Raw genomic sequence first — 56,069 nt, forward strand, 5'->3', positions numbered from 1 at the left:
TCTTCGCACCAATCTCCTGAATCGGCTTCTTCTGCGCCTCTCGGGCGATCTCAATGTCAGATTTGTAACTCATTGGGTCTTGGACTCCCTGCAAAAGTAGGCCGAATACATCCGGCTCAAAATTATAAACTTTCTTTAGGGTAAATAAATATTCCCTTTGGTCAACCTTGGAATCATATCGACCCAAAGGAACGTAAAAATTCGCACATGACTATGCCAAAGATTCACGCGTAACGTTTGCGCCCTGCGCTGAGTCCCAACAACCATTCTTCTACGATATGCCGCTCCGGGAACGCCTTGTGTGTCGGACTTTTAAGCAGGTAATATCCCGACCGCGTTCGTACGGATGCATGTTGGTTTGGCCTGACCAATGCGCCGCTCTCAAGCAGTGGGTCAACAAGATGAGCCCACCCCAAGGCTACTCCCAGACCATCGACCGCAGCCTGTACCGACAACGGATAGGTGTTGAAGGCCACAGCGCGCTCCATCAATGACGTTGAAACACCATTGCCGCTGAGCCATGTGCGCCATGTCATCCATTCTGCATGACCGCTGGTTACTTCAATAAGATCCAGCTGCGACAGCGCGGTTAGATCTGCTGCACTAGGATTTCGCTTAAGGTACTCGGGGCTACACACCGGGAAAATAGTTTCCCCAAACAGAAGCTGTGCCTCGTATCCGGGCCAGTCGCCATCCCCGCGCAATATCGTCAGGTCCATCGAATCCGACAAACATTCCGCGTCACTGTCAGACGATACCAGTGAGATACGGATACGGCCATTAGACTTGTTGAACTTGCGAAGCTGCGGCATCAGCCAGAGGGACGCGACAGAGTTGGTCGCAGAGATCGAGACCGTGTTGGCCTGATGTTTGGCTAACATATCGCGACTGACATCCCGCATCAGGTCCAGCGATTTTTCTACGGTTGCCAACAAAATGGCCCCCTGCTGTGTCAGGGAAACCGAGCGGTGACCCCTTACAAACAACGGCACATCATAATGTTGTTCCAGCAACCGTACCTTGCGGCTGATTGCAGTCTCCGAGATATTGAGCACCTTGCTGGCCTGCGCAAAACTCTGCGCCTTTGCGGCCGCCTCAAAGGCCAAAAGATAGTCGAGCGGCGGAAGGACTTTCCCGGTGATTGGCGCTTTCTGTGGCATTTGAGGGCGGATTCCCGAGCTGGATGTAGTCGAAGTCAAAAACATTTGCCTGCTTTACCTGGCATCTGATCAGGCAACCAACTGTTAAGATAGCAAAAAATCATACTAGCCTCAAGAAATTATGGCCAAAGCCCCTCAAATCTCTGTTCTGCGCCTTAAGCGATTCTGGGCAGAATGCACAAATTCGGGGCCGGAAGAGTCCTCAAACCAATAAAATGAACGTCACTCAGGGAGCGAACATGAAACTTACAAACCTACTTTCTGCTGCAACCTTGGCAGCAGTAGCGGGAACCGGGGCGATTGCCGAAGACAGCAGCGATCCGATCGTCATCCCAATTCACAACTGGTCCAGCCAGATCGTGATGTCGAACGTTGCCGGCCTGATCTTCGCAGAGATGGGCAACAACGTCGAATACGTCACCACAGACAGCCAGGCGGTCTATGAATCGGTACGTCTGGGCGATGTGGCACTGGAGATGGAAGTCTGGGAAGGCGCGTTTGGCGCATCCTACCGGGCGGCATTGGAAAAGGGTGGCCTGCATGATGCGGGCGATCATGACGCGGTCACACGTGAGGATTGGTGGTATCCGATGTGGACCAAGGACTCCTGCCCGGGCCTGCCCGATTGGGAAGCTTTGAACGACTGTGCGCACTTGTTCGCCACGGCCGAGACTGGTGACAAAGGCCGTTATCTGGATGGTCCGGTCGACTGGTTGAAGCATGGTAAAGAACGGGCCGAAGCGCTGGATCTGAACTTTACCGTTATCAATGCGGGTTCCGCCGCAGCCCTGTGGGCCGAGATCGGCGCAGCAGAAGCGGATAAAAAACCGGTTCTGGTGTTCAACTGGACGCCCAACTTTGCCGAGGCGGTTTGGCCGGGTGAATTTGTCGAGTTTCCAGCATGGGAAGATGGCTGCGACAAGGATCCGGCCAAGGGTCCGAACCCTGATGCCCTGTATGATTGCGGCAACCCTGCCTCTGGCTACCTGAAAAAGGCGGCGTGGGATGGTATGAAAGACAAATGGCCAGCCGCATATTGCGCCCTGACCGAGATTTCTTTCACCAACCCTCAGATTGCAGAGATGGCCAAGCTGGTCGACACAGATGAGCTTGAGCCGGAAGAAGCCGCCGAAGAATGGCTGGACGCGAACCGCGCTGTTGTTGATCCCTGGATCAGCGCCTGCAGCTGATAGTCTGGCTACAGACACCGAAACTGGCGCGGCTTTGAACATCTCAGCGATGCAAGGCCGCGCTCAACAAGAAAGAAAGGCAGCCATGTCCGTCACAGCGCCTGTCATCTCAGCAAGAAATGTTTGGAAACTGTTTGGGCCTTCGCCAGAGAGCTACCTGAAGTCCCTGCCCGTTGGTCGCAGTTTTGATGAGATCCGTGCAGATGGATATATCGCAGGGGTCAAGGATGTCTCGATCGAGGTTGGTCGTGGCGAAATGCTGGTCATCATGGGGCTGTCAGGATCAGGCAAGTCGACGCTGGTGCGGTGTTTTTCGCGCCTGCACGATATTACAGGCGGAACGATTGAGGTTGATGGTCAGGACATTATGAGCCTGAGCGAGCGCGACCTGATTGAACTGCGCCGAAGCAAGATGGGAATGGTGTTCCAGTCTTTTGGCCTACTGCCGCATCGTACGGTTCTGGACAACGTAGCGTTCCCTCTGGAAATGCGCGGACAGGATCGCCACGACCGGCGTGAGCGTGCGCTGGAAGTCATCAAGCTGGTCGGCCTTGAGGGTCGTGAAGAATACTTCCCTCGCGAACTGAGCGGTGGCCAACAACAAAGGGTGGGCATTGCTCGATCATTGGCCATTGAGCCGGATATCTGGTTTCTGGATGAGCCTTTCTCGGCGCTCGACCCGCTGATCCGCCGTGAAATGCAGGATGAATTCTTGCGTCTGCAAGAGATGCTAGGAAAAACCATTGTCTTTATCACACACGATTTTGACGAAGCACTGCGTTTGGCTGACCGGATTGCGATCATGCGCAATGGCGCGGTCGAACAATGTGATACGCCCGACAAGATCGTGATGAACCCTGCCACCGAATATGTGGCCAAGTTTACCGAAGACATCGACAAAGCCCGGGTCGTCCATGCGAAAGGGCTGGCGAAACCGGTGAACGGGCACGCTTTGGAAGGCGCGCCGATCAATGGCGGCTCGACCATTCATGAATTGGCCCGGGTGCTGGTTAATGACAACCGCATCCTGTTGCCGGTCGCGGATGACAAAGGCGTTGTTACCGGTGTTCTGGAACGTGACACAGCACTGAATATTCTGCTTGGAGCCGAATGATGGCAACGCTGTCCACCGAAATACCGGGCACATCAGACAAGTCATGGGGGCGTACCAGAGTTGTCACCGCGCTGTTGGTCACCGCCTTGGCGTTGATCCTCGCCAAGGCCGTCGGAATTTTGCCCGAATGGCTTAACCGCATCCCCGAGGCGGCAATACCGCCGACGGCGCAGGTTCTGGATGTGATTTTCAACTTCATTCAAAACGACCTCGGCCTGATCTATGTCACCCGCTTTATCGCTGAAGGCCCGCTTGAATTCCTGCTGGATACGTCGGCGAACCTTTTGGAAGGCAAGCGCCGTTGGCCTTATCTGGGCCCGATCCCATGGTCTGCAATCGCCGTTGTGGCAGCTGTTGTCGGCTATGCCGTAGGTGGGTGGAGGCTGGCTGCGTTGGGTGCGGGAACCTTTATCTGGACCGCGGCAATCGGGCAGTGGAAAATCGCCATGCAGACGATGTCTGTCATTGTGGTTGCGGCGCCTTTGGCCTTTCTGCTGGGCTTAGTTTTGGGTATCGCTGCCTGGAAATACGGCTGGTTCGAGCGGATGTTGAAGCCCATCCTGTCCGTGCTGCAAACCCTGCCCTTCTTCACTTATCTGTTGCCAGCGGTGATCTTCTTTAAGGTCGGACCGACAGCAGGGGCTGTCGCAACGATTACCTTTGCCATACCGCCGATGATATTGATGACCACTCTGGGTCTCAAGAAGGTCAGCCCCGAAGTGATCGAAGCCGGGCAGATGTCCGGCTGCACCCGCTGGCAGATGCTGCGCCATGTCTATGTTCCTGCGGCGCGTACCGAAGTTCTGGTTGGCGTCAATCAGGTCATCATGCTGTGTCTGGCAATGGTGGTTCTGACTGCCTTTATCGGCATGCCGGGCCTAGGTGCCAAATTGCTGGCAATGATGGGTAGCTTCAAACTGGGCCGGTCGTTCGAGATTGGTGTTACCATTGTTCTTCTGGCCGTCACGCTTGATCGGATGTCAAAAGCCTGGGTCGTCAAGCAGCCTGTTCACTTCGAACGTGGCACACCTTGGTGGAAGCGGCACCAGATTTCGCTGGTCGCGCTGGGTCTGTTCGTTGGGTTTATCCTGCTGTCGCAATTGTTCCCGATCTTGGCCGAAGTAGGCCGCAAGCAACACCTGAGCCAGGGCAAGGAGATCGACGTCATAATCAAGTCGTTCCTGGCTCTGGATGCCATCAAAGGAACAACCGAATGGTTGCGCTGGTTTCTGAACGTCAAGGTGCTGATCCCGTTCCGCAACACACTTTTGGCAATCCCAACGCCAGCCTTCATCCTGCTGGTTGTCTCCTTCGCCTATTGGGTCGGTGGTCGTAAGCCCGGTATCTATGCCGCGATATTCTTTACGATCGTCGCCTTTTCAGGCTGGTGGGATCGGTCGGTCATCACGCTTTACACCGTGATCTCGGCAGTTGCGCTGGCGACGTTGATCGGAATTCCGTTGGGTGTAATTGCAGCCCGATCCGCGCATTGGTCCAAGAGCATCCTGCTAGCGTGCGACACGGCGCAGACCTTCCCCAGCTTTATCTATCTGATCCCCGCGATCATGCTGTTCGGCGTCAACGACGTGGCAGTTGTGTTCTCGATCCTGATTTTCGCCGCCGTGCCTTTGATCCGCTATACCATCATCGGTCTCAGCAGCGTTCCGCCCGAAATGACCGAAGCGGCGGATATGTCCGGCTCCACCCGCCACCAAAAGCTGATGTCAGTGCAGTTCCCGCTGGCATTGCCGACAATGGCTGTTGGGTTCAATCAGGCAATCATGTTCGCTTTCTTCATGGTCATCATCGCAGCGTTCATTGGTACGCAGGATCTGGGTCAGGAACTGCAACGCACGCTTGCAGGTACTGAACTAGGAAAGAACTTTGTTCTGGGCCTGAATGTGTCGCTCATGGCGCTGACCTTTGACATGGCAATCAGCAGCTGGACTGAGGCGCGCAAGCGCGCCTTGGGTCTGGACTAACCGGAGTATCGAAGATGAACGTTCAGCCAGTCTTTGAGGTGCCGTTCGAGCGCAGCGGGGTTCTTGCCCCCGGTCTGCCTATCTTGCCACATGGAACCGAACGCCATCCTGTTCCCGGCTTGGGTTCGCGCGCGGTTCCGGTATCTAGGGGTGACACGATCACGCTGCTGGATCGAGACGGCATGCAGCCAGCAGAGATGGTATTCTTTGCGCCCGATCGAAGTTCTGACGCGGCGATGCTGGGCGTGCAAGGTTGTGGGCGCCCCGAAGGGGTGATCGCAACATTGGCAAACGGATCCGCCTCGGGCAGGAAAGTTCTGCGTGCCCTGGAGATTGCCGGATTTGATATCGGCCAAGGCGATGCAATCCGGGCTTTCTCGGACGGGTCGCGCCCCGGCGACATGGTGACCTTCATAGCTGAAAACGATGGTCTTTTGATCGTCGCTGCACCCGGTGAGGCGATGCGTCCGGAAGACAACAATCCTCCGACAGAGATCATCCTGTATATCCAGCGCGCAGCACCAGGGTTGGAGAAACCCGATGTGGGGCCACCCGATCCACTGGCCGACCCGCTAAAGGACATCAATATTCAGCCAGGCAACGCTCGGTCCTATGAGGTGAAAGCCGGAGAGTTCATCCAGATCGTGGATATTCGCGGGCGCGAGTGTTCGGATTTTCAGGCCTTCAGCCGCCGCGCGCTGGATCAGGGGGTCGAACGCGAGATTGATCCCACCACGACCCGCAGCTTGATGGGCAGTCTCTATCCGCAACCCGGGATCTTCTCGAAATACTGGTCCGTGGACCAAGAACCTCTGGTCGAGATCGTGCAGGATACATGCGGGCGCCATGACACCTTCGGCCTCGCCTGTACCGCGCGATATTACGAAGATCTCGGTTATCCGGGTCATGTGAACTGTTCGGACAATATCAACAAGGACCTGAACCAATATGGCATCAGACCCCGCGCTGGTTGGCCTGCAATCAACTTCTTTTTCAACACGATGCTGGATGACACCAACACCATTGGGATGGATGATCCCTGGTCCCGGCCAGGCGATTTCGTCCTGCTGCGCGCGCTGACGGACTTGGTTTGTGTCAGCACTGGCTGCCCCTGCGACATCGATCCAGCAAATGGCTGGAACCCAACCGATATTCAGGTGCGAACCTACAAAGCAACCGAGGATTTCAAACGATCCTCCGGCTATAGAAAATCTGCGGAGGCGGATGTGGAAGAAACCAAGAAAACAGCATTTCATGACTGCTTTGCACGGCACACACGTGATTTCGTCGAATACAACGGCTACTGGCTGCCTAACACGATGACCAATCACGGCGCGATTGCCGAATATTGGGCCTGCCGGGACAAGGTCGCCGTGATGGACCTGAGCCCGCTGCGGAAATACGAGGTCGTCGGGCCGGACGCCGAAGAGCTGATGCAGCTCTGCGTGACCCGCAACATGAAAAAGCTGAGCGTTGGGCAGGTCGTATACACAGCCATGTGTTATGAACACGGCGGTATGATCGATGATGGTACAGTCTACCGGCTGGGCGAGACCAATTTTCGCTGGATTGGAGGCAATGACACCAGCGGTTTGTGGCTGCAGGAACAGGCGCTCAAACGCAATATGAATGTCTGGGTGCGTAATTCGACGGACCAGCTACACAACATCGCCGTTCAGGGGCGGTACAGCCGCGACATCCTGTCGAAGATCTTCTGGACGCCGCCTCAGCAACCGACAATCGATGAACTGCCATGGTTCCGGCTTACCGTTGCGAGGGTTGGCGACGTACAGGGAAAATCAGTCGTGATCTCACGGACCGGGTATTCCGGTGAACTGGGTTATGAGATCTTCTGTCACCCCAAGGATGCCGTCGAAATTTTCGACCGCGTCTGGGAGGTAGGACAGGATTACGGAATTGCGCCGCTCGGTCTTGCCGCACTGGACATGTTGCGGATCGAAGGTGGTTTGATCTTTGCCGGGTCTGAATTCGACGATCAAACCGATCCCTTCGAGGCAGGCATCGGCTTCACTGTACCGCTGAAATCAAAGCCCGACGATTTTATCGGGCGGGCAGCGATTGAAGAACGCAAGGCCCATCCTCATCGCAAACTGGTTGGTTTCGAGATCGAGGGAGGGACGGTCCCCTCGCCCAGCGACTGTGTGCGTGTAGGAAAAGCGCAGGTTGGAGAGATTACCAGCGCGATGAAATCACCCATTCTGGGCAAGGTCATCGCGTTGGGCCGGGTTTCGGTCACTCATGCTACGGTTGGGGCTGACATTGAAATCGGGCAACTGGACGGTCAGCAAAAGCGTCTGAAAGCCAAAATCGTTCCTTTTCCGCATTTTGACCCGACAAAGGAACGCGTGAAGGGTAACTATTCATACGTTGATGTTCCTGATGCAGCAGAATGACAACTCTTTGCCAAAAATATTGGTGAAAGGGAATCTCACGTCAGAGCGCAAGGTATGCGATTGCTTGCCGTGCTAGAAGTGCGCGGCAATAGGAGTTCTGTCTGCCCCGCTCCAGCATCCGATATCGAACCTGACAACCGCGTCTCGTTGGATTTTTGGCTTGCACTTGTGACGATTATGTTCGTTCAACCAACTATTGGACTGGCTGCCGAATGCGCACAAATTTCTGCAATTGAAAGCTATGATGACACCGGGGTTGCGCCTTATGGGTCCGTATGCCAGCCATTTCGTGGCTTGGGTAATTCCAGTGGCGTTTCGTGTTATTGGGAATTTCAGTTCAGAAGCAATGAGGCCACAAGCTACTTCGACGACACATGGGCTGAAGTTGTGCGTTGTCGAGACGGCATGTCTTCTCCGAATGATGGGCCGGTCAATCACCCCGACAGCTATGAGCTTACAGAATTGAAAGCCGGAATCCGCGTCTATCGGGTTGCCATAAAAGACAAGGGCCAAGAGAAACGCACACTAGTTTTTCTGAGTGTCGAGTACAGCAATTGAGACGACCTACGCCCATTGTTCACATTTCACGATCGTGTTGCATGGATCGCCTAGCAGCGGTATCGCCAACATTCATTCTGACATGAGCGACGGTAGATGCATCACAAATTCAATGATGTGGTAAAGAGCTGGGCTTCGCCACGCCGCAAAATGCGCGTTGGCCAGTCGCGTTACTCCGATCTGGCAATTGAGATCTGCCTCACTCTACGGGTCGTGTTTCGACGGTTCTGTCGCAAACTTTGGCGTAGATCAAAGCTAACGCTCTGATTGGGCATAGTTATCCGGCGAGTTCTGGAATTTGACGGAATCCGTTTGTCGAATGTCCTAACTGGCCCTTACGGATCATGTTGGCCGCTTCGATACCCGCGAGTGTCGCCGCGGCTGAGACGAAGCTTTTGAATCCGAGCATTGACCTCGTGCGCCGGTTGATGAAACGATGATCCTGCTCGACGATGTTGTTGAGGTACTTCGATTTGATGGTGTCGATTTTAACAGGTATCTGCAACCATTTGAAAATCTTGTTCACTTCCTTGATCCCGGCGGCGTTGCTACGACTTTTGTCAATTGTAATCCGCTTTGGGATACCGTTGTGATACAGTGCATTGGCGAAGAATTTTTTGGCCGCAACGGTGTCTCGCTTCGCTGACAGCATGAAATCAAGGGTTTGCCCATCACGATCTACGGCACGATACAGATACACCCATTCACCGCGGACCTTCACATAGGTCTCATCCATACGCCAGGATTCAGCGGTGTTGGCCTTACGCTTCTGCGCCACGCGAGCGGTCGCAGGTGAATATTCCACGACCCAGCGGTTCAGGGTCGCGTGATCAACCGTCACGCCCCTCTCTGCCATGATCTCTTCCAGATCGCGGTACGAGACGCCGTAGCGAACGTAGAAATAGACCGCGAACAGGATCACAGATTGTGGGTAGGCGCACCTTTGAAATCAATCATTGGGCATTCCTAAGCGTTGTCGCGTTCAATCCACCAGTTGGATCAAACTAAACGAAGGTGCAACATGCCGGCAAAAGTTTGCGACAAAGCCCTTCTTCACGCAATCGGCGCCCAGACCTAATGCCGAAGCAATACCCCACCAACAGCACGCGGATCAGAAGCTCAGGATCAATGAATGGGCGGCCAGTATGGCTGTAAAACTCCGCCAGATACTGGCGGATGTCGCTCAGATCGATAAACCGGTCAATTGATCGCAGTAAATGATTTTGCGGGACATGATCCTTCAGCGAGAACGCGTAGAACAGCGCCGACTGTGCCTCCTGCTTTTGTCCCATCATCACCAATTCCCTCAATCGAAATGGGAATTGAATCAGTCAAAGCCCCTTGGATCAAGGAAGAGTTATTCAACTAAATATGCCGCTTGTGCTGAAAACTACATGCTGCGATCGGAGTTAGCGAGCGGGCAAGCCTCCCAGACGTTTGTTTCAATATCCCTGATGACACGCTTAAAGGGAGACTAAAAGCCTGAACGTTGCTTGCGTTCCAAGGCTCAAATGGAGACCTTCATAAACGAACGGGGTGCTGTACGATGTCGGCAACTTCAATTTGTGTTATGAATTCCCTTATGTATTTTAGAAACGCGAGAGGCCGGATGTGTCTAACCGTCGAGTAGAACTGCGTTACTTTGCGATCGTGTTGTTACCGATTTTCATTTTCGGGTTGCATGAACTCATCCACCACCATCTGATCGCAACGGATTTGGACGTGCCTGTCGAAATTCTGAGTGATGACAACACTTGGTTGGAAGCAGTGGGCCGTTTTCGGTTCCTTGCCGCATCCTGGTTCTTTGCTTCTCTTGCCGTTCTGGCCGTGGCTTTGCAGATCCGAAATATTGCGCGCCCAATGACGCAGGAAACAAGAATTGCCGCTACCGTCACGACCTTGGTCATATTCACACTGGCGATTGTCCCAACGGTTCAACAATATATTACGTCGACCACTCCGCGAATTTATCATCAGGTCGGTCGGGCCGTTTTTGAGACTGCGTTATCGCGGGGCACGCTACCCGGATGCCTGCAACCTGACGATTATTGGCTGTTGGGTCGATGTGGCGACATACCGGTGTTTTCGATGTTCAGAAAGGTGCTGGACATCATCAACGCTCTTGCCGGGCTGGCGGTCGGCGCATTGATCGCTGGCATGATCCTGTGTCTGGCATCCGTTTCCAGCAAAAATGTCGAAGAAACCGCAGAGGAACTGCGGAAAAACATGCACCAGATGCGGCAACAACTGTATCTGTCCAGCCTTATCCTGACATTTGGCATGTTTTTCGCATCCAGCTGGATGTACTGGCCCCTGCCTGTGATCGAGGAAACTGGACAAGCCGCCTATAGCTCACTGGTAACTGCGTCAGCATTGTTCACCGGAACCTACTTTTGCTTGCTGATGCTGAGTTACTATCTTCCAGTGGCGTTGATACTGGACAGTCGCATCAAGGACCTTTCCCGCAAAGCCTGCATGAATGAAACGACAGAAAACAGCTTTGATGTCGAAGACTGGAAGGCATCGCACGGGTTGAAAGAAGGCATTGGAGAGGTGTTGCGCGCCGGCTTTGCACTTACCGCCCCCATACTTGCATCCTTCGCTGGGGGCATCACACCATTTGCGTTGTAGCTGCCATTGCCAACATCCTTTCGCCAGAGACTTGGGCCAGCTTACGGCGGGCGCCATCCAAGGTATCAAACAACTCCGCATTCAGCAGCTCATTTCGCAGGCTGCCGTTGAATGCCTCTACGAAGGCAATCTGCTGGGGCTTACAGTCGACTCAGTTTTTTGTGCTTCATGATCATTCCTGCGCGCTCCAACATCACACCGATCCGCCGATAGCCAAACATGCGGCGCCTCGCTGCGACCGACTTAAACTTTTTCTGATCTCAGGATTGCCCGGCGGGCGTTCGCGCCGGACACTTGAGCAATCTGAGGGCTCCGCGCCCGACGTGCTTACCCGAACCTACGACGAAGAATATGAGAACCAGCCCAGAAAACTCTCGCTATGAATGTGGGAGCCTTGGGGGGTAGGTCGTCCGCGATATGATTTTCTAGGAATTGCTGGACGATGTCCTCTGTAATTCCGGATGGGGTGGATGGCTCCTGATCCACCGACGTTGCAATGCGCCATAGCCGTCAGCGTAACAAGACCGTCAGATGAATGAGTCGGGCACGGATAGACCTAACTTCAGCTTTAACTGACTAAACTGGAAACCCACACCTTCTTCTAGCCAGGAGATTGAATTTGGGGCAACATAGCCTCATTTCACAACACTATTATTAGGTGCCCCATGCCACTGTTTTCCTATTCGGTTCAAGAAAAGATATTTGCTGCAGTCGAAGCGATCCCACCACTCGCGAAATGGGTTAATCGCCTGCTTATCAACCGCATAGTCAAACGCGCCCGATCGCGGCCGCACCCCTTGAGCACGGCCCACGATTTTGTCTCTTGGAAAGGGCTGACCGATCGACGATGGAGCGGGCGTCACCTGCCACCCGGGGTTCGAACGACTATGCCCGAAGTTGACGATCTGCTGGACCTCTTTGAACGTCGTGATAGCACCCAACGACTATGCCCCAAGTCAACCTGTCTCTTTCCTGCGTTCGCCCAATACCTGACCGATGGCTTTCTGCGAACAGAAACCGACAATCTCATCGCGAAAGGTGAAACCGCAGACACGCGCTTGCGGCGCAATACCTCCAACCATGAAATTGATATGTGCACACTCTACGGTCGCACTCAGGCACAGACCGATGCGCTGCGCCTCAGCTCCGAAACAAGGGGTGAAAAAGGTCGCCTGCGTAGCCAAAAGCTCAACGAAGAAGAGTATTCCCCCTTTCTTTATAGCGATGGGCAAGTTGATCCCGATTTTGCTGTCCTGGATCGCCCCCTTGGTGAAAGCGATCTCACTGACGAATTGCGTGCCAAGCTCTTCGCGGTGGGCGGTGATAGGGTAAACTCTGTCCCTCAGGTTGCGATGCTAAACACCCTGTTTTTACGTGAACACAACCGCCTGGCAGGTGAGATAGAAACGGCCCACCCCGACTGGAGCGATGAACGGATCTTTGAGACGGCCCGCAATACCGTTATCGTTATCTTCATCAAAATGGTGGTCGAAGACTACATCAACCATATTGCGCCGGTGCCTTTCAAACTCAAGGCGGATCCGAGTGTGGCTTGGCGTGCCCCTTGGAACAAACCAAATTGGATCACCGTCGAATTCAGTTTGCTCTATCGTTGGCACGCTTTGATCCCCGACACCCTTCAATGGGACGCGACACCACAACCCGTGTCGTCAACGTTCATGAACAATGCTTTGTTGCTCAAAGCCGGCCTGCTTCAATCCTTCAGATTGATTAGCGCCACGCCAGCAGGCGAAGTTGGCCCTAGAAACACGGCGAAACCGCTCTTGCATGTGGAAAAGTCCTCGATTGAGCAAGATCGCTTTTGCCAATTGGCCAGCTATTCAGATTATCGCAACTACCTTGGCCAGTCTCGCCCGACCCACTGGTCCAACATTTCGACCGACCCGGACGTCGCGACGAAACTTTCCAAACTATATGATGATCCCCGCAACGTAGATTTTCATGTCGGATTATTCTGCGAAGACAGGGTCCCAAACAGCCCTCTGCCTAGTTTGATTTTATCCTTCGTCGCCCTTGATGCATTTAGCCAAGCACTCACCAACCCGCTCCTGTCCGAACATGTGTTCAGACCCTCAACTTTCTCTGAGCCTGGATGGCGCGCCATCCAAAGCACAAACGTCCTCCGAGATATCGTGGACCGCAATGTGGCAGGCGGCGCAGGTGACACATTCATTTCCATGACGCGACAAGATTGGGTTCCTGAATAAACCAGTACAGCAAGGCCAAGCGATGTAAGACGCCAAAGATACAGCAAATGCTCAACGGTCCATTTCAGAGCTTCTTGGCGCAATCAAACGCTGCAGCCCAGCTTCATCAGACCAGCCTTTTGTAACTGAGGAAAACTGGGACGAACTGGAGCGAATGTGCGGCGTGCAATGAGGCCCGAGCTAGTCTTTACTCAATGTATAGTGCGGTATTTCCGCAAATTGCTCACTAGAATGACATGAAAACCTTAACGGTGTAACTTTGTTGCATTACAGAATTCAGTTGGAAAATTCTCGGAAGGAATACAATGCTGTTTGTCACCAACCGATTCCCGACCCAAAGCATTCGCACCCGCAAGGGGCGGCGCTTCACATTTGACCTCGACAACAACGCCCCCTCCAATTCCGTGTTCTATTGTGAAAAGGGCGAGGACGAGCATCATACAGAAATCACCAGCAAGGAACTTCTCAAACGGGTTCGCGAGAGTGAATACCGGCAGGTTTTGATTTTCCTACATGGCTTCAACAACCTGCCGGATGATGTTTTCCGAATGACCTCGGAACTGCAATCGCTTTGCGACAAAGCCAAGGCGAAGGAAACCTTGGTGCTCCCTCTTATCTGGCCGTGCGACAACGACAAAGGCGTCGTGAAAGACTATTGGGATGATCAGAAATCCGCAGATCAGAGCGGGTTTTCCTTCGCGCGGGTACTCGAGCGCTTCCTCGACTGGCGCGAAAGCCCCGACAATGAACCCAACGCGGCACCTTGCCTCAAACGCATCAACGTGCTCGCGCATTCCATGGGGAATCGTGTCCTACGCCAGACATTGTCCAATTGGAACCGATACGATCTTGCCTCGGGTGTCCCACTGCTTTTTCGCAATACGTTTATGGTCGCAGCTGACGTCGTAAACGAAACGGTGCACGAGGGCGAAAGCGGCGTACTTATCAGCCATGCATCGCGAAATGTCGTCGTCTATTATGCCTCCGACGATCTCGCCTTGCGCGCGAGCAAGGCCGCCAATCTGAAGAACAAAGTGGCATCAAGACGTCTGGGACATACAGGCCCGGAAAACACTGACAGCACACCACGCAATGTGTTTCAGGTCGATTGCGACGACGTGAACACGCGATATGACCCACCCACAGGACACAACTATTTTCGCTTTGGTACGCGTCGAGGGCAGGCTGGACTTGTGTTCAAACACATCTTTGAGTGCATCGAAAAAGGGCGCGTTTTCCCGGATGATCCACATCAGCGTTCAGTCATCCTCAACTGATTGGCGGCGGACACTCGGGTCATACAGTTGCTCCGATGGGCAGAGCGCACTATTTTCTCACCCTAGAGTGTCGATTGGCCTGAGCTGCGTCTGAAATCAGCGGAAGCACTGTAGACGGGCTTGCGCAATCTGTTGATACCACCCAGAGGTTTGTGGTCAGCCAGACTATGCCACGGTGTGAATAAAAGAGGCTTGCAGGCATCAACCATATTGCGCTCCATCTGACGCTGGATGACAAGCTGGGCGACCTCGACAAATGGAAATTTGGTCTCGTCCCATGGGAGAGCAGCATTTTCGATCATCTCCTGCTCATTGCCCGCTATGTCATCGGCAGTGGCAACCTGTACTCGAAAAATGAGCTTGATTTGTGTTTTGGAACACAATGTAACTTCAAGAGCCTGCGCGAGGTAGTCCTCGTGCAGATCGGCCATTTGATCTTGGGTAAACTCTGCGTCGGACAAACCGCTATCCATAGGCGCTACAGAATATCTCATCACTCGGCCAGCGCCAAATTGGAATGGTGCTGCGCTGAAATAAGTGGCTTCATGCGGGCTGCGGGTCGCGGTCTTCCGGATTTTCTCGACCACCTTGCTCGCTGTGATTACGCCTTGCAAATCGGCAGCTGAATAGTCCGCAAAGACCTCGTGGAGTTGTGTGAAGGTCGTGCGCAAGCCGATCATCTGCTCCGTATCTGACGCAGAAGCTGGTACAAGATTGCCGGACATATCCATCATACCCATCTTGAGCATTACGCCAGGCAAAAAGAACAGGTCGGGCGTTGCCCCATCCTCTGAGGCAACCAGGGCCGCCGTCAGCCGTCGATAATCGCGGACATTGCGAAACGCGAACTCGGGCGTGTTTACCATCAAAAAGTCCTGATTTTGCATCTCACCATCGGCCAGCAGAGTGTCCTCATCCACATGTAATACCTTGATGGCCATACCGCGGCTGCCGTGGTTCATGACTTTGGTGCCGTTCGACTTTTTCTTTTCGATATCGGCGCGTTTCAAAACATCCGCATTGGAATAACGGATTTTAGCACTGTACCGACGACCCGGATGGGCAAAAAGTCCCACCTGCAGGTTCTCAGGTACATCCGAGTTTACAACGAATTCGGCATCCAGGCAGCCGTGTGACTTAGGATGCACCCCGCGCAGCACCTCGCCATTTTGAAGAGATTTGCGCTTCTCCTGCAGTTTGACGGTGAGAGCAGCAATCTCATTGCGCCACGCGTCTTCTTCGTCAGGAATGCGTTCGAAATTAGGTGAAGTTGAGGAAGAGTTTGAAGCTTGAGCCATGTGAATCTCCGAGTATGCAAATGAACTTTTTAGAGATAAGGCAGCCGACAATCTCCGGCTGCCGGTATAGTAGGTGATTACCACTGAAAATTCTACTTTCGCAGATTCCGATTGAAAATGGATCTCCGATTTAGACTGATCTCACAGCATTTGCGGTGAAAGTGCGCTTTATAATTTTGCGGTTCAATCAATCGCGACGGAACCCACCGGTCTCCATTTTCACCTATCCCTCAAAACCAATCGAGAGCCGTGCGGGACGCACGGCTCATATGTGTGATGGGTTGGGCCAAGAACCCTGGGGGTTCTGCCACAAATTTCTTTGAGAGCTGCATATATGGAGCTGGCGAGTCGATTATCCCGCCGGTTGGATGAGTTGCTGAAACGGACGGAGTCCGGGCGTGATCTGACCTTTGCTGGGATTCAAATCTTACGCTTCAGCGGTATCTGTCCTGGCAGGCATAGAGTTGGTCAACATGATCCGAAATCACAATTCCCTAGCGCTACGACTTTAGGTTTTCGACAATTTGCCGAGCTCGCTGGATAAGTGAGTCAAAAAGAAGGCTATTCCCAACCTTTCTGAAATTTTGCGACACAACAATCCGCCCTGTCACCCGTCCGGGCCGGGCTTGACATTGCGGATGACCCGGGAAAGCTCGGTGACTTTTTCTTGGGCTTCGGCAAAGGCGCGGGTTAAGTCGCGCGCCCTGCTGGTCAGCGCTTCGTTTTCCTTTTCGAGGCCGTTCACGGTGGCCTGGATCAGTTTGGGGCTTTCGGGCAGTGCCGCTTTGGCGACTTTACGAAAACTGGCGTCATTCAGTTGCGCCAGCCCGTCTTTGATTTCGACTTCTGCAGTGCTGACGCCTTTGGCGGCAAGCTGAGCGCCAAGCGCGAGACGGGCGGCGGCATCGCCCAACAGGCCGGCCAGATCGGTCGATTGTGCCTCGACCCTGTCACTGGGTCGGATTCCGCGAATGCCCGGCACAATCAGGATGCGACCGGGTACAAAGCTTTCTTTCCGCTTCAGGTCTGGATTGGCCTTGAGCAGCTCCCGCTCGACGCGGCGCAGGTCCGCTGGGGTGGCATCGTCAAGCCGATAGAGGTTCCTGGCCAGTGTTGCGATGGATTTTTCGCGACCGACGCGGGCTATTCCAATTGGCATGTCAAGCTCCTCCTCATGCTATTACGTTCAGCGCATCAAATGGCGCCGGCAGGTTTGCGGAATTCAGGGCAATGCCCGCGGTCGTGATGTTGCCAATAACGGTGGCTGCTGTCCCGGCCAGCCGCAGCGAAAGGGCGTCTGTATTGTGCGTGATCGTGTTGCCGGTTACGACAAGCCGTTGCGCGCCCAAAAGAACAACCTCGGACAGGCCACCTCTGCCGTTCAGGATGCATTGGTTCTGGGCAACCGCCAGCGACGTGATCTGAGCGTCGAACACCCGGATCATCGGTTGGCCGATCCGAGACCGGTTGCGGACCTGGTTTCCGCTCAGGCCGATTTGGTTCGACGTACCGCGCGACGGATTCGCCCGGAACCGCGCCGGTGCAAAGCGCACCAGTGTGCCTTCGAACTCGACAAAGCCGACGGCCCGCAGTTCTGCCCGCGGGATTGACGCCACATGGGCCAGAACCGGCGGGCCCAGCACCAGGTCGCTACCAAAGGTCGGTGGATCGGTCCCGATATGAATGCCAAGCCAGCCGGTCAGATCATTTGCGGTGACTTCGCTTGCCCCGGTGATGCGGTTGGCATTCACGATCAGCCCCTCATAGGGCGGGCGGATCAGAATGGCATAGGCGCGCGCCTCGGGCTGGTCAGGTCCGATCTCGGAAATCGCGTTGCTTTCGATGGCCAGTGATCCAACGCCCTGAACGCCGATACCGGCAAAGGTCTGTCCGCCAATCCCGCCCTGGCCTATTGCGCGGACCTGATTGCCGATGATCTGGCCGTTGTCACCGGCGCCGACGATGATACCGCCGGCATTTTCCGGTCCGACAGTTCCGGCGATGTCCTCAACCACGTTGTTGTCAATCGCCAGATGCCGGATGTCGGCATCCGCCTCGACGGTAATACCTGCCGCTCCGCATCGTCGGATCATGTTCCGCTTGATCAGGATCGCGTCGTGGAACCCTTCGATCCGAATTCCGGTTCCGGCCAGATCGAAGATGTTGTTGCCGACGATCTGGGCATCGGTGCGCAGTTCGGGGACCAGCCCATCGGTCAGCACGATGCCGTCACCTGCTTCGTCCCCGCCGCTGACCTCGCAATCCTGCACGCGGATGTCGTTCGAACCCAGCCGCAACGCCGTCCGGTTTGCAATAATGGTATTGCTGTCAATTTGTGTTGACGCTGCCGGCACCTCGGCAAACCGGATGACCACGGCGCGTTCCAGCCCGAAGATCAGATTGCGGGCAAATTCCGCCAGCGCGATGTTCAGTGCTACCCGGTCGAACAGCAAGGTGACCCGGCCGCCCAGAAGAATACAGTCCAACATCCGTAATTCGGCAAGTGCCACAAATGTCAGATCGCCGTCTTCATCCAGCCCGTAGGTCGACCGCGAGCCGATCGCGTGCGGGGCGATGATCAGGCATTCCTCGATCTTCGCGCCGATCTGAATCCCGTCCAGCGCAATGCCAAAATCGAAACTGTCCTCGGGGTTGGGCGACAGCAGCAGGATCGCAACGCGACGAACTGCAAGCAGCGCGGTGTTAATTGCGGCGATGCCGTGGGCAATTCCCAGATTTCCGGCCGGATCTTCGCCGGGTGCTACGAACAGCGAAAACCGTTCCAACTGGATATCGAAAGAATTGTTGATCTGAAACGCGCCGCCAACGCCCTGATAGAACAGCAACGTGCCGATCCCCTGCCCGACTACCTTGATAGCGGTACGCCCATTGATCGTCACCGGATCGGTCAGGACATAGCCGCCCGCGTCCAGACAGACGGTGCCGCCCTGCGCGCCAACCTGATCGATTGCCGCCTGTATCGTCAGCGCGCCGGAATTGTGTCCTTCGGCCGTGACGCAAACCGTGCAGCCACAGCTTTCCGCCTCTCCGCCCTCGAATTCGGGCGGCCAGAAGACCCGGCAATCCTGCACCGAATTTGGGAACCGCACGATGGCCAGCCGACAGTAATGCCGCTGGATTCCGTCCGGAGGCGCGCTGCGCAGTTCTTCGATCTGGGTGCCGGCGGTGCGCGCGGCGAAACGCCAGTAGTCCATGTCCCGGAATGTGCCGGGTCCATCGACGGTATCGAAGGTCACCGTGATGCCGTTTTCGAGAATAACGGCGGTGCCGTCGGGCGGGATGGGAATGAGGCCGTCGGATCCGCCAGCGCCCAGATCTTCCCATTCGGTATTGTCCGCCAGCCGGATGATGCCGCGCTGATCCCACCGGATCATCCGTGTGCGCCGGTCCACAAAGGTATCGCCGGCACCCCCTGAGGGGACAAGATCGGCATCGACCGTCTGGCCCGCCTCGAACTCGATCTCGCGGGTTTCCGGGTTCACGTTGGCGACCCGCAACATCTGACCCGAGCGGTGGTTGAACTCGCGAATATTGTCCGTGATCTCAACCCAGTCACCGGCGGCAAAGCGCAACACCTCGTCACGCCCGATGCGCGACACGGTCACGCTTGCAGCCGGGTTGGCGATGGCCTCGACCGTTGCCGTGACGGATGCGTTTTCACGCGAGAACTTGAACCGGGTTGGCGGCGTGTCCTCTTCGGTGGCATGCAACTCGACCCGGTAGAACTGGTTCTCGATGCCCGTATATCCTTCGGTCGGGGGCACCAGACAGGGGTCTTCGGGATCATCGATGTCGATTGTCGCGCTGGATAGCCGGGCGGTTGACGGTGCAATCGTCTCGATCCAGTCGTCAAGTTCGTCGTCCGGCGTTTCGCAGGTGGCGTTGTCGCCGACATCTGCCAGCATCCGCACCTGCCAGACGGTTTGCAGGCGTGTTGTGGTGTCGATACCTCCCATCGCGGGTTCCAGCAGCGACGGATCCTTGACCGGTGTGACCTCGCGTTGCCAGGAAACAAGATATGCCAGGCTGGTTGTATTCTCGCCGGGCAATGCGTCTGGCGTTGGCCAATATGGCTGCTCTTCGTATGGCAACCAGGGTCCATCGGGCGGAGCGATCATCTCGTCCAATACACCGGCCGGACCGTCCTCGACATCCGTGCCGCGGTCAAAGACCGGATCCGGACGCGCCGGTATCGTGCCGTCGAAATTGGCAAAACCCGAGTTCTGGACCAACTTGCCATAGTGATAAATCCGCCCGGGACCAATCTCGATACTGTTGCCGACGATCTGGATCTCGAACGCATCTTCGGTTTCGCGCGGCACCACGCAGCGCCCGATTGTATCAACCGTTCCGGCGCGAATGCGTCGTTGGAAGATCTGGACCATTTCATTCCAGTCGGCGTCAAGCACCGCCCGGCCCTGCTGCAGGAACACCCCGGCAAAATCGCGCAGGGCGTCAAAACTGTCTCTGCTATAGTCGCCGCTCATTGGTCCCTCCCTTACGTTTCGAAGAACAACCCGGCTTCAAGTCCGAAGCGCAGGAATTCTTCCAGACGCAGGCGCAGATTGGTCTCGCGCTGCGGCTGGAAAAGCTGGTGATAAACGCCCATTTCGCTTTCATCGGACGCTCCGCGGGCAATTTCGCGCGGGCGCATGAGATGAAGCTGGGCATAGGCCGGGGCACTGGCGCTGAGCGCGGTGAACACCGGCACCAGCCACCGTGCGATCCGCCCGGCGATCAGGTCGCGCTCAGCATCGCTGAGCGGTCCGCCGATTTCGATCTCGCGGGCCTCGATGGCCTGATCGATGGCCAGTTGGGGCTGACAGCGATAGCGCCTTGGCGTGATGGAACCGCGCGGCACAAAACTGAACCGCATGCACCCTTCCTGCCGACGCATGGCGCGTACCGGCGGATCTGTTTCCGAACGGGCGAACAAGATGCTGTCAGAGACCAGTGGGAAGGCGCGGGCAAAGACCTGCCCGATAACTGTCGAGGCGATGATGGTTAGGGCGCCAGCCGGATCGTCCGAATTCAGGCCCCAAATCGCCCGAACTTCGGCGCTGTCGATGGATTCGGCGGCAGCCGCATCAACGATGCTGTCGCGAATTTCGGCATTGACCGTGTCAGCCATTTCGATGCGCCCGGTGACCGAGCGATCGATCAGAACCTCGACCCCGGTCGCGGTGATCGCAAGGCTCACCGCTTCGGGTGCGACCGGTGCTCCTGTCCGGGTAAAGCCTTGCCCGGGGATCAGCGTCATGTGGCGCAATGTGATCCCGGTCAGCATTTCACCCGCCGGATCGGGATCCACTGAAACCGACGGCGCTGCGGGTGCAACACCGTCCAGGGTCAGACCGTCCAGCGTCACACGTGCGTCAGCACCGCCCGAAATCAACAGCGGTTGCGTGGCGCGCAGGATTGGCCGCACACCATCAGCGGCGCGTACGATAACCTGCGCGCCCGAGTCTACGGTCAGCGTCGTCGGTGCGGTAAACACCTCGTTGGCCGTAAGAACAAGAACGCCGCCATCCTGGATCTGAGCCAGCTCGGCATCCAGATCGGTCGTGGGATCGGAAATTTCGACCATCTGCAATCCGGGCGGGTTCACCAGGTCGGCCGCGCGGTTGTATTCACCGCCGCCAATCAACGCGGGGAAAGCCGTGCGATAGGTCACGCGCACATCGCCAGGATTGGCGTTGCGGAAGGCGATACGCCCAAGTTCGGGATCAACCCGCACATCCGGCCCCAATGGATCGACATGCGGCGAATGATTCCAGACCGCACCGTCATTGGACAGATCGCAGGCGACGATATCCTCGACAGGAACGGCCGCATTGTTCACGAAAATCTCGAACGCCCGCGGGTAATACAATGCCGGATCGGCATGCAGTGCACGGCGGGTGACGGCGCCGGGAACGTTTACCGGCTGGGCGAGCGTGCGAATGGACTCTTCAGCCTCGGGCCGGTTGACCAGTTGGCGTGGCGCACCCAGCGGATCGAACAGGAACCGACGCGGCCCTATGCGCGTTGTCGGCACATTGGTGTGGGTGAATGGCAGCAAACGCCACAGGTGTAGCCCGACATTGGGTAGGTTGTGCCGCCCGCCGACCGAACTGCGCCCGTCGCTTTGCTCGATCGAGCGGACATCGATCGACCGGGTCACATAATCGAACGCCCCGCCCAATGCTTCGAAATCCAGGGGATCGTGCAAATCCGGCGTGGCGTGATGATCGGGGCGGATATGGTTCATGTGCTGACAGGTCGCCACCCGTTCGAAATATTCCACTACGCGGGCCGGCCAGCCGGTCACATCGCGGGCCAGCTGTTCCAGAACCGCCGCCGTGCCCTTGCGTCGGCGATACCCGATCAGGTGTGCAACCTCGGACCGGTTGCCAACCGGCAGGCCCTCGACCTGGTAAAGCGTACGATACCCGATGGTGCCGCCGATATAAGGAACCGCCCAAGGGGCGCAAGTTTCAATGAAAAGATTGTCGAAAAGCTGTTCTATGTTTTCTTCGACGACCGCACCCTCGCGGGCCAGCACCGAAATGAGCTGGCGCAGCGGCTCGCCCTCATCCGCATCACGAAGGCGATGAACCGCTGGCAGCAATTCATAAAGGGCGTCTGGTGTAATCCGGTTCATTGGAACAGCTCCAACTTGTCAAGCGGATCGGGTGAAAGGGTCAGAATTTCGGCTGGCAACAGCGTGTCCCCTGACCCAAGCCGTCCGGGTTGTGAAATCAGACGTGGGTGGGCGATCGGATTGTCCTGCGGCGATTCCACGCGATACAGCCTGTCAGTGTCGATGGCTACGACTCCCGGCACCTGATGCGCGGCTTTTGCGATTTCTGAGCGCGCGACAAGTTGGGCGAAATCACGCGCCTCAAACGCAAATGCATCGCGCAATGCCGCTTCGGTCTCGGCCAGAACGACCTCGGTCTCGTATGCCGGATCAACCGCGACGCGCAATCCCAGGCGGAAATAGGCAGGGACATAGGACAGCAGATCGACGCTCACCAATGGATCGCCAAGCGCCCGGAACGCCTCCAGCAGCGTATCGTGGGTCGTGCTGCCGGGCGGCACCCCGATCCCGTCGGGCCCGGCCACCGTCACCACGATGTGACGCGCCTGCCCCTGCCAGACCCAGCGCGCCTCGGCCTTGGCGATACCGGGGAACCCCAACGCGAAATCGCGGTAGTCGGTGATCGATACCACCCGGCCAAGCGTGAGCGTATAGATCGGTGCGTTGCGCCGCGCGTCTTTGGCCAGTTCGGGATCGTCGCCACCGGTCGCAGGCACGGGGTTGAACGTCTCGCGCAGACCCAGAGGTTTGTCGATGGCAAGGGTCAGCTGACCCTTGCGCAGATTGCCGGCCAGACCAATGCCGCGGGAATAATCGGCCACGATGTTGTCGCGTCCCGGCGAGGGCCGCGCGCCCGACAGGCCGTCGCCGAACTCGACCACCGTCTCCCCGTCATCGGTAAGGCTGGTCTTGTACACCCGCGCCGCGCCGCCCCGATCGTATAGATCCGGCATCTCGTCCCATTCCACGCCATCGACGCGCACCGACAGGGTCGAGGCGACACCGGTTTCGGAAGCGGCCAGCCGATGCGTGACCGGCGCTTGTTTCAGCAGGAATTTCTGGAACGGGCGCGACGGATCGCCAGCACCAAGAATTTCGGTGGTACCTTCGCCATGCGCCGCGCGAGCGACGTTGCCGTAAATCTTCAGGCTGGTGCGGTCAAAGGCTGCCTCCAACGTCTGCTGCAGCACAAGTGCCGAGTTTTCCGCACCGGCGGCCAGAACATGATCAAGATGCGCGACCTCGACGATTTCCTCGACGGATTCATCCGCCGCAACTGATGTCAGATCATCCAGCGTCGCCTCGGCAATGCCGGTAAAGCCATCCGCGTCCCGAACTTGCCAGCTCAGAAGGGACGGATCGCCGGGCACCGGCGAAGGTTCGGACATCAGGGTGACGATACTGCCCTTGATCACCCCCCAAGGCGCCACGTCAGCCGCTTCGATGCTCAGGATCTGGGCATCCACCCGCAATCGGGCTCGTCGGCCGCGAAAGATCAGCTTGCGACCCTCGGGCAATTCGACCTTTGTTTCCAGCTCGACCTGACTGCCTGCGACCCAGTTTGTCTCGGGCGTGTCGGCAAAGGCGATCTCTTCGCTGCCGCCATAGACCGAAACCTTACGGTAATCGGCGTTGAAGCTAGCAAGCCCTTCGGTGGTGTCCAGCACCAGCCGCGTCGATTTTCCGCTGATTGCATAGGCGGCCTGCGCGTCGTCCTTAGCATCGGTAATACGATAGAGCTCGACCAGATCATTGGGCAGCGTGAGCGCGACCCAGCTGTTTTTGACGAACGATTTATAGACCGCATCCAGCGACAGGACACCGCCCGCGATCGAGTGAAAACACCAGTCACCGGGCGAAGTTTCGTCGCCTTCGATCCGCGACGGTGTATTGACGGCCGGCGGATCCTCACCGGGTAGGATAAGGACAAACGGATCAAGCTTGAAACCGAACTTGCTGCGCTGCTCAAGCGACAGCACGGCCGGGTGCGGCGCGTTGTAACCAAACAGCGAAGCCCGGTCGCGCAGATGATAAAACCTATGCCCGGACTGTGCCGGTAGGCCCGGAGGGTTGACTGAACCAAGCGGAATGTCCCAAGTCACGAACGTCCGGTTCAGATCGGCGTTTTGGGTGACCGAAGTAATGCGCCGGAAATCCCAACGCTCGGACTCCACGTCGAAATCAGACGCATCCTTGTCGCCGCGCTGTTTGCCCACGATCAGGATCGCATCACCCACGGCAAGCGCTGGGGTTCCCTCCAACCACGTGCCGAAGTCCCCGAACACAGGCACGATCCGCCGGTTCAGGCGCGGGCGCAGAACGTTCCATTGCACGCGCGCACTCAGCGGATCGATGGTTTCGAACACTTGTGCTTCTTCGTCCGGTCCCGGCTGGCTTTGCACCCGGGTTCCCAGCGGTATGTCCAGATCAGCCACATCGGGTGCCGCACCGGGCGGGTCGTCCATCAGGATTACCAGATCGGTTTCCGCTGCCGCGCCTGGATGCAGCCGATACCCAATAAGGCGCGCCAACTCACCAATCGACAACCGTTCGGTCGCGGTCTGGATATAGGCCTCGTTCGCCAGGCGTTCCTGATAGAAGGTCAGCACATCGCAGGCCGACGCCCAGGCGTCGATCAGAGCGATCGAAAAATCGGTATCATCCCTTGTGCCCAGTCGCGCCAGCGCGGGCAGATCGGCGCTGCTGAGCCCGGTGAGCATGGACGCCTTGAACGCCCCGTGATCGCCGGCACGAAACGCGATGGCAGTCAGGTTGGGGCGGTTGGTCGTCTCGCTGATGGTGGAAAACTCGGTTCCACTGCAGCACCCACAAGTGCTGGTGTCGTGATGGTCGGAATGGCCCACCCTGATCGGTTGTTCGCTCATTTTCCGCCCCCCATTTCAATCGCAATCGCACCGCGTTCGGGAAAGTTCGGATCGTTTTCAAGCTGGGCGATCTCAAGCCGCCCAAAGGTCAGAATACCATCCATCAGCGGTGTCTGATCGGTGCTGCCGCGTCTGCGGAATACGGTTGTTTCGACGGATTCTATACCTTCGATCTGCATCAACCGGGCGGAAATCGCGCTGAGATAGACCGGTTGGCCAAAAGTAAAGTTGTCCGGGTGAAACAACCCCTTTGATCCGTCAGACAGGATGTTGGCGCTCAGCGCTTCGAAAGCGGCCAGCCGAATATCGCTACGGAAATGGTCACGCCCAGCGCAGATGAGCAGTTCGAGCTCCAGGGCCACGAAACGCGGACCATCAACCTCAAGATCATAGCCCGCCATGCGGAATCCTTCGAGATGGGCGCGCAGTTCGGTTTCAAACTCTTCCGTGATCGGGCGCCCGCCGAACCGATCGACAGTGACGAAGACGGTGTGGCCATGGCCATTCCAACGGAACGTCGCTGCCGCACGCTGGACATCCGGGTGGCGGCGGGCAACTTCTGCATAATCCTCGGCCGTTACGGCACGTTCCTGACGTCGATAGGCATAAGGGGCGGCTTGGCGAACTTCTTCTATGCTTTCGGGTTCTCGCCCACCGGTGGCGGGCAACGGGTTGCGAATGGCGCGGATCGTACCCAGCCCTGAAAACGCGTGGCGGATCGCGTCACGTCCGACATTGCCGGCAGTGCCGTTACCGACCCGGTACGTGGCGACAAACGCGGTTGCGGAATTCGGACGTTTGCCGTTTGCATCATCGCCAAAGCGCAGCCGCGCAAGACCGTCGGATTCAACCTCGACCACGAAATGGGGGTCATCGGCAAAGCTTTGCAACAGATCGCGGCGGGCGGCCCAGTCGTCATCATCCGGAGCCACTCCGGATACCAACGCAACATGGGCCCGCCGCGTCGCTACCCCGACTTGCGTGGCGGCTAAGGCCGACGTCGTTTCGGTGAATGGCGCGCTTTGGGTGACCGGACGTTGGGACAGAACAGGCCGGAACCGGGGCGGCACCGCGCGCGGCTCGGGGTGGTGGCACGGATTGTCCGTTTCATCGGGCACTAGATACAGATGTGGCGCGGGAACTTCGCCCAGATCTTCGTCCGCGATGGTTTCGCCGTGATCAGCAAGGATATTGTTACCCAGTGCGTGGCTCACCTCGCGCAATTGCCCGAGTTGCGACGAAATGCAGAACGGGAACGGCAACGCGTCCTCTTCGGCCCAGCGGATTTCGGTGATGGACGCGCCGGTCAGAGCATCGGTCTCGCCGGCCTCGATCGCGGATAGCTGCACCGCGTGGCGCACCGACGGATCGGCATCGGCCGCGCGTCCGGTATTCGGACCCAGCCGTTCTTCGAAGATCAGAACATCGCCGACCAACAACTCGGCGCGGTCACCGGCCAGCGTGGCCCGAGTCGCGCCCTTTGGCAGGCAACAATCCGCGTCGCCCCATTCATAAAACGGCATCTCGTTGAGGTTTTCGAACATCTCCTTTTCGGCAAAGTTCTCGAATACCAGCGGTTCCAGATTACGGGCGTCGCGCTCTTCGGTGGTGCCACTGATCGTCGGATCGAATCCGATCAGGCGGGTCAGAAATTGGGTGCTTTCAGAAATGGTGGTATCTGCATCCACATCGACATGGATCCAGACCCGCGCGTTAGCCCCGTCATGCATGTGGTAATCGACCAGCTTGGCGTGGCACCTCACCGATGACCGCCGCCGCGCGGTCGAAATATAGGATTCAGTTGCAACCGCGTCCTGAGCATAACTCAGACGGTCTGCTGAATAAGATAACATCTCGACTAGCGTAATGCCCAGATCAGCCGGGCTGCGATCACGCCAGTCGGGCATGATCTGGGCCATGCGCCCCAACATGAGCCGCCGAAAACTTGTGTAGTCCTTGGCCAGATAGGACAGAACCGGCGGATCCGGCAGATCGTCGGCGCAGATGTGCTGCGGCTTGCAATCGAAATCCGTAGGGCACTCGACCTTGAACGAAAAATCGATCTCGGACAGGATACGGTCAATCCCGTTCGGCGGCGACAACAGACCCGGCCCGGCAACCAGCCTGAGCGTATAAGTCGAGAAATCGCCGTTCGACGAGGTGCGCAGCACGATCACCTGTCCGGGATCGGTCAGCGTCGCAAGATAGCCCAGCAGCCCAGGCTCGGCCAGCGTTGCGTCGGGCGCATCTGCCCGCGTCTGCCAGTCAATGGTGACGCCGGTAATCCGCTCACCACCGCTTAACTGGTAATTGTCCAGCGGCAGATTCGGTGCGGTGTCGAGAAACCGTAAAAGTAAGGTCTGTTGCGCGGGCGTGTCATCGTCGGCTTCGCGATCCAGAACTTCAAGAAAATCGATGCCGTTGATCGCCACACCATCGGCAATGGCTTCCAGAACCAGTTCGCGGCGTCGTGGATCGCAACAATGATAGATCATGGGCCCACTCCAATCATGAATTCGGCCTCTTCCGACGTTCCGGTGCGAAGGATCTGATAGGCGATGGTGATGCGCATCGTCGCGTCTTGGGCCACTGTTTCGACGGTCTCGATGGCGATGAGATGGCCCAGATTCTGCTGCAGCGCGCCACGGATCATGAATTCAGCGGTGGCGGCTGCTTCGGTGCTGGCGGGCGCAAAGACCAGCTGCAGGATACCGGCACCGAAATCGGGCCGGTTCACCCGTTCCCCGGGATTGGTGAACAGGATCTGTTCAATCAAGTCGCGGATGAAGTCCGCGCGACCGGTTTCGGCCGTCCGTTCACGGCCATCAAAATGAAACGGGAAATCAAGATGTGTCATCAATCCTCCCTTTCTGAAGCTGCCGCCAGCCGACGAATGATATGGCGACGGCACGTGTCATCTCAGCTGCCTACCACTCGGGGCTGTGCCTGCACCGGGATGAGCGGTGTGCCCGTGGGCGTACAGACGCTGATGCTGTCCTGTAAAAGCACCGGCACACCACCTGCAAACACGCGAGTGGCCGCGGTGACAAAGTTGGCAGTCACACATGGGCCATTGCCCCCCGGCGGCACGAAACCGCAGCCCGCCACTGTATAAGTGACTGCCTGCGTCACCACCGGCTGGCCCGAGACCTGCAGGCGGGGAAACGGGGCCGTGGGGATGGCCTGTCCGCCATGCGAGCAGGTGACGGTCGCACCAAGATGAAGAAGCGGTCCGGGCATCAGAGGTGTCTCCTTTCCGGGCAGTGGGATATGGGTGCAAGGATCGGCATCAGACCACCGTCAGCGCGCCGTTGTTCACCGTGACCGTGGGGCCGGTCATGATAAGCGACGCACCCTTGCCGTTCTGGATGTAGATGCCGGTGTCGTTGACGATAAGCGACGCGCCGGTCGCCGTCTTCATGACGATCCCGCCCGTCGGCCCGGGCAGATCGGTCACCGTGATTCCGTTTTGCAAAAGCGTCTGGATGGTAAAGGCCGACACACCAGGCGGGGTCAGGTTGTGCAGGACCGGAACCTCGGCCGCCGAGCCAAAGAAACACCCTGTCCAGATCGGATAGTCCGGATCGCCCTTTTCGAACTCGACCCACACCCCGGCACCGATCGGCGGCACTGCGATGTTGCCGGTCTGCGGGCCCGCGGCGGGAAAACACGGCATTGCCCAGGACGTCAACGCAATCGACGACACGTCCGGAACAATCGCCTGAATACGCCCGGTCAACAGGGGGTCTATGTTGTTCACGACCGTGCCGCGATATTTTCCGTAATATGTCGTTGTCATGCCGGCACCGAGCTTTGCGTTGGAAGTAGACCGCTGCGTTTGAGCGTGAAACTTTGCTTGTAGCTGCCGCGGCTCAGATCGTGACTGACGCTATCGACATAATGGGTTCCGTCGAATGCCGCGCCCGCGCCGCGTACCCCGATCAGCGACCGCGCATGCACGATCTGCCCATAGCGCAGGACATCGATGCGCCCCCTGCCCTCGACCGCATCCATGTTTCGGGCCGCAAAGGCGAACCCGCGTTGCAGCGCCTCGAACGGGTTGAGATTGGCGGTGTTTTTCAACCGCTCGATCCGGGGCGGCAGTGGCGGGATTGCACCTATCGGCGGCTGAAACGGGATGGCGCCGGGTATTGGCACGGGTATTGGCGCCTTGGTCAATGCATTCTGAATAAAGACGATTGGGATCGCCAACCCGTCCTTGTTGAAGGTGAAACTCAGTTCCTCGGCATTGGTCGGGACACCGCTTTCCATGGTCAGCGCCGACTGCACCTTGCCGATGCGGATATCTGGCCCCCAATAGGCGACCGATGTCGCCGGTGCCGGGCCCGGTTTGAAGAAAAACGTGTATCCTGCCTCGTGCGCCAACGTGCGGATATAATCCAGATCGTTGTCCTTGTGGCGCGGAATCTTGTCGGTTGGCAGTGGTGGACCTTCGAGCGACGGGATCACCTGCGGGATCACGCCCAGCCAAGCATATTTTGCCAGCACCAGATTGACACGCGCAAAGGGCGGCATGGCCGGATACGGCAGGCCAGAGAAATCGAAATACTCCATCGTCGCGCAAAGATCCTTGCCGGTGACAGTCAGTGTCGCCGGATTGCTTCCCGATCCCGGGGTCAGATCGGTTTTGGTCACGACTCCGTTGATCAGCGTCTCGGCACGGCCACTGATGGTAGCAATCAGCGCCACCCGCAGGATTGGCAGCGCCGCTCCGCCTGCCAGCAGGAACAGGGTGTTGAGCGGCGAGTTCTTCTCAAGCGCAAAACCCAGCTCGAAACCCGATGGCGTTTCGCCGGCATTCTCTTCGACCTTTACCGATTGCAGGGCGTCGATCACCCCCCGGGGCGCGGCAAACGGGATACCGGGTCCGAACATCAGCGAAAGATCGATACCTTTGATCACAACTCCTCCTCCGGCCCGGGAACGAATTCCGGCAGCGTCAGGCGGATCTCGGCGCCTGTGACTTCAAGCTCTTCGGCCCGGACCGTTCCGTTGGCGTCGCACAGCCGCCAGAACCCCAGCGGATCGCCAATGGCTGCCGCCGCGATCTGATCCAGCCGTTCGCCTTGGCGGGTGATCCGATAACCTTGCGTGGCAAACCCTTCGGGATGGGGCACGAACCGCCGCGCAAGATAGGCGATCTGCCGGCCGTCCGGTGCCACAAGGGTCTTGGTCGGCACCCCGTGATAGCGGCTTTCGGGCGGGAAATCCGTGGCTTCGACCACGCCTGCCTCGAACATCGCCTGAATGGGATTTTTCATGGCAGGCCCCCTATGCCAAGATTGGTGATCTCACCGCCCGCGAATTTTTTGGCCTGCGCCTCTTTCGATTGCAAATAGGCCATGAAAAGACCGCTACCGCGATGCGTGAACCCAAGATCGTCAACCGAAAGCACCCGCAGGCTCAGCGAAACCTTGGCCCGGATCGGGTTCAGGTTGGCATCGAAATACTCCTCGGTGATCGACAGGCTGGTCAGACGCACGGGCACGATCCGGTTTTTGGACCACACGAAAATCGCCAGCGGCGTTTCGGCAGGAGTGACTTCGAAACTGCCGGCCGAGCCTTGCGCATTCTGACGCTCCAGTTGCGCGACCGTCGGATGCAGCATGGTCTCAAGCGCCGAAAGCGCCGGGAACAGGCCCGCTTCGGTGGCCTCGGGAAATTCATCCGGTTTTTCAAGCTGATCCGTGGCGTCGAGTTCGGCCTCAAGCGTCAGCGTCTCGACCGCCGGCCCGGTCAGACGCAGTGGCTGCGAGCGGTCGGGCTCATCAGCGATGGACTGAACCTCAAGCGAGCGTTGCAGCGTTTCGGCCGCGTATTGCAGCGTGATGACCCGGTCGACAGCACCGCTTTCGGGATCAATCAGAACCAGCCCAGCGCGGGTCAGCTTGGGGGATCGGGGAAATCCGGTCATTTCTTTTTCCTCGCGCGTTTGGTCCGTTTCAGTTTCCGGCCCGGTTCCTGCACATGGGGATTTTTCAATGGGAAACGGCTGGCATCGGGCCCGACGATGTTGGCGTCGCCAAACGCGCTGTCGGGCGCCAGCCCGCACAACGGATCGGACGCATCGCACCCGGTGGTCTGTTCATCGAAGGGCCGGGTGTCCCAGGCGTCGCGCATCACTTCCAGCAACGCCGCCTTTTGCGGCGTGTAGTTCGAAGACAACGTCTTGGCCACGCTCTCGATATCCGTCGCGGGGCGCATGCCAAAGCGTTTAACAAGACAGCCACGATAATCGTCCTTGACCAGCGCACAGATATCTTCCTCGTTCAGAGGTTTGGTGCTGTGGCTGTTTTTCATCATCGATGTCCGCGACAGTGGATCGGCCGATCGCATCATCTGTTCGCGGAACCAGTGCAGCCGGGTACCGATTTCCATATCGGGATTGCGGGCGTGACTTTTGATGTAATTGTACCGGTCTTCCAGCTTGAGAAGGTGATGCGCCTCGTGCGCCAGTGTGCCCGGCCCGCTGATCCAGTTCGCTGAAGTGGGCCATTCCGACGGATCGACATGAACCGAGAATATGTCGATCCCGGGTCGCCGCACGAAATCCAGATCCAGCATATAGCCCTTGGTTTCGGCCTGACGTTCAATTGCGTCTTCCAGTTTTTCGACCCGGTCGCGGTCCTTGTTTGTCGCGGTGCCTTTTTTCCTGACCCAGACCTTCATTTTCACGAAGACACTCGTGGGATCACGGTCGTCGATCTTGAAATACTTGCCCTGTTCACCTTTCTGGCGTTTAAATTTGCGATCCTTAGACTTCATGGTGTTTTCCTGAAGATCGGTATCGATCAGCGGCTCGCCGGTTTTTTCCTCGTGCTTCCTGGATTCCTCCATTTTGGTTTCTTCAGTCGTGACCGCCTCTTTCGACTTCTTGCGCATTTTCTTTGCGGTCTCTTCCTTGGGTTGCCGCTTGGCCTTGATCAACTTTTCAAGCCAATCCATGTAATACATCGGACAAGCGCTCCCGCGGGCACCGTCGATGATGTGTTTGGCCAGCCGCTTGTCGCCGATTTTCAGTGCCTTGAAACGATCAAGCGCCTTGATTTCGTCGACCTTCGTTTCGAATTTCTTCACCCCTTCTTCCGAGGTATCGGCCACCGCGTTGGCGGGACATGTCCGGCGGATCGTGCGGTCGCCACCCTGCTGCAGCGTGTGGGTAATCTCATGCGCCAGAAGCCGTCGGCCGGAATTCGTGTCCGGCGCGTATTCGCCCGGTGCAAACGCGATGCTGTTTTTCAGCGTGTAGGCTCGTGCGCCGATGCCGCGCGCAGCGGTTTGTGCCGCCGCATCGGTATGCAGCCGCACCGCCCCCAGATCATGCCCAAAGCGAGGTTCGAAATAAGAGCGTTCACCGCGAGACAGTGGCCGTCCGCCAGCTTGCACGGCCTGTGCCGCACGTGAGGTGTTTCCACGCGCGGTCGGCGTTCCGGCCGACTTCATCTGAAGCTCTTCTTCCTCTTCTTCGGCCTGCCTTTGGATCGGTTTGGCTTGCAATTCCTCCTCTTCTTCCTCGGCCTGTCGCTGAATCCGTTTGGTCTGAAGCTCTTCCTCTTCCTCTGCACCGCTTTCCATGCGTTGGATCAAAGGGGTAACCGGCAAAGCAGACCCGGTTGCCGCCCCGCCCAATGTCACGCGTTCGGCGGTCCGGTCGGCCTCTTGTTCATAGGCGTCGCCAGGCCGGTTCAACCGGTACTTGCCCTGAATCCCAAGTTTGTCGGCAGCGACACAGGACGGGCATTTCTCAGCGTTTTTCGACTTGCCGTCACAGTCACAGGCCCGCTGCACCACAAAGGTGTCTCCGCCGGTCGTTCTGGCGCCGCTGGAATTTGCGTGGGTCAGCATCTCATCCTCCTCCCTGCAGCCAGCCATAGGCGGCATAGGCGTCGGCCATGACGCGCAGACGATCAGTGGATCTGCTGGCCCACGTCCCCTCGGACAGGTAGTTTTCCGCATCGGTAGATGACGTGGTGATCCCCGACTGGTGCACGAATTCGTGCAGCAATGCATAGGCCCGGGCATCGCCAGTCGTGGAGGTCACCGGAAAGCTGATGCTCCCTTTGATCCACAGCGGGCAAACATGGACCACCGATCCGCGTGTCAGAATGCCGATATAGGCGCCGGCATCGCTGTCGCAATCTTCCGGATCACAGGAAAAGTGCCCGAAATCCGATGTCCAGATGCCATTGTGGGCAACCGACAGAACATCCTTTATATGACGGCGCAGCGCGGTAACTTCCGGCGAACCGGCCGCCCCGGCGTCAACATTGAACGTGCGGGTCAGAACCGCCATTTCCGCGGCGTCCGGGGGTTTGGACAGGTCCATCGCCGCAATCGCCGCCGCCGCTCGTTCGCGCGCGCTCACCAAAGCCATCTCGATATCGGTTTGCTGCGCCGGCCCGCACAGCGTGCCCGCACCTTCGCCAATCGCCGGACGGGCGCGTTCAGCTTCGGCAATCTTGCGGGCTGCCTTACGGCGACCACGGGCCGCGCGCATTGATTTCCGCCGATCCGTGCGCCGCTCCTTGCGTTGCCCGGCATGAGCCTTGCGCAATGCGGATCGATCGGCATCCGGTGCCTCCCGCTCAAGTTTTTGCTGCGATTTCAGGTCATTGCGTTTCTTGCGCGCATCTTTTCGTGCATCACTGACCGCGTTCTCTGCCTCGGCCCCGGGCGCAATTCGGAAAGTGAAGGTCAAAGGCGCCTCAAGGTGGTCGGCGTGGAAGGTGGCCGTTACATTCTTGGTTCCTTCAAGGCTTTTGGGGTCGGTTACCACACGGAAAAGCCGGGTCGACCATCGTTCGTTTCCGGTATCCTCAAGGTCGGCGGGCAATTCCCAATGGAAGGGTTCCGGCACGCCGCTTCGTCCGACCACCGCACCGTTCTCGACCGTATCGACCATGATCTGAACCAGGATCACATCGCCCGGGAAGAACGGGCCGTGCACCGGCTCGTCGATCTGCCGTTCACCCCGGTCACTGAGATTAGTTCTCTTGGTGGCCGATGCTTTCACCAGAGCATGGGTCGCATCGCGCCCGATCTTTTCGACCGACGGCTCTCCTTCGCCTTCCTCCATGCGCCGTAAAACGCCCGCCGGGCCGCCCTCCTGCAACGTATGGGCGATTTCATGCGCCAACAGGTGACGTCCTGACGCCGAATGCGGCTCGTACTGCCCTGCGCCGAAGAAGATGTCGCTGCCCCGGGTAAACGCGCGGGCGTTTATCCCTCGTGCCAGATCCTGCGCGTCCGATCCCTGGTGCAAGCGCACATCCGCCAGTGAGTGTCCAAAAAGCGGCTCGAACCGGGAACGCGACGCGGGATCGAGCGCTGCGCCCTCGCGGGATCCAGCCGCCGCAATCTGGTGTGCCGTCGTACGGTCGATCATTGGGCCGGATACCTGGGGTGCCTTTGCTGCTTCAGCCCTTTGAACGGGCGGTAACGATCGCGCAGCCCGCGCCAAATCCGGTCCGACTGACAACCCGGCATCAACGCGGCTGGCTGCACACTCCGCCTGTTGCTCGAACATATCGCCCGGCGCGTTCAGGCGCAGATCGTCCGGAGCCGCCAGTGCTGCCTTGGCGGCACAGGCTGGGCAAGGGCCAGTGATCCCTGCCTCGGCCCCGCATTCACAGCGTTTCAACAACAGATGAGTGTTGTCTCTGGCTGGTGCGGCGGCGGCCTGAGAGGTATGCGCCTGCGCGGTCATGATCCCAGAACCTTTACCGTTGCCCGTCCCACCCTTTGAGCAAGGGGCGCCTTGCCGCCTTGAACAACGCCTTTGCCAAACGCCATGTTGCGCGAAGTTCCCAGTGACCCGGTGCCATCGCGCGCCACCACCGTACCGACCTCGTCGCGGATCGCGGCGGCGAGGGCCGCACGTTCAAGCCCGGGCGTATCGCTGACGATGCGGTCGATGCGCAGAGTGATCCGAGGGCCGGTCATCGGAATGCCTCCAGCACTGTGCCTGCAAAGGGTTTTTCCAGTTTGGCGTATTCCCTTTGCGCTGCACGCAGAATGTGAACCATCCGCACCGGCTCTTTGGCTCCAGCGGCTAGAAACGCCGCGTTCAATGCAATCGACCGTATCGATCCGCCGGTGAGGCTCAGTCGGGCAAGCCGGTCAGGGTCAAGCCCTTCGGTCGGTGTTTCACACGGAAAGATCCGCACCCAGATTTCGCGACGCGACGCGGCATCGGGAAAGGCGAAGGTGACTACATAACGCAAGCGGCGCAGGAATGCCTGATCGACCGCCGATTTCTGGTTCGTAGTCAGGATAGCAAGACCACGATAGGCCTCCATCCTCTGCAGCAAGTAGCTAACCTCGACATTGGCATAACGGTCATGGCTGTCCTTGACCTCACTCCGTTTGCCGAACAGCGCGTCGGCCTCGTCGAAAAGAAGGATCGCACCGCCGTTCTCAGCTGCAGCAAAGATGCGCGACAGGTTTTTTTCAGTCTCACCGATGTATTTGCTGATCACCTGGCTCAGATCGATGCGGAACAGATCCAGCGACAAGGCCCCCGCAAGCACTTCGGCGGCCAGGGTCTTGCCGGTTCCCGAAGGGCCTGCAAAAAGGGCAGCGGTCCCCAGTCCACGTGCGCTTTTGGCCGACCAGCCCCAAGCCTGATTGACGGTCCAGGCTTCGCGCAGATGATGCTCAAGATCGTGCAGAATAGATAGCTGTTCGCGCGGCAGGACCAGATCTTCCCACGTGGCGCGGGTTTCTATCCGTTCGGCCAGCCGGTCAAGGGTCCGGCGTGCCTGAATGCGTGCCGCCTGCCAGACTGGCGCCATCCCCGCAACCTGGGCACCCCTTGCTTGCGCGGCGGCAGTATCGATGCCTGATGCGTCCAGAGCGAATTGCTCGGCCAGCCGGTCGAAATCAGCGCTTTGAAGCCCTTGGTCGCCGCCAAGCGCCGCCTGCCATAGCGCCCGCCGATCCTTGCGACCGGGCGGCTCCAGATCGATCCGCAATCGCGGTGTGCGCTCGGGCATTTCCGGGTCAGGTGCAGACAGGATCGTTGGCCCCGAAACCAGGTCTGCAAACGTTGCGGCCTTGCGGACGGTTTCGTCATCGGCCTCGATCAACAGCGCCGCCCCCGACAGCGCCAGTTCGCGATCCACGAATATCGCAAGCGCTGCGCGCTGCGTCCAGTCGACCGGCACATCCGCACCCTGCAGCCGGTAAAGGCGCAGCCCGATCTCCGCCACCGCCGACGCGCAAAGTTTGCGCTTTGACAGGCTGTCGTGACCTGCCACGATCAGGACCGGCAGGCGCTCACCGGATGTCCACGCCGACGCCAACCGCTGGACCTCTGTCTGGTCTTCTTGAGATTCCGCAGGAACGTGATCCAGAATCCCTTCCAGCCGCGCATCGAGATAGGTCGTGCCAAGAAGGAATTGCAAAATGCGCTCGTCCATCTGAATGGGTTTCGACCGGATCGGCCCGGACCCTTTCAGTTCGACCAGCCGCCAATGGCGCAGCGGAGCCTCGGGACAAAGTGCGTCCCAGGCGCCCGGCAGCATTCTGTCAGCCAAATCCAGTTGCAGCACCGTCTGCCCGGTCAGTCGCTCTACTCGCTGGGCCACCGTCACCTCAAGCTCTGCCGCTGCGCACAAGGCCAGCAACTCGATCTCCTCGGTTGACAAGTGGAACATCGCTGCCAGAGCCTCCAGCGCCGATCCCGCTGCCAACTTGAATTCCGGCGGCTGGGTGTCATTTTCCAGGGCTTCGAGCCGGGCGTCGATTGAGGCAAAACTCTCCCACAACGCGGCTCGGCGCATCATGGCGACCGCGTGGGGGTCCAGTTTCTGGTCAACCGTCATGGGATCACCACAGTTTCAAGGCTTGGCGGGTCGGTGGTCATATCGATCACCGGGCTGTCGATCCCGTCCACGCGTAGTCGCACCGGCAGCGCATCACCCGAGTTTAGTCCGGCAAAAACCGCCTGCGCCTGGTCTACCGGCGCGACAGGGGACGCGAGTAGCTCCATCTGCTGCCCGATCAGGACCGCTATGCTTTGACCGGGCTGGATCCGAGGCTCGGCGCTCATCGTGATCTCGGTTCCACCTGGAACCGCGGCCGCAACCGCCGCGCTGCGCGGAGCCAGCGCAATCGCCAAACCGTTGCTGGTGGTTTCGCGCCCATCGCCATCGGTCAGCCGCACATCGACCGTGTAGGGGCCGATCCGCCACATGTCCGGGTCGTTGGCGGTGCCCGCCAGCGGGTTCCCTGCCCCCAACGGCGGCCCATCCGGCAGGCGAAATGTGATCCGGTTCGGCGTACTGGGCGCTAGAGGCGCAAGCTCAAGAACGGTGTCGGTGCCCGGTAGTCTGAACAGAACCGTCGCCTCACCTATATCGAGCGCATAGCCGGTCAGCCGCACGTCATTGCCCAGCCGCATGACCTGCTGACCATCGGTGGGCTCGACCGCCGTCAATGTCGGAACGCTTGGCATCAGGTCCGGACGCACCAAAACGCCCGGATCGCGCCCGGTGACCGGATCAGCCAGACCACCCCGGGTCAAGACCGGCAGGCTGGGACGTGTCGGGAAATCCCGTTCGATCAAAACCAGCGATACGTCATAAGCGACGGTGGTGCGGTAATTGGCCTGCAACGCGGTCCACATCTTGGACATGTCGTCCATCGATAGGATATGCGGCGTGATCTTCAAAAGTTCGATCTGGTCAGCCAGATCCGAGGCCCGGATCAGATCAAAATCCTGCGGCAGGATTTGATCCATACCCGAGATCTCCAGTGCCGAACGGATCTGTTCGCGCGGCAGGATCGCAGTTTCGTGGAATAGCTGCATCGCATAGCCCAACAGAATCTCCGCGTGCAATTCTTCGGCCGCAACTGCGGTCAGGATATAATGCAGGTCCACAGCAAGACGCGGGCGGCACAAAAGCTGGCTGTCATGCGACCGGGTCGGCAGGTCGGTGTTGCGCAACGCCGCATTCGGGGTGATGCGGTGCAAAAACAGGTTCAGGTGGGTTGTCTGATCGGACGCCTGTTCAGCCACGATCCGGTCCGGTGGCAGGGCGGTCACCGTGAAATCCGCACCAAGAGCCTGGCTGGCATCGCCATCGATCAGCGCATCGTTCAACAAATCCTTCAGGATCTGGGTCACGGCGGCGATGGCGAGGACATTGCTCAACTTGATCCGCCTTTCAGGTAATCACTTAGCGAGGCGACCGGTGCCTTGGGTCCTTTGGGTTTAGGCCGGCGCGGTTTCTCGGGTTGGGGTGTGCGCAAATCGATACGCCCGATATGGATCGTGATCTCGGGCGGCGCGGAGGGGCCGGAAGCGCCAGCGGCCACGCGATCCGGCCTTTCGCCGCGGGGTTCGGGAAGGATCTGTGCGGTCAGATTGAATTTCGGATTTTCCACTGGCGGCAACAACGGATCGGGCGGCGTGTCCGCGGGGGGAAGGGTGTCGTAGTGGTGGTGATGGATGATGCCGTCGGTCTCGGCGGTTTGTTCGATGATTTGTGGCATCGGTTGGTCGGGTTTTTCCTGCGCTGGTCGTGTCGGTTGATTGGACAGGTGCGGTGGGTTTTGAACGGTTTCCGACGTGACAGATTCCGGGATCGGCAGCGGCCCCAATTCGCGCCGCGATGCGGGCGGGTCCGGCTGGGGGCGCGACGGGATAGGGCGCGATGCATCTGTCGCGCGTTGTTCGCGTTGTTTCTGTGGTTTCCGCTGAGGTTGTGCGGGGCTATCCAGCGCACTTTCACGCCTGTCTGAATTAGGTGCCGACGCGGCGATTTCCTGGTCTCGGGTGACAAAACCGTCCTCTGCATATCCGCCGGGCTCGAACCGTGTTGGCAATCTGGGGCGCAGTCGCGCTTGCGCGCGCCCCGATGCCAATTCTGTCAACCTGCCCAGAACGCTCATGTCGCCCTCGCCAGACTAAGATAGGCCGAGCGCCGTTGCGGCGACAACGACAGCGACTGAACCTCACTCCAGCCAAATGCGCGAGCCAGTTCAGCCACCTCACCAAGGGTGCGCCGGGCCACCGCCTCTATTTCGCGCCAGACCAGTCCAGCGACATCCAGCGGTTCGGACCACTGGGCGCCGCAGTCAAGACAGGTCAAAGCTAACTGTAACTCGCCCCGTGCCGCCAGTGCTTCGATTCTGGTGTCAATTTCCGCAATTGCGTCAGGAGGAACATCTCCGGCAAGGCGCACACGGATCACCTCCGCAACGCAACTGCCGGGTTCCGTAGATGCGACGGCCAGATCAGCGCTTGTCAAAGGCCGGATACGTATTGTGCGACCGTCAGTTTCGACGTCTTCGGGCTCGGGAACCGTGAGCGCGGGCAGCAAATCGGAAATGGTGACATCCATCTCCAACTCGGCGCTGCAGGCGGGGCATTCGGTCAAAAGCGTGAGCTCGTCTCCTAAGGTATGCCGCCGCAATTCCAAAAGCGCACGGTCCCTTTTCGTCAACGGCCAGTTCACCGGTGCATCGCCGAACCCCGCTGCCCACAGCAGGCACAATGCACGGTCCAGCGGACTGCGCCCCTGGCCCGCCTCCCAAGCGTTCAAGATGCCGGATGATCCAAGGCCCCGCATATTCAGCCAAATGCTGGTTCGGATGGCTCAACCACGTCGACATCGCGGATCCAGCCCTCGTTTTCCAGCTTGATCGACTGAATCGCCACTACGTTGGCATTGGAATCGAGCTCGGGCATGGCCTGGTACTCGGACACCCAGCAGCGGAACACTTGATAGGCAATCGCAAGTTGTCCGGCCTCGTTGTACATCTCGATCGTAAGATCCTTGCGGAAATCGGCGAGCGATACCTCGGCACCCAGCCCCGCCTGAACGTTCCAAACCAGATTTGCCCAACGTTCGAAATCTTCGTCGTGGGTAACACCGCGTTCCAGCATAATAGCTTCGAACTTGGTCCGGCCGGGTGATTTGCGGCTGGTCGAGCTGTCACCGCCCACTCGGTGTTCGACCACCTCGGTCGTGCGTTTTAGTGCGCCGACCTTTGAAATCCCAGCCACAAACCTGCCATCCCATCTAACCCGGAATTTGAAGTTCTTGTAAGGATCGAAACGCTGCGGATTGACGCTGAATTCAGCCATGATTTACCTCCTTCAGGCCTGACTTTGACCGGCGATTTGCTGGATATGGATGACAACGAATTCGGCAGGTTTCAGCGGTGCGAACCCGACATGGATGTTCACGATACCCAGGTCGATATCGGCCTGTATCGTCGTCGTGCTGTCGCAGCGGACGAAAAAGGCCTCTTCTGGCGTTGCGCCCTGAAACGCGCCTTGTCTGAACAGATTGTTCATGAATGACCCGACCGATAACCGGATCTGTGCCCACAAGGGTTCATCATTGGGTTCGAACACAACGAATTGGGTGCCGCGATACAGACTTTCTTCGATGAACAGAGCGATGCGCCTGACCGGCACATATTTCCATTCGCTTGCAAACGCATCCGCGCCCACCAGCGTCCGCGATCCCCACGAAACGGTTCCAAACACCGGGAATGTCCTGAGACAGTTCAGACCCAGCGGGTTCAAAACGCCGTTTTCGGGATCCGACAAAACATAGTCCAACGCCTGTACCCCACGCAACCGCGCCTCGATTCCGGCGGGTGCCTTCCAGACGCCGCGCTGCGCATCGGTGCGCGCCCAAAGGCCCGCCATCAGGCCGGAATTGGGGAAACTGCGCAAACGTCCGTTCTGCAACCGATCGGCCAGACGTACCTGCGGAAAATAGGCCACTGCGTTGCGATGTTTCAGCCCGGAATTTGCCGGGTCATTGATCCAGTCACGCGCCTCGTCCAGCGAATTAATCGAAGGATCGAGATCGATCAGGACCATCGAGCGGCGTTCCTCGGCATATGCAATTGCCTCGGTAAGGACTGCCACATCCGACACGCCCGGCACGAGGATGTTGAACAAATCCACGTCCTCAAGCGCATAAATCCCGGTCTTGGCCGCCCGCGAACCGGCGATCAGTGCCGGACCCGGCGGAGTGCCGTCATCGCCCATCTGGGCGGCAGCCTGGGCGTTTGACACCGGGCCCACGCCCAACTCGTACATCGATACGTTGACGAACGCTCCAGCGGCTGCAGTCAGGTTCAGGGGTCCCGCCGCGTCACCGCCGCCGCCTGCGGCAAAGGTGAAATTGCGCGAACGGTTATCGCCGCCCGGCGCAATCACCAGCGCATTGTCGATGACATCCACCGTTCCCTGCGAAATGGCCGGGATCGTGCTGGTGCGCAGTGCCGCCTCGATCACACCACGCGCCTCGGCCAGACTGGCCGGCGGTGGTGAAAAGGTCACAACCGTCGCGTTGTCGATCTGCACGCCAGCCGCGTCGTTGAGCTGCACCTCAATCTCATCACCGTCAGAAACCGCCGTCGGGTCGAAATCGACGTGACGCGCACCTGCGGTTCCGGTCTGGGCCGGACGGGTGCCCGCCGAACCTTCGGCCTCGCGGGCGCCCGACACGATGTTCCACCTCAAAACGGCAGTGGCCGAATTGGCCCCGGCCTGCCGGAAACTGACCGACGACGTACGGCCGCTGGACGTTGTGGTGGCTTCCAGCCGTCCTTCGCCGGCATTGGGGCCCGGAACCACCGCAATGGTCAGCCCGGGCGCCAGAGTGTTGTCGTTGATCACGTCAGCCACGTCGCCAAGGGTCGCAACCACCGCACCTCCGCCCTGTCCCGGATCGAACAGGTCGAACTCTATTGGCGGCGCGGCGTCGACGGAAACCGCCAGCCGCCGCGTGCTGTCGTCCAGCGCCGCGACGATGGCGTCGGTGATCAAGCCGCTGGTCGATGTGGCGTCCGCTCCGGCCACACCCTGATCTGCAAGCGTGACCAGATCGCTGTCCGCGTTCACCGCTGTGACAGCGTAGTTGGCTGAGTTGGTATTCATCGACAGGTTGCGGTGCACTTCGCTGCGTGCCGCCACAAGCCGACCATTGCGCTCTTCGAATTCGGTTACAGACAGGTTGAACGTGCTGCCTGGGTTCGAGGTCGCGTAATCGGCGCCAAGTACCAGGTGATTTCCCCAGGCGCCATCGGCTGACGCCTCAACAAGCAGTGTTGCATTCCCGTCCGGATCCTGCACCAGCACGTTGGCAGGTTGCGCGTTTTCCGCCACTCGCACGATCCAGGCGATCGCCCCGCCGTTCAGGAAAAAATGGCTGACCAGATAGCTGAGTTGGCTATCAAGGTGTAAACCTCCGAAATTCCTTTCGAAATCGGCGAAACTGAAAATCTGGATGGGATCGTTTGTTGGCCCTCGTGAAGTATATCCGACAAAGGCTGCAACCGATGTCGGAACACCCGCAATGGCCCGCGAACCGCTGGGAACCTCTTGAATGTATACTCCGGGATAGGACACTTGGACTGGCATAGTGCGCTCCTCCTTGTCGGCACTGCCCAAGGCAGCGAACCACCAGGACGGGTACGTCGAAGAAGCGATAGACGGACTAGAGCCACATGCAAAAATAGCACAACAAAAACGCAATAGCGCAATTGAAAAGCGGCCTTCCGACTAGCGCGGATAAACGCCGTAACTAAAATTCCTGATACACGCTATGATTGGTGACGTAAGGTAAACTGTCAAGCTTGACGGACGCATCACGCATGACCGTGGCAGGAATCGGCCTGCGCCCTGAATTGCCGCAACAGCCAAGAATTCACCCAACCACAACCACCCATGCTAGGTTTACTGTTGCCGACAGGCTTTGTCGCGAGCTCTGCAAATTGACGGAATCCGCTTGTTGAAGGGGTTTTGTTGCAAACTTTTGAGCATGGCGAGCTGATTCAGCAATCGCATCGGTGTTAACCGGCTAGTTCGGCGAATTGTTTGAATGGAAAGACTCCAGGCGTGAGTTGCCCTTTGCAGATCATGTGCGCAGTTTCGATTCCAGCCAGAGTTGCCGAAGCTGAATTGAAGGATTTGAAACCAAGCATCGGACGGGTTCGCCTTTTGATGAACCCGTGATCTTGTTCTACGATGTTATTGAGGTATTTGCGCCTGACCATCTCTAATCGGGATCGGGCAGGCAAGCCTCTTTAGGTTCTGATGGAGTGGACATCCCCTGACCTCTCATCTGGTAGGTTTTGGAGATGGAAACCATCAGGAGGTTAGCAAAATGGCGGACTTTGAGCTTGTCGGCATAGATCTGGCGAAGAATGTGTTTCAACTTCATGGATGCAGTGACATAGGAGAAGTGGTTTTTCGCAAACAACTGAGACGCAACAACCTTCTGTCGTTTGTTGCTGAACTGCCAGCGTGCACCATTGCGATGGAGGCGTGTTCCGGGAGCCATTATTGGGGGCGAGAGTTTGAAGCATTGGGACATTCGGTGCGCTTGATCGCGCCCAAATATGTCAAACCGTTTGTGAAACGCAGCAAGAGTGATGCGATCGACGCTGAAGCCATTTGCGAGGCAGCGCTGCGACCAACGATGCGGTTTGTGAGGTCCGTAGCGAAGACAATCAAGCTGCGTCCCTGGCTTTCAAAGCGCGAGATCTGTTGGTCCGGCAACGCACGCAGATAATCAATGCCTTGCGCGGGCACCTATCCGAGTTCGGTTTTGGGATTGCGAAAGGCCCAACACATGTCCGTAAACTTGTTTCTGCGGTCGAAGACGGGACCATTGAATTGCCGGAGATGTCCCGGCCTCTCCTGAGCATTCTTGTCGATACGCTTGACGCTTTGAATGGCCGTATCAGACAGTTGGAGGCGCAAATCGCACGGCGTGCCAAGGAAGATGAAACATGTCAGAGGTTGACCGCGATACCAGGCGTTGGCCCGATAATTGCGACAGCGCTTGCTGCACTTGCTCCACCACCTTCGACATTTAGACGAGGCCGCGATTTTGCTGCATGGGTAGGCTTAACCCCACTCCAGCATTCGACTGGTGGCAAGCAGCGCCTGGGGGGCGCACATCGAAGATAGGAAACCGGACGTTGCGGCGCCTCCTCATCATTGGAGCCCAAGCCGCCCATGTTGATCAGAGTAGCACTGGCTAACAAAATGGCACGGATCGTCGGGGCGTTGATGGCACATGGCGAAGAACACCGGGACCAATCGTTACACGTTAGAGCCGTGCAAACGATCTGATCCCGGAGGCGTGGGAAGGTCAAACGGAAGGTAAGGCGAACAGTCGATGAGACGAGATCAGGAAAACCAGCTTGCGGCAGAGTGCTTCGAGCACGTGGTTCTGAATTGGGCTTGATCTGAGAACCCCATACGGGCCCGCGGCATGTGAAGGCCGCACTATGAGGCCGCATACATATCAGCACCCGACTACGTGAATTGCCAACCAAAGATTCTTCTTGCCCAAAGGGGGATGTCCATACATGTCGCAAAGTTTTGGGACTGTCTGTTTGAACTGAAACGCTTGTGATATCGGCGGACCAAATTTCTGCCGAGGAGTGTGGAAAATGACGATTTCATTCAAAGGTGTGCACTTTCCAAAGGATGTAATCTTACACGCGGTCTTCTTCTACCTGCGCTATGGTGTTTCATACCGGGGTTTGGAAGATATCATGGCCGAACGTGGCGTTGACCTGGATCACGCAACTCTGAATCGTTGGGTAGGTAAATATGCCGAGATGGTGGCTGAAGCCGCGCGATATCGAAAGCGTGCCGCGGATCGTTCTTGGCGCATGGATGAGACTTATGTGAAAGTGAAGAGCGAATGGGTATACCTCTATCGCGCCATCGATAAGTTCGGCAAAACGCTTGATTTCATGCTGTCCAAGCGCCGGAGCAAGGCCGCAGCAACGAAAATCTTCGCCCGCGCGCTCGAAGTCAACGGGATGCTTAAGGGCTTTGGCTGTCCGATCCTGATCGAGATTTTGAGGCGGAAGTATCTCAATACCATCATTGAACAAGACCATCGGTTCATCAAACGTCGGATCAGGCCCATGCTGGGTTTCAAATCTTTCGCTTCAGCTGCGTCTGCTCTTGCCGGTATCGAACTGGTCAACATGATCCGCAAAGGTCAATTCACGCTCGGACTCTCGCCGTTTCAGCAATTTGCCCAACAGGCCGGGTAAATTGTCAAATAGTTCTGTCTATTCTGCTCTGAGATGGTTTTGCGACAGAACCCGCAGATCGGGCGGATCTTCAAACAAGGGTAAATAGGTTGGCAGTACCGCTATAGGCAATCAGCCGTGTGGCCAACAACTTAACGATCCCGGCCATCCCACTCACGGTTGTCCGATCCGTGTTATTCAGGCGGGTCGGTTTTCCAGCAAGCCTGCCATTCCGATATGCCAGACCATCGGTTGATTTCCGCCGGAAGGTTCAACTTTTCTGGTTTCGTGTTTGTGATCTTTTTGTGTTAGTGTCTGATCATAGATTATTTTCAGACATTAGTTATAGGTGGTATATTCAGTGCCCGACAAACCCAACAGCGTATTCAAGCTGCGCCCCATGGAAAAGGCAGATTTAGAGGTTGTCACACCCTGGTTTCAGGACATCGAAGACCTCGCTCGATTTGATCGCACGTGCCGCATTCCATTTAACCTTGCACAAACCGAAGATGTCTGGAGCGATGTCTTCAACGCATCCGGCAGTAATTCCAAGTGCTGGTTTGTTGTCGAATCCGACAGCGGACAAGTTCTGGGAATGACCGGGCTTGAGGCGATCTCTTCAATCAACAGAGACGCAGTCGTTGCGATGTTCGTAGATAAGTCGGTCCGGCGGAGCGGCCTCGGCATCAGAACGACGGCTTTGATTATCGATTTTGCCTTTCGCCAGCTGGGCTTGAATCGACTAACATCCTACTATCGGGCTGATAACCATAACAGCCGCGATCTTGTTGCAAAATTGGGCTGTCAGGTCGAAGGAACGATGCGTCAAGCGTGGTACACAGACGGGCGTTTTCACGATATGGTTGTGGTAGGTGTTCTCAGACAAGATTGGATGGCACTGCGAAATGACTTGGCTAAGGAACTCGGCTCGGAAACGATCGTCACATTCGGGTCGAAAGCGTCCGCATCCTGGTCCTGGCCGCCACAAACCAATGGGTGTGGTTAAAGAACACTCGATTGTGTCCAGATTTAAGAACTTTTTTATTTTAGACTTATCACCGGGTTCAAAAGTAGCCCTCTATTCGAGTATTTCCTGTGAATGACATCCGTTCAAACCCTCCAATTACGCAGAAGCTAGGCGCAATCTTGTTCGCCGACGTCGTCGGTTATTCCCGCCTTATGGGCGAGAATGAACTGGATACATACAGCGCTTTGAAGTCTTTGATCAGCCAACTGGAATCAACCTGCACAAATTTTAATGGCCGCGTAATCGAAGTGCGCGGCGACGGGATACTTGCCCTGTTCGAAACCGCGACCAGCGCAGTCGAGTTCGGGGTAGAGCTGCATCGGATCGCAAGCCAGCACAATCAGGCCCGCCCCGAAAACCAAAGGATCAAATTCCGCGCCGGTGTCCATCTTGGGGAAATCCTGATTGATGAGCGCGGGATCCATGGCGACAACGTCAATATTGCTGCAAGGCTTCAAGAAATTGCTGAACCCGAGAGGGTTTACGTCAGCGCCGCAGTTTATGATCAGGTCTGCAACCGCCTGCGCTACGGGTATGAGTTTCTGGGCTCAAGGCAGTTGAAAAACATTATTTCGCCCGTCTCCACCTATTGCGTCCGCAGCGAGGTTTCAGGCGCAACACTGGCCGGAACAATGCGTCCGGACTTGCCGGTGGATCTACTAGACCGCCCGGATACACCTTCTGTCGCCATTCTGCCCTTCAGCAGTACCAGCGGCGACGAGTCGGACAACTGGATCGCCGAAGGGCTGACAGACGACATCATTATGAACCTGTCCAAGTTCCGGAATCTCTTCATTATTGCCAGGAACTCGTCCTTTTTCTTCAAGACACAGTCCATGCCTCCGAAAGAGGCGGCGCAGAAATTGAACGTCCGCTATATCGCCCGCGGGAGTGTTCGCCGGTCTGCCAACCGCATCCGCATTACGGCCGAGCTGGTGGATGCCAGTACCGAGCGCACCATCTGGGCCGAGAGGTTTGATCGCAAAATCGACGATATCTTTGATATCCTTGACGAAGTGACCGAATGCATCGTGGCCGCCACTGCCGTGATGATCGAGTCGCACGAAAAACAGCGCATGGTTAAGTCGGCTCCTTCCGATCTGGAAGCATATAGCTCAGTTCTGAAGGGCCAGCACCATATCTTCAAATACACCCGAAACGACAACCGCAAGGCGCAGACATTTTACCAGTCCGCACTTGAGCGGGACGGAGGTTACGCCCGTGCTGCCGCGGCACTATCGCGGACGCTGAACATCGACTGGCGATATTCCTGGTCAGAAGACTCTTCAGGTGCTCTGGAGAAGGCGCTGTCATTCGCTCAGCGCTCAATCGAACTGGATCCGACTGACGCACGCGGATTTGGCGAATTGGGGTATGTAAACCTTTATCGCAAGGAGCACGACGCCGCGCTTCAATCCTATCAACGGGCACTCGCGTTGAATCCAAACGACGCGGATATGCATTCGGATTATGCCGATGCGCTGGCCCACTATGGTGACAATGAAACGGCAATCACGCATCTTCAGCAAGCAATGCGCCTGAATCCATATTTCCCGGACCAATATCTATGGCATCTGGGCGGAGCCTATTACAATCTCAGGCGCTATGAAGACGTCATCGAAACCGTCAACAAGATGAACAACCCCACCGAAGGACAGCGCATGCTTGCAGCAAGCTACGCTCAGCTTGGTCAAACGGATTTGGCGCGTCAGATCACGGACAAACATCGCACAGCGCACCCCAACTTTTCACTGTCTCGCTGGGCGACGGTGCAACCGGATCGGTTGGAAGAGGACACGCAGCACCTTGTCGAAGGTCTGAAAAAGGCCGGGTTTGATCGGGCATGAAAAAGGGCGCGGTGACGGCGCGCCCTTGTCAATTCGATCAAAGATGAACGTTAATCCCCGCCACGCGCCTTTGCGCCGCTGACTTTCGCTCCACTCACTTTTGCACCGCTGACTTTGGCGCCACTGACCTTCGCGCCGCTGACTTTGGCACCTGAAACTTTGGCTCCACCAACTGCGGGGCTGTCGAAGCCGAAATAGATATCCAGCAGAACCTGTTCGAATTGACCAGTCATGACGTCCATGCGGATTGTGAAATCGGCCTTGTTGTAATCCCACACACGAATGTCGTCGGCGAACTGAAAATCGGCGGCGGCAATTCCGGTCAGGCTGGGATTGTTTGGCGCTCGTGCGGCGAGATTTCCCGGTGCATTATCAACCGTATTGCCTTGGGTGCCGAATTCGTTGACGAAATCTCCGTCGCCATGCACCAAGAATATTACAGGCTCCGGCATTTCATAGAACACGCCCTCATATGAAAACCCATAAATTCTGGCGAGATGGCCACCATCAAGGAATTGGTCACCGAGGAAATTATTTACACCTTTCCCGCGGCGGCGCTTACCCTTAAATTTGAACTTCTGCGCTTCGGGGGAACCTTCGAGCTTTGCGGTTTGCTTCCAGAATGTACGTTTGTATTTTGAACCTTTCTTGACAAAGACGAAGTCACCTTTTGCCTCGACCTTTCGGTCGTCAAGAATAAAGCCCGCGTTGGTTTTTTTGACTTTATAAATCCCTGATTTTTCAGGGTCGTCAATCTGAACCAGAACTTTGTCACCGGCGTTCACGGTCACGTCATCAATTTTGCCGTTCGTAATATCAGGTAGGGTTGCGATGCTATCGTCAATTATCGCGACGCGAACCCGCGTATCCTTTTTAAGCTTCAGATCATCGACTGTGCGTCCAAACAACAACACTTCAGAAAAGCTCAGTAAAGACTCGGTCATAATTTACTCTCCCGATTACGGGATTGACGAAGTTCCAGACGACGTCTCCCCCTCTTAGCGGCCCAAAAATGAACGAGCCAAAATGTTCCACAATAATCACCCCATAACTGCATGCCACAAAATGGCTTTAAAAAAAAGAATTTTAGACGCTAACCCGGTACCTGCGTGCGTACAGAGTGCGCGTGGCTGTCGCCATCCGGTTCGGGCAGGCGTGGGCCTGCAGTTGTCAGGCCAATGTCGCGCATGCGGAAATTGCCCTCGATAATTCGTCGGAACGCGCCTCCGGTGATTTCCTGATCGACAGCCAACAGCGCCTTTTCCACTCCGAAATAGCTGATCATATCCGCATCCAGACGCCCCCATGCGTCGGCCAGGTAGGTACCCAGATAATCGCGCGCTTCAAGCAGGGCGATACGGAATCCATCCGGGTTTTCTGCGTACCTCGCATCGAAAATACCCTGCATCACCTCGCTGTAATCGGGCGAGTCCTCCAGTTGATCGGACAGATCCTCATCCTCGGCCGAGATCAGGTCGTGCATCAGCAACCGCTCGTGATAGATATCCACAAAAATGTCGAACATTGCGCCGGTCAGCGGCTCGGACAGGGCGTGTTCGCTTGACCAGCCCGCAGCGAATTCGGACAGCGACCGGTTGTTGGCCGCTGTGCGGATCTGGGCATTTTCCGACAGTTCGGCGAAACGGTTCAGGCGGTTGAAAGTATAGAGGTTCCCGTGCGTATTCTCGAGCAACGTTTCGACCACTGATCCAAAATGCAACGACGCAAGCAGGGCCACCAAGTCAGCGGCGGATTCATGAAATCCGTAATATTCGCCGGATGCGTCCCCGGCCGTCGGCATCCCGATGACGCTGTAGATGATCGAATGTCCGATTTCATGCGCAACCACGTCAAAATTCAGGCTGTAGGGGCGATATTCATCCCCATGTTCATGCGTGCCACCGGTTTCCAGAAACCCCCAACCGATATGCGCATTGTCGAGACTGGGCAGCAGGGACAGTTCCAGCCGGTCGAAATCCCGGGCGAAATGCCATGGGATCGGCCGGTCGAAATAGCCCTGCCAGACATCCATAGTGAAATGCGCGGACCCAAACAGGTGTGCCGCCTCAAAAGCAGGATCCGATGGGTCGATATGGATGAAATTACCAAACTCATCAGGCATCGCGGGCGGATGAATGTATCCGTCCCAGGGCGGCAGGTACATCCCCGGCCCATTTGGCCCCGGTACAATCGCGCCGTAAGGGGTTGTTTTGCCCACAGGGTTCACGGTGTACATGCGCGGCCCGGACGGTCCCGGCCCGATGCTGCCCTGGGGCGCGGAAATCTCAACCAATTCCAGCTGCGCGTCGGGCTCAAGAAAAGGCGACTGCGGAAACAACAGAAACCGGGTGCCGGGTTCCTCTTCGTCGGTGTGCTCGGGTAAGTTCATAAACGCCCTCCCGTGCCGTGCGCGGATTAATCAAACAATTCCCTAAGCGGGGGCTTCATCCGCACCGACATCCCTTTGGCAAAACAAAAATTCGGCTTCTATCAAATCATAAAATGCGTCGCGCCCGGTCAGACCGAGTGAAACTGCGTATGATTCAAGATCATCCGGCACCTCTTGGTCAAGACATGTTTCGAAATACCATATCAACACGCGCAACCGATCCGCACCACCCTTACCATCGGGTGTCACACGGGTTGCTTTGCTGGCTGCACGGTCTCGCAATTTGGCATATTGGCCTGTACGGCGCAATTCTGACAGCAGCGAGGCGTCCAAACGCCCTGCTCGCAAGGCCTTGGCGGCGTCGATCCGCGCCTCGTCAGCCAGCATCTTCTCATACCCCTCGGGGCTCAGGTCGTTGGCTTTTAGCCAGCCCATCAGGTCCGCCCGGCGCGAAAGGCCTGCATCGGCCCTGTGATCCGCCATCTGCCTGACTAGGACATCACGGTCGGGTTCCCAATCCTGTCGGGCGGCGTCTTCTCGTGACAATAGGGCCAGAACCGCGCGTTCCCGCAACTGTGCATACAGTTTGGGGTTCAGCCGCACCTCATCAACCACGGCGCGATCAGAGTCTGGCTCATTGCCATCGACACGCGCCCTCAGACCCTTCCAGACCAAAGTTGGTTCAGTTCGTACCGCAACCTGAGTAGACGCGGGCGCTTCGGCCAGATGTTCCGACATGCGCACCAGCATGGCCCGGGCATCCTGCGCTTTGGCGTCGATCTTGCCCTTGGCAAGCCATTCCGCAAACTTGGCGCCACCAGCAAGGTCTTTCATCGCATCCGTTATGTTTGACCAGACCCGATCATGATAGTGCATCCCCTTGGCGCGTTGCAGCGCTGCTGCGGCGGTTTCCGACGGCAAAACGCCCGCAGCCTGTGCATGCTCAATGGTCGCGCGGATCGAAACCATCGGTTCGCTCAGCGGTGGATAGCCCAACTCGGCGGGGCCGTGCAGAACGGCGACCTCATCATCATCATGCAAGACTCCGCTCTGATAATCGTCAAAGATGCGACCGACGCCGATCATCCCAAAATCCGCCAACTCAGCGGCCCGCAATGCTCCCATGCTGGCGCTGCCGAACACGGGTATCCCTTGCTCCATCGCCCACAGGATTTCCTTGTGCCAAACTGATGGAACACCTTCAAAAAACCCGTCAATGATCCCGATGGCACTGGGGTTTTCGCGGGCAACGCGGTACACGTCGCCTTGCTGAACCGGGGGCAGGATCGTGGCATCCAGACATTCGGACACCGCGTCGGATGTAAGAGTGGGACCCACAAAAACCACTGCTGTCATGCCAGCCCTTCCCGCACGCGCTGCGCCCGCTGTCCCGGGATATAATCCGGATCGTCATGCGGCGCCTCCAGACCAGGAATGACGGCCCTAACAACCGCGATCCCGTAGTCTGGCCGCGAAAGATCGACGGTGACCACCTGCGAAATCCCAACTGCGTTGAGTTGGCTCAGCAACAACTCCTGATCTTCGTCAAAAGACCCAGTTCTTTTTGACGGGCAATCCGTAAAATTTCGCTGCGCCGGTGAGCCTTCAATTAGATCATGCACATAACGCGCCCGGTCCATCTTGGCCTGATCCGTAAATTCGGCCGGGTCCAGATCGTCCCGCGCGCCCGAGATATAGGTCAGCCGCGTCTGCGCGGCTTCGGTCAAGGCGCGCAGCAGGGCGATGGCCCGGTCCGGATGGCACCCGTCGCCGATACCAATATGGCCCGGCTGTCCCTGCCCCTCGCAGATCACGCAGCGAAAACAGGCGACACCGATATCAGAGGTCGTGTTCCACAACCCGACCTGCAGCCCTGCGGCTGCTATCATTTCCATGGCCTGACGGCATCGCGCGTCATCAACACTGTCGGGATCAAGTCGCGCAGCTTGTGTCTGGTGGTGCCACAAGGTCGTGGCGTCGCGCTCGATTAGTTCACAGATCGCGTGACAACTGGCCTCAACCACATTGTTGCCCGAGGCCAGCCCGTTCGTCGTTCGAGGAAAGGCCGCCTGACCACCAACCGGTGCCGTCGTATAGTCCGTATCGACCATTTCAAGCGGAACCCAGCATGGCCGATCCGCACACAGGTCGCGCCCCTGAACCCACAACATATTGCCATGCGGGTCGAAACGCCCACCCGAAACGCGCGGCAAGCCAGCCGCATCAACAACATGGGCTTCATGTGCAAGCTCAGCGTATCGGGCCAAACGTTGCGGCAATTGAATCCGCTCGGCATGCCAGGATTCAATCGCCTCCATCACTCCCGAAGCCTCGGCCGCGCGCAGGGACAGGCCTTTGCCAAGCGATACCGCAACCGACCGGGAATTCGGCCGGGCGACCATTACCGTAGGCAGCCCGATCCGATCCAACCCTGTCAGGTTTGCAATCCGGGTAATGCCCATGTCCCGCAGCAGAGGTTTAACGATTTCCAGGGTCCGTTCAGGATCGCGTGCACGGTGCGTATCAAGCACATATTGCTTTTGCGACGTTGCGGGCATGATGCTGACCTTGCCAAAATATCTAAAAAACTGCGCCAGACCAGTCTGTTGCATTTCAGGATGATAGATCAAGCCCTTGTGGTCAACAGCAGGGGCGTTTGCAGCTGATTGACGATGACTTCATCAATGTCATCTACGTCTAAGTCAGGACATCAACAAGCGAACGACGGTTAACGGGACAACGGCCAATCAGCTCCTGCTTTCCAATTAGCAGCGACGCCGCGAAAGTCGGGGTCTACTTTTCGAAAGCTATTCTCGCGTAGCAGCGTCAGCCGTTACTGGCCGGACCAAACGCCTCAACGTGAATATTTTCGGGGGGTATGCCTGTTTTCTCCAGATCCTTTCTGATGTCCGACAAAAACCGAGCCGGGCCACAGAGCATGTAACGCGCCTCGGCACCCGCATCTAAAGCCAAGAGTGCCCGCGCAGTTACGCGTCCGTCTTTGTCATAATGCTTGCCTTTAAGGTCTTTGGCCTCTGGACGGCTGTAGAATATCCGTTGTTGCACCGAGGGATGTTGGGACACCAGCTTGGCGACCTCATCGCGCAGAGCGTGCTCGGCACCATTTCTGGCTCCGTGTACAAACCAGACGGGGCGCGCTTTTTCATCAGATAACGTTGCATGCAACATCGAAACCATGGGCGTCAGGCCAACACCGACGCTGACCAAAACCAACGGACACTCACTGCACGGGACAACGAAATCACCCGAAGGATTTGATGCCTCAAGAATTGCCCCTTCCCCAATTTTGTCATGAAAATAACGGGATACGATACCCTTGTCTTCGCGTTTTATGCTCAGACGGTAGCCGTGGGTCGCATCAGGGGCGCCGGAAAGGGAATAACTACGTTTCGATGTTCCGATCTGACCAGGTATCTGCACTTCGATGGGCAGGTGCTGACCCGCCTTGAACGGCTTTGCCGGTTTGCCATCCACTGGAACCAGATAGAATGAGGTGATGTCCTGCGCCTCTTTCACACGCCGGGCGACTTTGAAGCGGCGCGACAGATGATCCTGCTTTGCCCAACGTATTGCCATCACACCCGGACGTTCGATGACCGCATCGATCTCAACGTTGATCATACGCCCCGCGTCAGGGTCATGGGTATGCGTGGGCTGCCAATCGAGGGTGGCGCGTCCCGAGATATGCAGCAAGCTGCCTGTTTCAAAATCGATAAAAACCAGACCGACATGAGGGTCGGTAATCAAGTTTCCGATCGTGTTGAAAAAGTTGTTCCCGGCATAATCAGGGATGTGCAGATGGCTTGCGTCCGAGACGTGCACAAATCCAGGCGCACCCCCACGATGCGACGCATCATAGCCACGCGAGGGCATATCTTCGCCCGTTTGGTGGCCGGATCCTATGAACATCGTGTCCGCACTCTGGATCAGGGCAATTTGGGAAGCGGTCAGTTCCGTGCCGCTCAAAGCTTGTGCAGGCGTATTTCGTGCCACACTGAACCAGGTGCGTTCGTGGATGTATTGCGGGCAGTTGCCGAACGTCTGCCGGATATCAATGGCGTAGCCAGTATCGGTCTTGCGGAAATAGCCGCTGAACCGGTTGCGACGCCGCGAGGCCAGTTCTATGCCAACAGCACCCACATCCGTGCCTGCATTGAAGGCGGCAGCCAGGGGATCCTGATCGTCAATAAAGGTGTCCAGTGTCAGCGTGCGTGCGTCGGGCGACCCGATAAAATCCCCGCTTCCATCAACAAGCGTCACCCAAGTGAGGCCGTTTGCGTCCGCGCCGGATAACACCAGAAAAGGCAGCGAGGTGTGAAAATCGCGATGCTGCGCGGGAAGATAATCACGAATGAACCCGCCCGCCCATTGGGCCACATCGCCAACACCGGCGCGCGACTGTGCCTCAAGCTCGCCAGCATGGAAGGGAGTGTCAGCTGTATCCTGTAGCATTTCCGTACCTTTCAAAGGAAGGTGGAACTGGCGCGCGTAACGCCAGATCTTTGATTTAAGCCAGTTCAGGAATGGGCGAGGTCGCCATGCCGACGAATTTCGGTTCTGCCTCAATCCGCCCCAACCACGTGCGGATATTCGGATAGGGTGCCAGGTCAACACCACCTTCAGGGGCGTGTGCGATATAGCTGTAACACGCGACGTCCGCGATCGTGATCATGTCAGCAGCCAGCCAGTTGCGACCCTCAAGATGCGCCTCCATCATCTTGAACAACATGCGGGATTTGGTCACGGCAGCGTTGTGATCGAGCGGCGCACCAAAGACTTTGACCAGACGTGAGGCACATGGGCCGGAATAGATATTGTCCGCCGCGATGGTGAGCCAACGCTGTACCTCGGCCGCAGTTTTGGGATTTTCGGGCATCCAGTCGGACCCTTTGGCGTAGGTCTGCACCAGATAGACGAGAATCGCGTTGGAATCCGCCAGCGTGTACCCATCGTCATCGATAGCAGGAACAAGTCCAAATGGGCTGATCTTCAGGTATTCCGGCGCCTTGTGCGCACCTGCGGCCATATCCAGATCAACTGTTTCATAAGGCAACCCCAACAGCGCGAGCATCAGTTCAACACGGTGGCAATGGCCGGACTTTGGGTTTCGATACAGTTTGATGGGTGTCATCGGATTTTCCAGTTCTGGTTGGGGATTTCAAACCAAGATCGCTCAGACCAGGGTAATCGTCGGGACGTTGGCCTGAGGGCCATCGGAACTTGTGTACGGGTTCGGGACGGTGTGCATTTGATTGGGGAACACCTAATTTACTTTGACACGTGAATTAATATGGGCAATGCGAAAAACACTACTTTGCTAGGTGTTCAGTCCCGGCATCTGGTGGATCGGATTTAGGATGAATCGATCTGGCTCAGAAGTCCAGATTTTACA

The 56,069-nt window shown here is 57.4% G+C and carries 40 protein-coding genes and 4 pseudogenes; 12 read left to right on the top strand and 32 right to left on the bottom strand.

Annotated elements, in window-relative coordinates; translation table 11 throughout:
* Window positions 1–224: 224 nt before the first annotated feature.
* Window positions 225–1,160: a LysR substrate-binding domain-containing protein gene (locus tag HW561_RS20865; protein ID WP_176867288.1), complete on the bottom strand. Its 936-nt coding sequence runs from the start codon at window positions 1,158–1,160 to the stop codon at window positions 225–227.
* A gap of 239 nt (window positions 1,161–1,399) precedes the next feature.
* Here HW561_RS20865 and HW561_RS20870 point away from each other — a divergent pair, with 239 nt between their 5' ends.
* The 5 genes from HW561_RS20870 (at window position 1,400) to HW561_RS20890 (ending at window position 8,418) form a co-directional block, all read left to right on the top strand.
* On the top strand, window positions 1,400–2,350 hold the full coding sequence (locus HW561_RS20870; RefSeq protein WP_176867289.1) for an ABC transporter substrate-binding protein: 951 nt from the start codon (window positions 1,400–1,402) through the stop codon (window positions 2,348–2,350).
* Between the two features lie 85 nt (window positions 2,351–2,435).
* Entirely contained in the window at window positions 2,436–3,464 is a 1,029-nt protein-coding gene (locus HW561_RS20875; protein WP_176867290.1) for a quaternary amine ABC transporter ATP-binding protein, read from the top strand.
* Window positions 3,464–5,446 carry an ABC transporter permease gene (locus tag HW561_RS20880; protein WP_176867291.1) on the top strand — a complete coding sequence of 661 codons (1,983 nt, stop codon included), beginning with the start codon at window positions 3,464–3,466 and terminating at the stop codon, window positions 5,444–5,446. The genes HW561_RS20875 and HW561_RS20880 overlap by 1 nt, the downstream gene beginning before the upstream one ends.
* A gap of 14 nt (window positions 5,447–5,460) precedes the next feature.
* The gene (locus HW561_RS20885; protein WP_176867292.1) at window positions 5,461–7,860 is read left to right on the top strand and encodes a DUF1989 domain-containing protein; all 2,400 of its coding nucleotides are present in this window, start codon (window positions 5,461–5,463) and stop codon (window positions 7,858–7,860) included.
* A 54-nt stretch (window positions 7,861–7,914) separates the two neighbouring features.
* Window positions 7,915–8,418: a hypothetical protein gene (locus tag HW561_RS20890; protein WP_176867293.1), complete on the top strand. Its 504-nt coding sequence runs from the start codon at window positions 7,915–7,917 to the stop codon at window positions 8,416–8,418.
* 277 nt (window positions 8,419–8,695) lie between these two features.
* Here HW561_RS20890 and HW561_RS20900 read toward each other — a convergent pair whose 3' ends face one another.
* Complete coding sequence (locus HW561_RS20900) at window positions 8,696–9,340, bottom strand: IS6 family transposase (RefSeq protein ID WP_176867294.1); 645 nt, start codon at window positions 9,338–9,340, stop codon at window positions 8,696–8,698.
* Between the two features lie 127 nt (window positions 9,341–9,467).
* Window positions 9,468–9,713, bottom strand: a pseudogene (locus tag HW561_RS20905) (transposase); the annotation flags it as partial.
* A 316-nt stretch (window positions 9,714–10,029) separates the two neighbouring features.
* On the opposite strand from HW561_RS20905, the gene HW561_RS20910 reads away from it, so the two are divergent.
* Entirely contained in the window at window positions 10,030–11,049 is a 1,020-nt protein-coding gene (locus HW561_RS20910; protein ID WP_176867295.1) for a hypothetical protein, read from the top strand.
* A 34-nt stretch (window positions 11,050–11,083) separates the two neighbouring features.
* Here HW561_RS20910 and HW561_RS24055 read toward each other — a convergent pair.
* Window positions 11,084–11,353, bottom strand: a pseudogene (locus tag HW561_RS24055) (integrase core domain-containing protein); the annotation flags it as partial.
* Between the two features lie 361 nt (window positions 11,354–11,714).
* Here HW561_RS24055 and HW561_RS20920 point away from each other — a divergent pair.
* Window positions 11,715–13,277, top strand: coding sequence for a peroxidase family protein (locus HW561_RS20920; protein WP_176867296.1), 1,563 nt, complete (start codon window positions 11,715–11,717; stop codon window positions 13,275–13,277).
* A 305-nt stretch (window positions 13,278–13,582) separates the two neighbouring features.
* Window positions 13,583–14,554, top strand: a complete 972-nt coding sequence (locus HW561_RS20925) for an alpha/beta hydrolase (RefSeq protein ID WP_176867297.1) — start codon at window positions 13,583–13,585, stop codon at window positions 14,552–14,554.
* 62 nt (window positions 14,555–14,616) lie between these two features.
* Here the strand turns inward: HW561_RS20925 and HW561_RS20930 are convergent, their stop codons facing one another.
* From HW561_RS20930 to HW561_RS21035, 22 genes and pseudogenes are all read right to left on the bottom strand, one after another.
* Entirely contained in the window at window positions 14,617–15,852 is a 1,236-nt protein-coding gene (locus tag HW561_RS20930) for a catalase family protein (RefSeq protein WP_176867298.1), read from the bottom strand.
* Window positions 15,853–16,459: 607 nt separating this feature from the next.
* Window positions 16,460–17,011 carry a hypothetical protein gene (locus HW561_RS20935; protein ID WP_176867299.1) on the bottom strand — a complete coding sequence of 184 codons (552 nt, stop codon included), beginning with the start codon at window positions 17,009–17,011 and terminating at the stop codon, window positions 16,460–16,462.
* A gap of 13 nt (window positions 17,012–17,024) precedes the next feature.
* Window positions 17,025–20,360, bottom strand: coding sequence for a DUF6519 domain-containing protein (locus tag HW561_RS20940; protein WP_176867300.1), 3,336 nt, complete (start codon window positions 20,358–20,360; stop codon window positions 17,025–17,027).
* Between the two features lie 11 nt (window positions 20,361–20,371).
* On the bottom strand, window positions 20,372–22,516 hold the full coding sequence (locus HW561_RS20945; protein ID WP_176867301.1) for a hypothetical protein: 2,145 nt from the start codon (window positions 22,514–22,516) through the stop codon (window positions 20,372–20,374).
* Window positions 22,513–25,341 (bottom strand): baseplate J/gp47 family protein, encoded by a 2,829-nt coding sequence (locus HW561_RS20950; protein WP_176867302.1) that lies wholly within the window; start codon window positions 25,339–25,341, stop codon window positions 22,513–22,515. The genes HW561_RS20945 and HW561_RS20950 overlap by 4 nt, the downstream gene beginning before the upstream one ends.
* Window positions 25,338–27,836, bottom strand: a complete 2,499-nt coding sequence (locus HW561_RS20955) for a putative baseplate assembly protein (protein WP_176867303.1) — start codon at window positions 27,834–27,836, stop codon at window positions 25,338–25,340. The genes HW561_RS20950 and HW561_RS20955 overlap by 4 nt, the downstream gene beginning before the upstream one ends.
* Window positions 27,833–28,198, bottom strand: a complete 366-nt coding sequence (locus HW561_RS20960) for a GPW/gp25 family protein (RefSeq protein WP_176867304.1) — start codon at window positions 28,196–28,198, stop codon at window positions 27,833–27,835. Before HW561_RS20960 ends, HW561_RS20955 begins: the two co-directional genes overlap by 4 nt.
* Before the next feature lie 62 nt (window positions 28,199–28,260).
* Complete coding sequence (locus HW561_RS20965; protein WP_176867305.1) at window positions 28,261–28,581, bottom strand: hypothetical protein; 321 nt, start codon at window positions 28,579–28,581, stop codon at window positions 28,261–28,263.
* Between the two features lie 49 nt (window positions 28,582–28,630).
* Window positions 28,631–29,140 carry a phage baseplate assembly protein V gene (locus HW561_RS20970; protein WP_176867306.1) on the bottom strand — a complete coding sequence of 170 codons (510 nt, stop codon included), beginning with the start codon at window positions 29,138–29,140 and terminating at the stop codon, window positions 28,631–28,633.
* Window positions 29,137–30,264, bottom strand: a complete 1,128-nt coding sequence (locus HW561_RS20975) for a hypothetical protein (protein ID WP_176867307.1) — start codon at window positions 30,262–30,264, stop codon at window positions 29,137–29,139. Before HW561_RS20975 ends, HW561_RS20970 begins: the two co-directional genes overlap by 4 nt.
* On the bottom strand, window positions 30,261–30,623 hold the full coding sequence (locus HW561_RS20980) for a hypothetical protein (protein WP_211198719.1): 363 nt from the start codon (window positions 30,621–30,623) through the stop codon (window positions 30,261–30,263). Before HW561_RS20980 ends, HW561_RS20975 begins: the two co-directional genes overlap by 4 nt.
* Window positions 30,620–31,276, bottom strand: coding sequence for a hypothetical protein (locus HW561_RS20985; protein WP_176867308.1), 657 nt, complete (start codon window positions 31,274–31,276; stop codon window positions 30,620–30,622). Before HW561_RS20985 ends, HW561_RS20980 begins: the two co-directional genes overlap by 4 nt.
* A complete protein-coding gene (locus HW561_RS20990; protein ID WP_176867309.1) occupies window positions 31,273–33,207 on the bottom strand; it encodes an eCIS core domain-containing protein in 1,935 nt (644 codons plus the stop codon). Before HW561_RS20990 ends, HW561_RS20985 begins: the two co-directional genes overlap by 4 nt.
* Before the next feature lies 1 nt (window position 33,208).
* Window positions 33,209–35,068, bottom strand: a complete 1,860-nt coding sequence (locus HW561_RS20995; RefSeq protein ID WP_211198720.1) for an eCIS core domain-containing protein — start codon at window positions 35,066–35,068, stop codon at window positions 33,209–33,211.
* The gene (locus HW561_RS21000) at window positions 35,065–35,304 is read right to left on the bottom strand and encodes a hypothetical protein (RefSeq protein ID WP_176867310.1); all 240 of its coding nucleotides are present in this window, start codon (window positions 35,302–35,304) and stop codon (window positions 35,065–35,067) included. The genes HW561_RS20995 and HW561_RS21000 overlap by 4 nt, the downstream gene beginning before the upstream one ends.
* Complete coding sequence (locus HW561_RS21005) at window positions 35,301–37,187, bottom strand: ATP-binding protein (protein ID WP_176867311.1); 1,887 nt, start codon at window positions 37,185–37,187, stop codon at window positions 35,301–35,303. The genes HW561_RS21000 and HW561_RS21005 overlap by 4 nt, the downstream gene beginning before the upstream one ends.
* Window positions 37,184–38,518, bottom strand: coding sequence for a DUF4255 domain-containing protein (locus tag HW561_RS21010; RefSeq protein ID WP_176867312.1), 1,335 nt, complete (start codon window positions 38,516–38,518; stop codon window positions 37,184–37,186). The genes HW561_RS21005 and HW561_RS21010 overlap by 4 nt, the downstream gene beginning before the upstream one ends.
* Window positions 38,515–39,258 carry a hypothetical protein gene (locus HW561_RS21015; protein ID WP_176867313.1) on the bottom strand — a complete coding sequence of 248 codons (744 nt, stop codon included), beginning with the start codon at window positions 39,256–39,258 and terminating at the stop codon, window positions 38,515–38,517. Before HW561_RS21015 ends, HW561_RS21010 begins: the two co-directional genes overlap by 4 nt.
* Window positions 39,255–39,911: a T4 family baseplate hub assembly chaperone gene (locus tag HW561_RS21020; RefSeq protein WP_176867314.1), complete on the bottom strand. Its 657-nt coding sequence runs from the start codon at window positions 39,909–39,911 to the stop codon at window positions 39,255–39,257. Before HW561_RS21020 ends, HW561_RS21015 begins: the two co-directional genes overlap by 4 nt.
* Before the next feature lie 29 nt (window positions 39,912–39,940).
* A complete protein-coding gene (locus HW561_RS21025) occupies window positions 39,941–40,456 on the bottom strand; it encodes a phage tail protein (RefSeq protein WP_176867315.1) in 516 nt (171 codons plus the stop codon).
* A gap of 12 nt (window positions 40,457–40,468) precedes the next feature.
* Window positions 40,469–42,754, bottom strand: a complete 2,286-nt coding sequence (locus HW561_RS21030) for a phage tail sheath C-terminal domain-containing protein (RefSeq protein WP_235963017.1) — start codon at window positions 42,752–42,754, stop codon at window positions 40,469–40,471.
* Between the two features lie 431 nt (window positions 42,755–43,185).
* A pseudogene (locus tag HW561_RS21035) lies at window positions 43,186–43,383 on the bottom strand (DDE-type integrase/transposase/recombinase); the annotation flags it as partial.
* 116 nt (window positions 43,384–43,499) lie between these two features.
* Here HW561_RS21035 and HW561_RS21040 point away from each other — a divergent pair.
* The 4 genes and pseudogenes from HW561_RS21040 (at window position 43,500) to HW561_RS21055 (ending at window position 48,267) form a co-directional block, all read left to right on the top strand.
* Window positions 43,500–44,473 (top strand): annotated as a pseudogene (locus HW561_RS21040) (IS110 family RNA-guided transposase).
* Between the two features lie 323 nt (window positions 44,474–44,796).
* The gene (locus tag HW561_RS21045; RefSeq protein ID WP_176867316.1) at window positions 44,797–45,414 is read left to right on the top strand and encodes an IS6 family transposase; all 618 of its coding nucleotides are present in this window, start codon (window positions 44,797–44,799) and stop codon (window positions 45,412–45,414) included.
* A 340-nt stretch (window positions 45,415–45,754) separates the two neighbouring features.
* A complete protein-coding gene (locus HW561_RS21050) occupies window positions 45,755–46,399 on the top strand; it encodes a GNAT family N-acetyltransferase (protein WP_328803319.1) in 645 nt (214 codons plus the stop codon).
* 140 nt (window positions 46,400–46,539) lie between these two features.
* Window positions 46,540–48,267: an adenylate/guanylate cyclase domain-containing protein gene (locus HW561_RS21055; RefSeq protein ID WP_235963018.1), complete on the top strand. Its 1,728-nt coding sequence runs from the start codon at window positions 46,540–46,542 to the stop codon at window positions 48,265–48,267.
* Between the two features lie 50 nt (window positions 48,268–48,317).
* Here the strand turns inward: HW561_RS21055 and HW561_RS21060 are convergent, their stop codons facing one another.
* The 6 genes from HW561_RS21060 to HW561_RS21085 all read right to left on the bottom strand — a co-directional run bounded on the left by HW561_RS21060 (window position 48,318) and on the right by HW561_RS21085 (window position 55,808).
* Entirely contained in the window at window positions 48,318–49,211 is an 894-nt protein-coding gene (locus tag HW561_RS21060) for a hypothetical protein (RefSeq protein WP_176867317.1), read from the bottom strand.
* Window positions 49,212–49,360: 149 nt separating this feature from the next.
* Window positions 49,361–50,656, bottom strand: coding sequence for a gluzincin family metallopeptidase (locus HW561_RS21065; protein ID WP_176867318.1), 1,296 nt, complete (start codon window positions 50,654–50,656; stop codon window positions 49,361–49,363).
* A 42-nt stretch (window positions 50,657–50,698) separates the two neighbouring features.
* Complete coding sequence (locus tag HW561_RS21070; RefSeq protein WP_176867319.1) at window positions 50,699–52,012, bottom strand: TfuA-like protein; 1,314 nt, start codon at window positions 52,010–52,012, stop codon at window positions 50,699–50,701.
* Entirely contained in the window at window positions 52,009–53,214 is a 1,206-nt protein-coding gene (locus HW561_RS21075; protein ID WP_176867320.1) for a YcaO-like family protein, read from the bottom strand. Before HW561_RS21075 ends, HW561_RS21070 begins: the two co-directional genes overlap by 4 nt.
* A 268-nt stretch (window positions 53,215–53,482) precedes the next feature.
* A complete protein-coding gene (locus HW561_RS21080; RefSeq protein WP_176867321.1) occupies window positions 53,483–55,129 on the bottom strand; it encodes an FAD-binding oxidoreductase in 1,647 nt (548 codons plus the stop codon).
* A 55-nt stretch (window positions 55,130–55,184) separates the two neighbouring features.
* Window positions 55,185–55,808 carry a glutathione S-transferase family protein gene (locus tag HW561_RS21085; RefSeq protein WP_176867322.1) on the bottom strand — a complete coding sequence of 208 codons (624 nt, stop codon included), beginning with the start codon at window positions 55,806–55,808 and terminating at the stop codon, window positions 55,185–55,187.
* Between the last annotated feature and the right edge of the window lie 261 nt (window positions 55,809–56,069).

It is taken from the genome of Ruegeria haliotis, assembly GCF_013377785.1.
GTDB lineage: Bacteria > Pseudomonadota > Alphaproteobacteria > Rhodobacterales > Rhodobacteraceae > Ruegeria > Ruegeria haliotis.

Bases quoted from the DNA above. Each gene is read 5' to 3' on its own strand.
- HW561_RS21075 (WP_176867320.1), bottom strand. From the start codon at position 53,214: ATGCCCGCAACGTCGCAAAAGCAATATGTGCTTGATACGCACCGTGCA.
- HW561_RS20995 (WP_211198720.1), bottom strand. From the start codon at position 35,068: ATGACCGCGCAGGCGCATACCTCTCAGGCCGCCGCCGCACCAGCCAGA.
- HW561_RS20890 (WP_176867293.1), top strand. From the start codon at position 7,915: ATGCGATTGCTTGCCGTGCTAGAAGTGCGCGGCAATAGGAGTTCTGTC.
- HW561_RS20870 (WP_176867289.1), top strand. From the start codon at position 1,400: ATGAAACTTACAAACCTACTTTCTGCTGCAACCTTGGCAGCAGTAGCG.
- HW561_RS21080 (WP_176867321.1), bottom strand. From the start codon at position 55,129: ATGCTACAGGATACAGCTGACACTCCCTTCCATGCTGGCGAGCTTGAG.
- HW561_RS20920 (WP_176867296.1), top strand. From the start codon at position 11,715: ATGCCACTGTTTTCCTATTCGGTTCAAGAAAAGATATTTGCTGCAGTC.
- HW561_RS21060 (WP_176867317.1), bottom strand. From the start codon at position 49,211: ATGACCGAGTCTTTACTGAGCTTTTCTGAAGTGTTGTTGTTTGGACGC.
- HW561_RS21045 (WP_176867316.1), top strand. From the start codon at position 44,797: ATGACGATTTCATTCAAAGGTGTGCACTTTCCAAAGGATGTAATCTTA.
- HW561_RS20885 (WP_176867292.1), top strand. From the start codon at position 5,461: ATGAACGTTCAGCCAGTCTTTGAGGTGCCGTTCGAGCGCAGCGGGGTT.
- HW561_RS20955 (WP_176867303.1), bottom strand. From the start codon at position 27,836: ATGATCTATCATTGTTGCGATCCACGACGCCGCGAACTGGTTCTGGAA.
- HW561_RS20875 (WP_176867290.1), top strand. From the start codon at position 2,436: ATGTCCGTCACAGCGCCTGTCATCTCAGCAAGAAATGTTTGGAAACTG.
- HW561_RS20965 (WP_176867305.1), bottom strand. From the start codon at position 28,581: ATGCCCGGACCGCTTCTTCATCTTGGTGCGACCGTCACCTGCTCGCAT.
- HW561_RS20940 (WP_176867300.1), bottom strand. From the start codon at position 20,360: ATGAGCGGCGACTATAGCAGAGACAGTTTTGACGCCCTGCGCGATTTT.
- HW561_RS20985 (WP_176867308.1), bottom strand. From the start codon at position 31,276: ATGACCGGATTTCCCCGATCCCCCAAGCTGACCCGCGCTGGGCTGGTT.
- HW561_RS20880 (WP_176867291.1), top strand. From the start codon at position 3,464: ATGGCAACGCTGTCCACCGAAATACCGGGCACATCAGACAAGTCATGG.
- HW561_RS21070 (WP_176867319.1), bottom strand. From the start codon at position 52,012: ATGACAGCAGTGGTTTTTGTGGGTCCCACTCTTACATCCGACGCGGTG.
- HW561_RS20970 (WP_176867306.1), bottom strand. From the start codon at position 29,140: ATGACAACGACATATTACGGAAAATATCGCGGCACGGTCGTGAACAAC.
- HW561_RS21085 (WP_176867322.1), bottom strand. From the start codon at position 55,808: ATGACACCCATCAAACTGTATCGAAACCCAAAGTCCGGCCATTGCCAC.
- HW561_RS21065 (WP_176867318.1), bottom strand. From the start codon at position 50,656: ATGAACTTACCCGAGCACACCGACGAAGAGGAACCCGGCACCCGGTTT.
- HW561_RS21025 (WP_176867315.1), bottom strand. From the start codon at position 40,456: ATGGCTGAATTCAGCGTCAATCCGCAGCGTTTCGATCCTTACAAGAAC.
- HW561_RS20950 (WP_176867302.1), bottom strand. From the start codon at position 25,341: ATGAGCGAACAACCGATCAGGGTGGGCCATTCCGACCATCACGACACC.
- HW561_RS20930 (WP_176867298.1), bottom strand. From the start codon at position 15,852: ATGGCTCAAGCTTCAAACTCTTCCTCAACTTCACCTAATTTCGAACGC.
- HW561_RS20990 (WP_176867309.1), bottom strand. From the start codon at position 33,207: ATGCTGACCCACGCAAATTCCAGCGGCGCCAGAACGACCGGCGGAGAC.
- HW561_RS21000 (WP_176867310.1), bottom strand. From the start codon at position 35,304: ATGACCGGCCCTCGGATCACTCTGCGCATCGACCGCATCGTCAGCGAT.
- HW561_RS21015 (WP_176867313.1), bottom strand. From the start codon at position 39,258: ATGAGCGTTCTGGGCAGGTTGACAGAATTGGCATCGGGGCGCGCGCAA.
- HW561_RS20935 (WP_176867299.1), bottom strand. From the start codon at position 17,011: ATGCCAATTGGAATAGCCCGCGTCGGTCGCGAAAAATCCATCGCAACA.
- HW561_RS20865 (WP_176867288.1), bottom strand. From the start codon at position 1,160: ATGCCACAGAAAGCGCCAATCACCGGGAAAGTCCTTCCGCCGCTCGAC.
- HW561_RS20980 (WP_211198719.1), bottom strand. From the start codon at position 30,623: ATGAAAAATCCCATTCAGGCGATGTTCGAGGCAGGCGTGGTCGAAGCC.
- HW561_RS20960 (WP_176867304.1), bottom strand. From the start codon at position 28,198: ATGACACATCTTGATTTCCCGTTTCATTTTGATGGCCGTGAACGGACG.
- HW561_RS21005 (WP_176867311.1), bottom strand. From the start codon at position 37,187: ATGACGGTTGACCAGAAACTGGACCCCCACGCGGTCGCCATGATGCGC.
- HW561_RS20945 (WP_176867301.1), bottom strand. From the start codon at position 22,516: ATGAACCGGATTACACCAGACGCCCTTTATGAATTGCTGCCAGCGGTT.
- HW561_RS21030 (WP_235963017.1), bottom strand. From the start codon at position 42,754: ATGCCAGTCCAAGTGTCCTATCCCGGAGTATACATTCAAGAGGTTCCC.
- HW561_RS20925 (WP_176867297.1), top strand. From the start codon at position 13,583: ATGCTGTTTGTCACCAACCGATTCCCGACCCAAAGCATTCGCACCCGC.